The organism is Kordia sp. (assembly GCF_050633145.1).
Taxonomy (GTDB): Bacteria; Bacteroidota; Bacteroidia; order Flavobacteriales; family Flavobacteriaceae; genus Kordia.
The window spans coordinates 1-57,671 of record NZ_JBOEFY010000025.1 but is presented as its reverse complement, the minus strand read 5'-3'; the positions used below and the strand labels follow the sequence as shown (position 1 = coordinate 57,671).

Below are 57,671 nucleotides of genomic sequence, written 5' to 3'. Positions count from 1 at the left end.
GTTGAATCATCACCAATAGTTAGTGAACCTTGAATGGTATCGCATCCTGTTCCTGAATGAGTTGCTACAAAAGTATCAACTTCCGCCTGTGTCGTTAATGTTGTAGTTCCAGTACAAACTTGCGCATGTAAACTAAGTAACCCAAAGCAACATAAAATAGTTATGCATATTTTTTTCATTATATATAAATTATTATTTATTGTGGACATGTTATTTGTGTCCCTACTAATTTTCCGTTTGTATCTGGCTGATATCTATAGCATTTCCCATCAGCCGTTTTCATGATAATTCCACGGTTGATGTTGCTTATAAATACATCACCATCTTCTACGTGAAATTTACTTAAAGGCATATTTGTACTGACACCAACAAATCCTGTATTAGCTCCAGCTTGTCCTTGGCAGGCATCTCCTATTCCATCATCGTCTGCATCTAATTGATTGTTGTTTGCAACAGTTGGACAATTATCACAAGGATCACCAATGCCATCATTATCGGTATCTAACTGATCAGGATTGCTAAGGTCTTGGCAATTGTCGTTGGCAATGACTCCATCTTCACCACAACCATCCAAAATATCAGAAGCGGAATCACAATTTGTATTATTTCCAATCAAATTTGTAACACCTTCTACAGCTCCATTATTGTATAATCTTCCCAAAGGACAGCACTCATCAAGACTTGAATTATTTGTTAAAATAAAATCTCCAAATATTTTAAGAACTTCATCAATGTGATTTATATTGGTTAATGCTTGATTACCGTTGATTGTCAAATTCCCAAACACAGTAAAATTATTTCCAAGTCCATCAATACTAGCTAACGATGAATTATTTTCGATAGTTATATCACCAAAGTTTTCAATAGTACTTAAACCTATTAAATCTGTTAAACTAGAGTTATTAATTATGGATATTTCTTTTCTAAACGAAGTAATAGAAGTAAATAAACTCAAGCTTGTTAAGGATGCATTTCCTTCAATCAATACAGATTCGCCTGATGAATTGGAATTTACATCTGCCATTGTGAATAGAAAATCAGTAAAGCTTTGATTATTGCGAATTTTCAATGACTCAAAATTTATATTTGAATTACTTCCTAAAGATATTGATTGCAATGCATCATTTCCACTTATTTCAAATACCGCCAAATCGTTACCTAAATTTGGTAATACAATAGCTTGGAGCTGATCACAATTGGAAACCAAAAATTGTTGACTAAATGCCGATAAGCCATTCAAACCATCAAGATTCTGTAAACTCGAGTTATTACTTATGGCTATATTTCTACCAACTGTACTCAATGAATTTAAGCCATCTATTGAAGTTAGAGAAGCGTTATTAGTTACTTTCAAATCTAGCGAAACACTATTTAAACTATTTAAACCTGCTAGTGATGTAAGCCCCGAATTATTCAAAATTCTCAATTCGCCTCCGACAGATGTCAAACTACTCAAGCCATCTGTTGAAGAAAGAGATGAGTTTCCATTGATTTCTAAATTTAGTGGAACTATTGAAATTCCATTTAATCCTTGTAAAGACTGTAAGGAAGGATTATTTATAAGTGTACATTGTCCTTGTAAATTGGTTAATCCGCTAAGTCCATTAATAGACATTAACATTGGATTGTTCAAAATGTACAGGTTTTCCAAACTACTTACATTCGATAGTCCATCTATATTTAGAAGAGAAGAATTATCAACAATACTTATAAAATTTTGAATAGAAGCCACATTGCTTAGTTCATTCAAAGAAGTCAATCCTGTGTTATCAATTACTAAGGTTATAATGTTTGTATATGCATTAAGACCAGCAATTGACGATAATGAAGGATTGTCTCTCAAGAAGAAAGCCATTCCTATGTGTGTATCTTCATTTACTACGTTTAGTCCTGAAAAATTAGTTAAATTTGGGTTATTTAAAATTTCAATAGAATTCACACTTCGCGTCAACGTCAAAGATAAATTGGAGATTCCCGTATTTTCAATAGTTACATCTTGTTTGACCTTAATTTGAGAAAGACCATCAAGACTAGTTAATACAGGATTATCTCTAATAAGCATTACGGAGATTCCTTGATTAGGCATTAAATTTTGTAAAGCGACAGTTGAGGTTAAGTTTGGATTATTGATAATGTATAAATAAGCTTGAGATCCACTTGAATAACCAATATCAACTATATTTTCAAATCCAGTTAAATCTGTCAAATTAGTGTTAAAAATGCCCAAAATCCCTCCAACATTAGTAATGAAAGAAAGCCCTGAAATATCTACGATATCATTATTTAAATTGTTCCCAATGTATAAATTACCTCCAATAGCATTGCAACCTGTACCTGCATAATTGTTAATGAAATTATTTACTTCAGCTTGAGTACTTAAAGAGAGGTTTCCAGAAATACAATTTTGAGCATGTGAATAGGTAATTCCTAATAAACATAGCGTTAATAAGTATATTTTTTTCATTGTAATGAAATTTATTTTTAAGGAATTATTGCACTTTAATTTTCTTAACGCTAAACTTTTGCGCACTATATACTTTTACCAAATACAATCCTTTGGCAAGTTTGCCCAAATCAACTTTATCGGTTCTATTAGTAATTAAAACTTGCTTTCCAAGCAGATTATATACTTCTACTTTGTCTATTTTATCTAGTGATCGAATGTAAACAACATCATTTGTTGGATTTGGAAATACTTGTAAAGATTCAATAGTAGTTTCTGCAACGTTTAATAAACTTTCATGCACCAAACGAATTTGTCCTGGTAATGTATAATCAACTGCAAAACCAGAAAGATTTACACCTAAATTTACTGATGTAAATTGCCCTGAAATATTTCCTGTATACGATATAATAGTAAATGAGTCTGTATTTGCTGGCATAAAACCATCAATGGTAGCAATGTCTAAAGTTCCATTCATTACTAAATCACCATCAACAAACACATGATCGTGACCATTTTCAAGTCCAATTCCTGCATTTCCTTGAATGTCTAGCATAAATCCTGCTGCCGAACTATTGATTAATGAAGAATCAAAACTTAAATCGCCGATAATAACGCCTGGATTAATAACTGCCAAATTCATTGCTTCGGAAAAATCCATGATACCATCACCTTTAATTTGTCCACCGTTTCTATTTTCAAAACTGTCTGCACTATATATCAGTGCCGATTCTTGCAACATTAAATCCGCTCCATCATTTACAAGACTTTGACTATATGAATGCATAGTAATACATAACAATAGAATGAATAGTATTTTTTTCATCATAGTATTTTTATTAAAAAACATTAAATATTGTCCAAAAACAATTGAATGTTAAAGGTATAAAAGACTGTTTTACTAGGAGGAGTGAGGCAGAATAAAAAGTAAAATCAGCAATACGTACTAAGTAAAGAAAAATTCAATAAAAATCATATTCTTCAATCTATTTTTTTATAAATTTTTTGGGTAAAACTTCTTTCATTCTTCTTATTTGAAAAAAAACAAACTTAAAACAGTGTCATTTTTACAACAGAAAGTTGTCTTTTTAATGACAATTCCGTGAATTAATAGTTTTTTTCTTATTTTTTTAAAAACGAATCGTAAACCATTAAAAGACAAATTTTTACACAGAAGACACATATTCTATTTTCCGTGAATATAGAGCCCTTTTTCCCGAAAAGAGACAAAAACCTGTTGTCTTTTGCCTGTAACAATAGTACATTTACCTATACCTATTTTATAGTAATCCCTAAAAGCCAGCATAACAAATGTTAACTAAAAAAACTGTATTGAATGTCATCAAATGAATTATCGTTACGTTACGATCTTTTGAATTCCCAAATGAATCCGCATTTTATAAATAATGCAATTCAAAGTATCTGTAATGCCATTACCAAAGGAAATGTGAATCAGTCAATCAACTGGCTAAACAGACTTTCACATTTGTACCGACTTGTCCAAAAATCGACCAAATGTAAATTGATTGATTTACAGGATGAGATCGAAATCTCAAAATTATATATAGAATTACAACGCGATCTTTTTGACAAAGGTTTTGCATACACTATTGTCATTGACAAAGCATTGAAAGAAGATTTGGAATACACCAAAGTGCCGCCACTTATTTTGCAGCCTTTGATAGAAAATGCAATTGTTCACGGATTAAAAACTATGAAACGCAACGGAAAAGGCGAATTAAAGATTTCCATCATGTTAGAAAAAGAAATGATATACGCATGCATTACCGATAATGGTGAAGGCATTACAAAAACAGAAAAAGAGCTCAATGAAGATGCTGGAATTTCTCTAGAAAACATCAATGAACGCTTAAAAATCATCAACGGTTCAACATGCGAACAGAAGCTTTTAGACGTGCGAACGTTACGAAATGATGCTGGGCTAGTTTTTGGAACACAAAGTTGTCTTAGAATTCCGCTAATTCAAATTTAAAAATCAGCGACATCCATATTTAACATCAATTTTACTCTGTTGTAAATATTGGGCAATTTTGCTTTGAATTCTTCGGGTGTTTCAAAGAAATGTTCTACCAAGACTGATAAAAATTCGTATTGATTCTCAAAAGCATAATCACGTAGATAATTCATCTTTATCAAGCGTTTTTGTGCATCTGTATCAGTTAAGGAAGCAAGCAATAATTTGTAATGTTTTAAAAATGTGCGAGCACTATAACTGCTTTCCGTTAAAAAACTAAAATGAACAGCATGCGTAAGCTCATGAATTCCGAGATTTAGATTGTCATCTTGAATTTTAATGCCTTCTTCAAAATCTTCCCATGAAAACACCAAGGTTTTATACGTCGGATTTGCTTCTCCTTTATGATATTGATTTGTAATATTTGAAAAGTAATGCTCTGGATAAACTAAAATTGTTTCAAATCGTGATAGCAAATAACGACTAAACCCAAAAGTAAGCATCACTGCTGTCGACGAAATTAAAAGTTGCATTCGTTCTGTCACCAACAAATCTTCGCGACCAACAAACGTATGGTACTTAATAAAACGGAGTACTCTGTGTTCAAAAGCTCGTCGCTCTTTTGCTGTTAGCTTTTCATAAAAAGGCATTTCCTCAGCAACAACAGCGCGTTGTCTTTCCGTAAACTTCTTCGCAAATAATACAAAGCGATACAAGTCTGTTTTTCGATAAATAAATCCTTTTAAATAATCTAGTGGCAATGGTAATAATTTAGGAAATACACTGTTTTGGTAAATTTGTAAATCGGTTCGCTTGCTAAAGTAATTATTCTAAGATAGAAAAAGTAGCTTCGTAGAAATTATTATAGCAAACTTTCTATATTTATAACATACTAGACAAAATACTTTCAACGTTATTTACAAAACCGATCATTCCATGAAAATAAACTCAATTCTGCTATTTTTCATATTTCTATGTACAGTCAACAGTAGCTTTAGTCAAAACAAACGTGACTTCGGTATGTATACATATACCAATTTTGAGGCTGGTTATAGTTATAGTTTTGCAGAACCTAACCATCGAAATTTTCACTTACTTTCTGTTGGACTTAATAAGATGGTATTTGGCGGAAGACACGGTGGCGGTTATAGCTATGGAGTTGGTTCCGATATTGGATTGAACACTAGAAACTTTACAATTGCTCCAAAAATAAATGGTTTTTTGTACTTTCAATTTTTTGTGATTGGATCTGAATTGGCTATGTATACTGATTTTAAAGAAACTACATTGCGGTATATTCCTATCTTTGGAATTGGTGGCGAAAAAGCCAAATTAACAATCAATCCGCAAGTAATATTAACAAATAAAAGTTTTGAACCAATTGATCGTGGTGCCATACAATTAACTGTAAACTTTTCATTGGAAAAGCGACCAAAAAAGTATAAAAACGGTCTGTAAAAGTTAAAAAACATACAGAATCAATCAAAAATGGCAAAAGTTATATACTTTCTTAAGGGAAATCCTCAATAATTATATATTTTTAGCCTACTAATTTAAGCTATGATGAAACTTACTTCAACCCTCAAATATGCGGCACTGGCAATACTATTTGCTTTTGCAAGCTGTGCTGACGACGATTCAGTTATTATTACACCCGAAGGTGAAACCCCAAATCCAGATCCGGTAAACTTAGCTCCCGAAGTAGAAGTGTATGAAGCTACCAAAATTCATAACAACTTAACGCTAGCTGTAAATGCTGGTAAAGACTTTGCTTTTTTATTAGATAAAACTGGACAAAAAGTACATGAATTTACTTTTGACGAATCTTTAGGAAACGATTTTGAAATATTACCTAACGGAAAACTTTTAGGAATTTTTAAAGATCCAAATGCCCAAATTAATTTTGGAGGTCATGGTGGAATCGTAAAAATCATGAACCTTAACGGTGATGTCGAATGGGAATATTCACTAAGCAACTCTGATTTTATTTTACATCATGATGTAGAAATGTTACCAAATGGAAATGTTTTATTATTAGTTTGGGAACGTATTCTTGAAGCAGATGCCGCTGCGCAAGGATCTACAAATCCTGGTGATATTTACCCGGAAACATTAATGGAAATTGATATCAATACAAATTCAATAGTATGGCAATGGAGAAGTTATGACCATATTATCCAAGATGACGATGCAGCACTTCCAAATTATGGAATTGTGGCAGACAATCCACATAAAATAAACGTCAATTACAATCCTATTGCCAATGGTGACCTTATGCACGCCAATGGTTTTGATTATGATTCAAATAAAGATGTAATTTACTTAAGCGTAAACTTTTATAGCGAAGTTTGGGTTATTGACCACAGCACAACAACTGCAGAAGCAGCTACAGGCGCTGGTGGAAATTACGGAAAAGGTGGCGATTTAGTTTACCGATTTGGAAACCCACGTGCATACGACAATATGATGGGAGAAGTACGAGGCGATCGTAATCACTATCCAAACCTATTAGAGAATGGCGTACAAGGAGAAGGAAACATGTTATTATATGTAAACGGATTTGCAGCAGGTTTCTCAACAGTATATGAGTTGGAAATGCCAACCACTTTCTCATTAACACCTAATACTGACAACGAACCTAATGTAGTTTGGTCTTATGTAAATACAGACATATTTTCTAGTAAAATTTCTGGAGCTGAACGTTTGGCTAATGGAAATACATTAATTTGTGAAGGCGATTTTGGTTTCTGGGAAGTTACACCTGAAAAAGAGGTTGTATGGCGTTATAATGGTGGAGAAGGTTCTTTCTTTTGGAGAGCATACGATTATGAAGTAGATGATCCTATTTTAGCTTCTTTCGGACTATAAACGTATTAAGATACTTTTAGGTTTTATTTATTATTACCTTAGAGAATAGTAACGTACATTATATGTACTTTTCACTAAAACCAATCGTATGCGATCAATTTACTTTTTAGTACTATACTTTGTCATACCTTTTTTCAACTTCAATTCAGAAACACAAAAGGTTGAAACGGCTTTTAATGATTTCAAAAAAATCAAAAAAGAGGTTTTAAAAATCGCTAAAAAGAAAAATATTCCAGCGTTTGATTTGTTGATTCAGAAAGGAACAGAAAAATTCGAGCTTAGCTATCATCATCCAAAGCTAAAAGCACAAACTGTATATGGAATTGGAAGTGCAACCAAATTGTTAGCCGCTACGCTTATTTTTAAATTGATTGAAGAAGGAGAAATAACACTCAATGATCCGGTTTCAAAGCATATAGACTTTCTACCAAATGAATACATTGCCAATATTACCATAAAACAATTATTAAATCATACAAGTGGTTTGGCTGATTATACGCAAAACCCACAATGGATTCAACAAGTAATTAATGGACAAGCGCCAAAAACGTTTGCTGAAAAACTGGCACTAATAAACACTGAACAAAATCATACAAACTCCTTTAGTTATAGTAATACAAATTATGTATTCTTGGAAGAGATTGTGTCAAAAATAACGAATCAATCTTTTCAAGAAGCCTTCAATCGTTTTTACAAGAATCTAGGATTTGAAACGATTCAAATTGGTGAAACTCCAGAAAACACAATCGCCTTTTTTGCACAAGATGAAGAGAAAAGTTCGAACGTTTCAGAATGGCGAGAACACTATGGTTTCGATGGTGGCGCATATGCTACAACCGAAGAAATGAATTTGTTTTTACATAAAATCTTTATCGAAAAAAGCATCCTACAACAATCAAGTTTAAACATGATGCAAACTTGGACTTCCATGCAACCAATGGAAATTCCGATAGGGAAATCTGGGAAACTAGCAGAATATGGCTACGGAATTATGAAATTAAGCAATAAAAATCAAACGTATATTGGGCATTCGGGCGGAACACTAAAATACCAATCGTTTCTATTTTATAATGAAGCCAATACTACTTCTATTAGTTTCACAACCAATTGCAGCGGATTACACTATAACTACATTTTTTTTCAAGAAATGATTCCTGTAGTTTTAGATCGATTGTAGTTTTTTCAAAAAAAATAAAGACTTCATGTAATAAATTCCACTTTGAGCCACTAACGAAGTGAAGACGTTTTTCAAAAAACAAAAAAACTCAAAATGGAATGCTATTTTCTCTTACATAAGACTATTTTTTATCTATTGACAAACATTGTTCATAACTACATTGATTCAAGCTTTGTACAATTGTGGATTATTTGTTGCGCGTTGACTTTTTGTATTTTCATGTTAAGAATCATTCAAAAGCACATTCAAGAAACTTTTTAAATGAGTCAGGATTTTTACATATCTCATATTCTTCCGCATGCGGCAATTATTATTAAAATCTGTCGTGCTTATAGCAATTCGCAAGAAGATTTTGAAGACTATTATCAAGAAGTTTGTTTGCAAATTTGGCGCAGTCGCAACAATTTTAGTGGAAAATCGGAATGGTCAACATGGATTTACAGAGTTTCATTAAACGTATGTTTAACCTTATTAAAGAAAAATAAGAAAAACACAAACACTTTTGTATCGGACGCGATTCCACAAGATATTTTAGACGACAGTCAAGCGTTTTTCAAAGAAGCTTCTTTAAATGAACTCTACAAAGCCATCAAACAATTAAATGAAATCAACAGAGCAATCATTGTATTGTATTTGGAGGAGAAATCGTATCAAGAAATAGCAAGCATTATGGGAATGAATGTCAGTACAATTGGCGTTCGCATCAATCGAATTAAAGAACAGCTTAAAAAATTAGTACATGGAAAAATCAATTGAACATATTTGGAAACAAGGGTTTATCAATAATGAAACATTGACCGCACCAAAAATTGAAAATCTATACAATCAAAAATCGCAACATTTAGCAGATAAACTCATGCGCATGCTGCATACTGAACCTAAAGTATTGCTTATATTATCTGTCGTTTTCTTAATCGGAAACTATCTCATTGGTAATAGCCTTTGGTCAGGAAGTATTGGTTCTATATGGTGTATTATTTGGTATTTTTTTGTAAAAAAGCAAATTCAGAATATTGAAAATGCAAATAAAGAAACCAATTGTTATGACTTTTTAAAATCGTTACATAAACTGTTATTACAAAGTAGAAATACGACTGCAAAAATGCTTTGGATAGGAACACCTGCATTGGTATTACCTATGGCAATTTATACGTATTATAATCAATACGATAAGACTATTGGTAAAATTTTTGGTGTAGAAAGTTTACAATATCCGAATGAATGGTTATTTGCTATTGTGCCATTAGCGACCATATTTTCAGTAGCTTTCTATCGTTTTTCTTTTAAAATGAGTTACGGACCAATTGCCACAAAATTGAAACAATTAATCAATGATATAGAAAGTTTAAAACAAGCCTAAAGACATTGCAAAACGTTGTTTGAAATTTGTTTGTTTTTTGTGTAACAAATCGGGAAAGCTTTATACTAACATGGCGAAGCCAACTCAAAAACGGTACACTATGCAAACACTACTAGATTTTCAACAACGTTTTGCCAAATTTTTGATTCCTTTAGCGCTCTTTATCGGCACGTACTTTTTCATTAAATCTCCGTACTTTTTAGAAAATTCAAGCACACTTACATTTGCGGTTTCTGCCGATTTATTATTGACAATTCCTATTGTGTATTTTCTGCTAATTAGAAAAACAAGCATTCCCAAAACCACTGTTGTTCCTATGATGATTATTGGATTGGCAATTGGATTTTTCTCTTTACCAGAAGCCAATCAAGAATATTTGCAACTTTTTAAAACTTGGTTTTTACCTGTAATAGAAGTTGGAGTAGCTTCTTTTATAATTTATAAAGTGCGAAAAGCCGTTTTATTTCATAGAAAGCAAGAAAACAAATCTTTAGACTTTTTTACAGCACTAAAAACAACTTGCGCAGAAATTTTACCAAAACCTGCAGTCGTTCCTTTTGCAACTGAAATCTCAATATTCTATTATGGATTTGTGTATTGGAAACGTAGAAAATTAGCCGAAAACGAATTCAGTAATCACAAAGAAAGTAGTTCACTAGCACTCTTCTTCATCTTAATTGTAATTGTAGCTATAGAAATTGTTCCTATACACATATTATTGGCAAAATGGAGTGAAGTTGCTGCATGGATTCTCACGATTTTAAGTGCCTACTCTGGACTGCAAATTTTTGGCTTTGCAAAATCACTAATGAAACGTCCAATTGCTGTAGAAAATGATCGTGTACTATTGCGTTACGGAGTCATGCAAGAAGCTGAGATTCCAATTGAAGACATCAAAAAAATTACGCTGACAACTAAAGAATTTGACAAAGAAGAAAACATTACTCGCCTTTCTTTATTAGGCGAAATAGAAGGTCATAATGTATTGATTGAAACTCACAACGAACAAATAGTACATGGTTTATTCGGCATTAAAAAGACATTTACTAAGATTGCGTTGCATGTAGATAAAAAGGGAGAATTTAAAGCGTATTTAGAAAACAAACTTTAATTGAATGACAGAAGATTGTAAGCTATTAAGCAAATTCACTTCCGCTTAGAAACTTAGGTCCAATAATTATTAAAATAATAATAAAACATATTATAGTTCCCAAAATAAAAATTGTTCCAAAACTTATATCGTGATAACTTCCATCATTATATTTTAATTTTGGTTTCTCTTTAAACACTAAAGGAATTACAGATAAGAACAGCGCACAGGAAGACAACCATCTTATGAACAATTGATTTTGTTGTTTATGAAATTGTGCTTTTGCAAATTGCATATAATCGACGTTATTTTTGCTTATACAAAAAACTTTATCATCTACGACTCCAAACTTTAATTGATCTCCTTTTCTTATATCACTTCGAAACCGATAACTTTTTAAATATTTATAGTCAATTCCGGTGACATCATAATTAATAGATTTAGTAGGTAAGACTAGCCAATATGAAGTACTTCCCTTTGTACTTACTCTCTTTTTAAACTTAGGCTTCCCAGTCAAAACGACTGTAACAAAGGTCAAGTCTTCTTCCTCATATTTAGGTGTTTGAATGAATGAAAGTCCTAGAAAGATTATACAAACAACAGCTCCAATTCTAAAAGTTTTCTTCTTTTCTTTCCAAGTCTTATGTTTCCATTTCTTTTTCAACAGTGTACTATTTAATTGTAGGCATTAATCCGCAACAACTTCCCACATTTTATCAGCATTCAAACGAAAACTTTCCACAAAGTCAAAACGACAATGATCTGGCGAAATAATCGATAAAAATGGTTGCTGATTTTTGTCGCGATACAAATGATAAATCTCTCCAACAATTGGTTCAAAATTGAATTTTGCGTTGTAAATCAAGTTGTTGTATTCAAACTTTTCCATCAATGCGTCATACTCAGCTTTCAATTCGTCGTAACGTGCTTTTACTTGCTTGTTGACTTTATCAATGTTTACATTTTTCCAAGTAACTGTATCAGAAGTTGTAATGGTTGGCGCGCCAACATTGGTTCCGTAGGCTTTTAAAGATGCATTATAACTATTTGATTCTTCATCAAAAACAACATTATCTGGTCTTTTATCTTCTTCTTGCATAACTTCAAGTTTTTCTTTTAATAATTGTCTGGATTCGCAATAACTGCCCGTGCTCTACTTTTTAGAGCTTCTAACTTTGTTTTATCCATTTTATTCAACAAATTCATCATCATTGACATGCGCTGATTTCCTTTAAAATATTCACGCTTTTCATCTAAAAAATTCCAATATAATGAATTGAACGGACATGCATCTTCGGTTTCTTTCTTAGATACTTTATAGACGCAATCTTTACAATAATTGCTCATTTTATGAATGTAACTTCCGCTAGAAACATACGGTTTCGTAGCTACCAATCCGCCATCGGCAAATTGACTCATTCCTCGTGTATTTGTAATTTCAACCCATTCAATCGCATCAATATAAATGCCTAAATACCATTCATCAACTTCGTCGGGATGCATTTGCGTGAGCAGGGCAAAATTCCCAGTAATCATCAATCGTTGAATATGATGCGCATAAGCTTTGTCTAAGCTCTGTGAAATGGCATGTTTCAAACAATTCATTTTCGTATTTCCTGTCCAGAAAAAATCAGGAAGCGAATTTGTATTGTTTAATTTATTCAAAGTTCTATAATTTGGCATTTCTTTCCAATACATTCCGCGCATATATTCACGCCAACCTAAAATTTGTCGCACAAAACCTTCTACTTGCGAAATATCAATAACATCTTTATGATTTCTCCAATACGAAACTACAGTTTCAATCACTTCCTTTGGATGCAACATTTTTGAATTCATCGCAAATGACAAACGACTATGAAACAAAAAATGTTCTTCCGTATGCATCGCATCTTGATAATCGCCGAAATGAACTAATAAATTTTCACAGAAATAATTTAATACATCTAAACTAGCTTTACGATTTGTTGGCCAATGAAAATTATCTATATCAATATTTCCAATCGTTTTTACTGCTGCATTAGAAATCATTTTGCAAATGTTTGAAACATCATTTTTCATTTGCTTTTCTTCAGGAATTGCTGGCGAACCTTTCCACTTTTTACGGTTGCTGTGATCAAAATTCCACTTTCCGCCTTCAGGATCTTTTGCTGTCAACATCATAATATCATACTTCTTCCGCATATTGCGATAAAAATATTCCATCACTAATTGCTTTTTCCCTTCAAAAAAATCGGTAAAATCAGTTCGTGAAGTCAAAAAATGTTCAGAATCAAAAGCTTCTGTTTCAATCTCTAATTCGTTACAAAAATTTTTCAACTGTTCATCCAAACGATATTCATCAGGCAATTGATATTCAAACTTTTCTATACTATGTTCTTTAATTAGTTGCTTCAAATTAGAAACTAAATCTTGTTGATTTCTTTCATCATCTAATTGATAATACACAACTTCACATCCTTCATTCTTTAACCAAACCGCAAACGAACGCATACTTTTAAAAAACGCCACAACTTTCTGAATATGGTGTTTTACATAATCCGTTTCTTGACGCATTTCCGCCATAAAATAAACCACATCATCATTTGTATCATCATACCAAGAATGCTGATAATTCAGTTGATCGCCTAATACTAATCGTGCTATCTTCATTTAAAATAAACTAGTTTGTAACCAAAGATTTTGGAATTTATTATTCACGTCATAACGTTTTGCCTGGAGTTGTACATTAAAAGTTCGATTGCGAGGATCATTTCCTACTCCCGAAACATACAACCAATTACCATAATTACTATGTACATCATAATCTATCAACAACGATTCAAAATATGCGGCACCAATTCGCCAATCAAGTTGTAATGTTTTGGCAAAATATGAAGCTACATTTTGGCGACCGCGATTGCTCATCCAACCTGTATGTTTCAGTTCTAGCATATTTGCGTTTACAAAAGGTTGAGCAGTTTTACCATCAATCCATTGTTGAATTATAGTTTCATCCGTATTCCAATCGTAGGTTTGGTGTAAAATTCCTTCTAGTTTAAAAATATTGCTGCCGTGTTTTAGGGAAATATATTTAAAAAAGTCGCGCCAAATCAATTCAAAAATCATCCAATACGTAGATTGATTTTTAATAATCTCTGATTCATATTTTTTGACTTCATGGTAAATCATTCGTGGTGATAAACTTCCGTTTGCCAACCAAGCTGAAAATTTAGAACTGTAATCTGTTCCTACTAATCCGTTGCGTGTTTTTTTATAGTATGATAGTTTTTGTGTGTTCCAAGCATAGTCTTGTAAACGTTGCAATCCTGATTTTTCGCCACCTTTAAACGGAAATGCTGTTCGTGTATCTTGTTGTAAACTTGGCAAACCTAAATCTTGTAATGTTGGGACTTTCGTCAGATGTGTCACACGGTTTTTCTCTGGCATTTTAGAAATAGTTTCCAATTTTCGAATGCTTGCGTACTTTTCACATTTCTTTCTAAATACCGTAAATACTTGAGGAATTTTATCGATTGTCATCGGAATGTCCTCAGGATGAAACAAAAACTGATCGTAAGTTTCAATCCAATTCACAGTATCTGCAATTCTCTGTTTAACGGTGTTTGAAACTTTCACTTCTTCGGAAGTCCATTCTTTTTGCAAATACACAGAAGTTATATTGTGAATCTTTACGTATTCAGCAACTATTTTCTCGGGCAAATCAATATGTACAAATAGTGGAATATTAAGTTCATCCAGCTCTTGTTGCAAAGTTGAAATTGTTTCAATTAAAAACTGCGCTCTATATTTTTCTGTTTTGATAAATCCGAAACAATCTTTTTCAAAATGACGCGGATCAAAACAGTATACTGCCATTACAAAACTGTTTTCTTTGGCAGCTTTTACCAGAGAGATTTGATCGTGAATGCGCAGATCATTTCGAAACCAAACCAATCCTGTTTTAGTCATATTCTATTTATTTTTATTTCTGCGACAGCGCTCACTACAATATTGAACCTCGTCCCAAACACGTTCCCACTTTTTACGCCAATTAAAAGGTCGTTGACAAATTTTACAAACTTTTGACGGAAGGTGAGCTTTCTTCATTTTTTAATTTTGTTTAACAAATATACAAAATGATTAAACATTTTTACAATTAATAGCTTATTCAAATAGAATCTAAATATTCAATTCCAACATAAAATCTTATATATTTGGGGAAAGAAGCTTTTTTTATGACTTTTCTTCGATCAAAATTGGTAATAGTAATAACAACACTTATCTGTTGTTTTGGCACTGTTATTTCTTGTAAAAAACAATCGCAAGAAAAAACAAAAGTTATTGTAACTGAAGAAGCTAAAAAAACAGCAGATTCACTCTTTGAAGCTGGACGACAATTCTATTACAAACGAGAATTCAATGCGTCTGTACACACATTTTTAAAAGCAGATAGTTTATATCAACAGCAAGCAAACATTAAGCGTTCACTTAAATCTCGCATCAATATTGCAACTGCTTTACAAGCTACTTATATTGAAAATGATAGTATTGAACGCTTTTTAAAAGCTGGAATTCCTTTGATTGAACGCATTTCTAAAGAAACTTTAGAAATTGCTGAATATTATAATAAACTACAAGGTGTTAGCTACGCTGCTGGAAATTATGCAGCAGCAAAGTCTTTCGCTGAAAAGGCATTCATGCATCTTGTAAAAATAGAAAACCAACATACAGAAGCTTATAAAGCTGCATATTCACATACGCTACACGCACTAACAATTAACGAACAAGAATTATTTAATTATAAAGCTGCGGAAGAGTCTGCCAAATTAGCCGTCGGTTATGCAAGACGAAACAATTACAATGTATTTAACGCCGAAATGGAATTGTTTACAACCTATGTACTGGCTGATTATAACACAAAAGCGAGAGACCAATTAGATCATATTGAATCGGAAGATTTAGTAGACGAAAAAGATATCTTTACTACGTTCGATTTTTACCGTGCTAAAATTGAATTCTATACAAAAACTAAAGATTATAAAGTAGCTTTTAAAGCTGTAAACGATCTTCAAAAAATAATTGATGAATCTGGTTATAAAGAACATTTTTCACAGTGGTATTTCACACAAATAAAAAGTGATCTTTTCTTAGAAATAGGAATGAACCATAAAGTGATTTCCTTTATAGAAAACTTACAGATCGAGCCTACTTATGAAAATGCTACTGTTGGTTATCGATCAGGTGATTTTTTACGTTTGGCAAAAGCACATTACAATTTAAGCGCATTTGAACCTAATCATGACGAGCAATGGCAGGAAAATATACAAAAGGCACTCAATTTACATGTGTCAGAAGCATCACAAACAAACGACTTTTTTAAGGAAGTTTCTTTTAAAAATGCACGTTTTAAAGATTTTCTATATACACGATTACTATTTAAAGCTAAAACTAGTTTTGCAGTTTATCAAAAAACGAATAACGAAAAGTATTTAAAAATTGCATTGCATACATTTAAAGAAGCACACGCCAATTTAAAAACACTTGGCGCTAGAAGTGATGAAGATGAGTTTATAAAACCCGCAGAGTTTAATCAGTTTTATAATGACTTATTACTTGCTTTCCATCAAAAATGGACCGAAACAAAGGACAAAAAACTGTTTTTTGATGCATTGACTATTAGTGATGAAAGTAAAAATGTTTTTATACTAAACGAACTCAAACGCACGTCTGAAAAGAAATTATTTGATAATATTCCTATTGAGATTCGCAAAAAAGAAGCTTCTTTACAAGCACAAATAGACGCGACAATTTTCACAAAAGAAAATGAAAGTATTCAAAAGGAGTTCAATGCGCTTAAAGCTAAAATTCGCGAGAAATACCCAAAATACTATGCGTTAAAATATACTGACGAAGTCGCAATAGAAGAAGTCGTTTCTACACAATTAAAAGGCTATAACTGTATTTCATACACGGTTACCAACGACTATATTTTTATATTTAATTATAATGCAGGCAACTTGAAGTTTGATAAAATTCTATTGGATCAGACACTTAGAAACACACTCACTATGTACCTTGGATTCGTTTCACTTAATGTAGGAGATTCTTATAAAGAATATAATAACGCGCTTTATAAGGTGATTCTAGAAAAATATATCGATTCTGAAAAACCAACTGTTTTACTTTTAGATGGAGCTTTAAATTTGATTCCTTTTGATGTATTTCGCGAATGTGTAGCGTATAAAAAACCGTTTGTGCGACTCAATAATTTGCGTCAAAACATCTACAATCCACAAAAAAAGGTTGCTAAAACGATTGTATTTGCGCCGCTTTTTGTTAAGAATGAAGAATCAAAACATGCAATACCGTTGCCAAGTAGTTATGAAGAAGCAACAACTATTGAAAGTTTGACAAGTGCCACTATGAAAACTGGTGAATTAGCACTGAAACAAACATTTATTGAAACGTCGCATACATATGATATCATTCATTTAACCACACATTCGGAAGTAGATTTTGAGCTTCCATTGCAGAGTAAAATTATTTTTTATGCTGAGGGCAATCAGTCACCATCTGATTATATTTTAAAAGCAAAATCGCTCTATGACATGAGTTTTCCTGCCGATTTGGTTACATTGAGTTCTTGCGAATCTGGAGGAGGAACAAACGAAAACGGAAAAGGATTGCAAAGTATAGCCAATGCATTTAATTATGCAGGTGCCAAAAGTACCGTGATGAGTTTGTGGAAAATTTCCGATAAAACAACAGCAATCATTATGGGCTTGTTTTATGAAAATTTAAAAACGGGCATGGACAAAGCAACGGCATTACAACGTGCTAAAGAAATGTACATTGCACAAACGGATGATGAAAACTTTAGGCATCCGTATTATTGGGCAGGCTTTGTTATCTCGGGAGACATTAGTCCTATTGTATTTCCAGAAACATCAAATATGTATTACTATTACATATTTGCAATTATTTTAGTACTTTTCGTGTTTTGGATACTTTACAAACGACGCAAAATGACCAAATTACCATGAATCTTAAATATACGCTTGGCGCGATAGTTTCTATTCCGCTTTTGCCACTACTCTACTTTCAAGGAAGAAAAATAGAAAGAAATTTACCTAAATTGCCTGAAGCAACTGATATTGAAGGTATCAGTAAAGTAAATAGTGAACAGTTATTTCAGTTGATTACCATTGGCGAAAGTACCATTGCTGGCGTTGGCGCAAGTACGAATGAATCTGGATTTACAGGAACATTAGCAAAAGAATTATCTAAAGAAATTTCGACAAATATTTCATGGAAAGTGTATGCAAAAAGTGGATATACAGTACAATGTGTCCTCCAAAAAATCATTCCACAAATTAAAGATGAATCGGTAGATTTAATCGTAATTGGACTCGGCGGAAACGATACTTTTAAACTCAGTTCTCCAAAACGATGGAACAAAGATATTCGTGCTTTACTAGACAATATTCGTTTTAGTTATCCAAAAACTCCAATTGTATTTGCCAACATGCCGCCAATTAAAGAGTTTACACCATTTACAGGCGCATTTAAGTTTATCATTGGAAACTTGGTATTACATCTAGGAAAAGAACTAGAGAAAGTCGTTAAAGATTACGAAAACGTATATTACAGAGCCAAAGGTTTAGAATATCATGATTTAGTTGACAGAATGAATCTTGATGCGGCTCCCGAAGATTTTTTTAGCGATGGTGTACATCCGTCAGAATTAGCGTATCAAGTTTGGGCAAAAGATGTGGCTGGTTATATTTTAGAAGAAAAAATATGCCATTCGTAATAAAAGAAAAGTATCTTTAAGCAAATTTTTTAAAAAGAGAGTATAATGAATTTTAAACATGTTTTAATCTTAGTTTTTTCAGTTGTATGTATGGTATCTTGTACAAACGACAGTGAAAATCTTACAGTTGTTAAATCCTTTATAAAGGCACGAAATAATTTTGACGCGGCTAAATTGGCTTCTATGGCTGATGAGAATTATAAAGAAACGTTTAGAAACGATTTTGTTGAAGTTAAAAATAGAGCAGAACTTTTGAGAAATTTAGAATGGGCAAAAGAACTGAGTTCATCAACAACAATTGAAAAAGTAGTTTCTGAAAACGACTCAATTATCATATTGATTGAAAAGAGTTCTAATTATATTGATGTTGCTTTTAAAAGAAAACTGCGTAGTTTCAAAACAACGTATTATTTAAAAGATAAAAAGATTTTAAAACAAAAATATGATTTTGCTCCAGGCGAAACAAACAACAATAAAGCCAACGAGAAATTGTATGGTGATTTTGAACGCTACTGCAAAGTAAACAATATTAGCTATTCTTGGAATCCAACTAAAAAAGATGGAATAATACTTAGAAAAGCTTTGGAAAAATATGCAAATCGCTAGTGAATGTCGTAACTTTAGGTTTCTTTAAAAAGTATTGACATTTATACCTATTCACAATGTTAAAAGTAAAAGAGGAAACCGTTTTTATCTCGGAAAAAGCAACGCAATTATTTCCAAAAGTTGATTTTGCAGATACATTTTCAACAACAAATCACAAACATTCTATTCAAGAAGTTACGAATCTAGTTTTTAACACAACGCCAAAATGGGTTAGGTTTTTGTTTAAAGTTAGAAATAGTATTGTACAATTCTTCGGATTGAAAACAGGTGTTCCACCAGATTATAATGAAGATTTTAAAGTTGGCGGTTACATCAAATTCTTCAAGATTTACGATATCGCTCCCAACGAAATCATTTTAGGCGCTAACGACAGTCACTTAAATTTTAGAGCCATTGTTTCCGATACCAAAGTAGCTTCACACAATATAAAAGTGACTACATTAGTTGAGTACAACAATAAGAAAGGTAAAATATACATGAACCTCATCAAACCATTTCATCGAATGGTTGTAAAACGGATGGTTTCACAAGCATTTCAAAATCCAGAAAAAAAATAATTACAAAATATGTCCTCTTTTGTCTTTTGCAAAACGTCTTAAACATATAAACCTTATAAAAAACACTATTATGAAAGAATTTATGATGATTTTCGTCGGAGCAGATTATGCTGATTTAGGGCTTTCGCCAGAAGAATTACAAAACCGTATGGGAAAATGGTTCGCTTGGGGAAATAAAATGGAACAAGCAGGAATTTTGCGCGGTGGAAATGCATTAAATCCTCAAATACGTCGCATTGTTGGTGAAAATCGTACCGTGACCGATTTGACTTCTACAGAGGTAAAAGAAATTATTGGCGGTTATTATTTGGTAGTTGCCAACGATTTTGACGCCGTTCAAGAAATTGCGCAAGACTTCCCTGATTATGATTTAGGCGGAACTGTTGAAATTAGAGAAGTAACTGTTTTTGAAGATCACAAATAATGGAACACAAACTCATAGACCATTTATTTCGCTATCATAGTGGAAAAATGGTCTCTGTGTTAACCCGAATTTTTGGGCTTTCGCATCTTGAAATTATTGAAGATGCCGTACAAGATACGTTTATTAAAGCCAGTATTGCTTGGCGACAACAACAACCTGAAAACCCAGAAGCTTGGTTGACAAAAGCGGCTAAAAACCGAGTCTTAGATATTTTTAGAAAGTTAAAAGCAGAGAAAAATCTACTTCCAAATCTGCAACAAAGCCGTGATTTTATTGCCGTAAACGAACTCTTTTTAGACGCTGAAATTGAAGATGCACAACTGCGCATGATTTTTACAGCTTGTCACCCAAGTTTAGATCCACGTGACCGAATTTCCTTTGCTTTAAAAACCGTTTCTGGATTTAGCATTAAAGAAATTGCGTCTGCACTATTGACCAAAGAAGAAACGGTAAAAAAACGCTTGTTTCGCGCTCGCAAAACCATCCAAAAAGGAACAATCAAATTTCATATTCCGCAAGGAAAAGCATTGCCACAACGTTTGGAAAGCGTTATGGAAGTCTTGTATTTAATCTTTAACGAAGGTTTTCATTCCAATACGCAAGAAACCTTAATTCGGAAAGAACTATGCGGAGAAGCCATGCGTTTGTGTAAAATGTTACTTAAAAATGAATTGACTCGAACATCGGCTGTGTATGCATTGTTTGCATTGATGTGTTTTCATTCAGCACGATTGGATGCAAAAATAAATTCGTCAAATGAAATCCTCGATTTAAAACAACAAGATCGCAGTTTGTGGCATTTTCCATTAGTAGAACTTGCAAATACAATGATGAATAAAGCCGTTGCTGATGCTGAGTTTTCTTGTTATCATTACGAAGCGGCAATTGCAGCAGAACATTTACGTGCAGCGCATTTTGATGATACCAATTGGTCAAAAATTTTATATTGGTATGAATGTTTGTATGCTATGCAACCCATTCCTATTCATGTATTGACAATGGCCGTTGTGTGTTTGCAAAGCTCCGATTTTACGAAAGCGAAATACTATTTGGATCAATTGGAAGCCAGCGATTTGGAACAACGAAGTTATCTGTATTACGGAACACTTTCCGATTACGAGTTCGCTACAAACAACATAGAAAAAGCAATAGAGAATATTGATTTGGCGCTTCAAACCGTGACAAATTCTTTAGAAAAAGAACATCTACAAAAGAAGCGTGCTATTTTAATTAAAAAATAAACACTTGAAAAAAGAGGCTGTCTCGAAAGTAGAATTTTGTCAAACCAAATTATATGTTGAACTGTGCTTTTAAAACTTTTTAGACAACCGCTTTTTAATGTTGCAATGATGTTTACTTTCTTGGTGGAATACAACTAAGGATTCCTGTACCGCAAGTTCCATCCCAAGATGGTGCGCAAACTAAAGGATTATCAGTACACACACAAGAGGTTGTTTGGCAAGACCCTACTTGTGTTACACAATCAACTCCACTAGCTAATCTTCCTCCTGAAGTCGTTAATGCATCTAAATTTGATACTGATGACTTGTTAAGCGATAACGAGTTTAAATTCTTTTTCTTCATGATATGTAATTTTACAGTTAATTTTCATCTCTAAGTTAAAGAACTAAATCCTTGAAAGGAAAAGAAGAATATCGCGATTTATGAATTCCGATACATACTTTTGTGTGCATTTTTTAAGTTTATAAAAAATCGTAGGTTTATGGTCAACTTAATTATATTCATGAAATTTTCCTTGAAACAATTTTCAATCTTAGTTGCTATTCTCGTAGTACTTTTGATCGTTTTTGAATTTGTCACAAACGAATTCAGTATCGACGCAATGTTTAGTCTGTATTATAGTTTCCCTATACTTTTATGCGTGTTTATTGTACAGCATTTTATAAAGGAAAATCGTTTCAATTTAATAACTATAGTTTTTTATGTTGTTATACTATTTCTCACCTTGGTTTCTATAATTCACATCCTAACTTTTGATCGTGGTTTTGGGTTTGACTCAAGTAGTATTCCTGCAATTCATATTATCTCTGTAGTATTAAATATCTCACTAATGATTAGTACTATTTTACAATTTAGCAAGCAAGCAAAAAATAACAAATCTGCTATATAAAAGCGGAAAACTAAAAAGAAAATCGTAGGTTTATAGTCAACTTAATTACATTTATATGAAATTTTCAGTACTATTACTTTCTTTATTTTTGGTTGGAAATTTATATTTCGCACAAGCACAATCGGATGCTACCAAAGAGCCAAAAGCTGGTTTAATTGTCACCATTAATGGTAAGAAACATACAATTTCAGAAGGAGAAACCATAAAACAAAATGGCACTACTGTTTCTGTGAAAATTGCAGATTCTCGAACTTTTAATAATGGAACCATTTCCTTTAGTTATCCTTCAAATTTAGGTTTTGAATATGAAGAAGATTTTGGATATAAAAACTGGATGTTTGATGGAAATAATTTTGTGATTATGTTTTTTGAAATTATGCAAGGAAGCAGTTTTGATAGTTTTGTAAATGAAATTGCAGGACGTTATGGAAGAGAAAATTGTAAAATTGAAAAAACTTCCATGAGTTTAGGCGGAAGAGAATTATATGGAAAAAGAATCAATGTGAATTTAATGGGCGAAAAACTTACCCAAGATTTTCTAGAAATTCCAATGAAAGATGGAAAAACACGCATTCTTGCCTTCCAAGATTCTCCAAACGAATACGGAAACTCATCAGATGAAGCTAAAAAGACAATTAAAATGGTTAGAGAAACAATTACGTATAAAAAGTAAATCATTCTTTATCGTAAAAAAAACGCCAGATTGAAGATGTCAACCTGGCGTTTTTTTATGATATCAAATTCCTAAATCGTCTTAAAAAGCTTAAACACCTGTTCTTTTTGCGATTTACTTACTGGAATTTTATGTGTTCCCACAAATAAGATGTTCCCTTCAAATCCACTCACCTGATTGATGTTGACAATATAACTTCGATGTGTTCGAATAAAGTTTGTAGCTGGTAATTGCGATTCGATCTTTTTCATCACAACTGCATACACGAAGCGTTCAGATTTTGTATACACTGTACAGTAATTATTGTCTGCTTCTATGAATAAAATATCTGTTAAAGGTACACGTACAAAGTGGTAATTTTTTTTTAGAAACAAACTGTCTTTTATTTGCAAAACCTGTGATTCTTCCACAATAGTTTCTTTGCTTTCAAACACATCTTTCCCTGGTGTTTTGTTTGAAAAATTCATCAAAGCCAATTCAATAGCAATTTTAACTTGTCGGTCATTAAACGGTTTTAAAATATACGCATACGGATGTACTTTTTTTGCACGTTCAACTAATGAAGTATCTGCATGCGATGTTAAAAAGATAAATGGAACATGATACTTTTCATTTACAATTCGTGCCAATTCAATTCCGTCTTTATCTCCTTTTAAGATGATATCAATCATGATAATATCAATCGCATTATTTTCGTCTAGTATAGTCACCGCTTTTGCCACCGAAGGTGCAATTCCGACAACTTCATAATTCATATCAGACAATCGATCACGAATATCGTGTGCCAATATGATTTCATCTTCAACAACTAAAATTTTTATGGTAGTGCTCATGTTTTTCTTTTATGATGGAATTAGGAAAGTTTTATTTTCATTTCCCAATGTGTTCCTTTGGTATTAATTCGTTCCATTGTTCCTTCCAATTGTTCTATTAAAGAAGTAATTAATTTAAGTCCGAATGAGTTGTTTTTTTCATTATCATTTTTTGTAAAACCTATGCCGTTATCAATCACTTGAAGGTGTAAGTCTTCTTTAGTTTCTTGCATAATCACAATTTTCAACAAAGGATTTTCAATTCCGTCGTATGCGTATTTCAGCGAATTAATCACCATTTCATTGATAATTAACGCCAACGGAATAGCCACATCAATTCCTATATTGATATCTGCAATAGAAAAATTGGGTTCAAACTCGGCATTATAACCTTCAAACAATCCTAACACCAATTCTTGAATATAATCTTTGAGTGGAATCTTTGTATCAACACCTTCCTGATATAATTTACGGTGTACTAACGACAATGCTTCTACTCTATATTTTCCTGATAAAATAGCCTCTCTCGCTGGATGACCTGTGAGTTCTCTACTTTGCAAATTGAGTAAACTCGACACCATTTGCAAATTGTTCTTTACTCGATGATTCAACTCTTGCAGCAACAATGCTTTTTCTTGCTCACGTTTGCTAATAAGTTCTTTTTGATCTGATAAAACTTGATTCGATTTTTTAATTTCTCGATTCCCACGATATAATAAATAAGCGAGAAATAATAAGATTACAAACCCAGAGATTAAGGCAATTCCCCATCTTTTTTGATTTGCGTTTGTAATATTTAATATGCTTATTTCTGATTCTCGTTTCGATACTTCATAATCAGCTTTGAGTTGCTCATTCTTTTGAATGTTTTCTCTGTTGACTAAACTATCTTGATATTGCTGATATACTTTTTGAAACTTTAATGCTTTTTTATAATCGCTATGTTTTTCATAAAAACCTGTAAGCACAGCGCTAAAATCTCTAATTTGTTCTTTGAGTCCAGCACTCTTTGCCATTGCAAACGCTTCAGTATACTTACTCTCTGAAAGTAAAAAATCACCTTCCTTCTCGTAAACACTTCCTAGTGCAGCTATATAAACACATGTAGGATACGCACCTTGTAATCTATTGGTAATTGCGATTGCTTTGGTTAAAAATGTTTTTGCTTTCGTGAATTTACTTTCAGCTGCATATACCATTCCCAAATTTCCTAACGCATACCCTTCAACAACATCGTTCTTTAATGATTTATTTAACTCCAAAGCTTTCGTTAACGATGTTGTTGCATTTTCCAACTGTCCTTCAAACCGATAGGCTTCTCCTAAGTTTGTCAATACAAAAGCCAAGTACAAATCATCTTCAATTTCTGAATAAATTTTTTCTGCTTTTTGAAAATATATAATTGCCGGATCGTATTCTTTTTCTCCAACATGATGCCCTCCAATTTGCATATACGATGCAGCTTGTTTGTCTTTCAAATTTAACGAATCATAAATATGCAATGCCTTAAATATTGCATCTAAGGCATTGTTTTTATTTCCTAATCGCTGTTCAATAGTTCCAATTTCTTCCCATGCTTGTGACTGTAATACTAGGTCATTAATTTCAATAGCCATTTGCAATGATTGTTTTGCATAATGCATTCCTTCATCTGTATTAGTATGATTATGTGCTATTTTAATTAATAATTGAATCTTTTCATTTTTAGGCAACTTATTGTTTTCCAAAACAGTAACTAAACTATCTAGCCTATTTGCATTTTGAGCAAAACAAATACTACTTCCAATCAGAAATACAGTGAAAAAAGAAAAAAGTTTATTGAACATCATACATTTTTATAATTTACCGCTTCCGCCTGAAGTCACTTTAATTAACGGATCAATCACAAAATAAAAAGTTCTAAGTTTACTTTCCCCAGATGGTGCTGTAATATTAATTGTCGATTTAAAAACAACCTCATAGGAAAGGAACGAGGTTAGTGCATCAGCTCTAGAATCTTTAATTACAGTAATAGCACATACATCGTCAATAGGTTTTATAGTTAGAGAACCGTCAGGAAGTTCTAAAATGTTTTTTGGGCTTGTATCAAATACATGTTTCCATGGATTAGGAAGTGTTACAAATCTTGCATTGAAATCTTGTCCTACGTTGTGTATTCTACAAGCAACTAGTTCTAATTTCATTTTTTCATCTGCTGAATCACTAGCTTCAACCAACTGAAAAGCAATCGTTTCACCGCCGTTAAATTCGTATAAATTGGGATCATTAATAGCTACAAAAGTATCTATAGGAATTGGTTTTGCTGAAGTCCCTAAAGCGATGTCTGTTTTAGTAATTGCTTCATATAAGCGTTCTACCTGAACTGCAAATGAAATTTTATTAGTATCTGGATAAGATGATGATGTAATTAACATAATATGTTGGTTTTATAATACCTTAATAATTAGTAACCGAAACAATTTTTAATGTTTTAATTTAATAAAAATTAAGGTAAATGGCTGATTTTTATAAATTTAATTCTGTTTTATTAAATCTGAATAATAAGCACACTTGATAATCTCAAACAGCGTTGATAAAACCCGTTTATTTAAAGTAAACTTGTCATGCTTAGTAATACAGTAACATTTCTAAATCATTATTGTTTAAATGCTCCAGATCCGTTTAAAGTTCTAGGTTTTACATTAATATTATCTGTAGCAATAACTCCTATAATAACTCCTTCATCGGTATAGAAAGTAATATTAGTTCCTGTGTTTTCTGGAGTTTCATAAATAGTATAATCTACTTTTTCTAACTCAACCAATTTCGTAGGTTGTATTGAAAACCAACCTCGAAAACCAGCTGTATAACCTCCAACTTCTTTTCCTGGACCTTCACCATAAAATTTAAGATCTTCATCAGAACCTGAGAAACGCATCATTTCGATACTCAATTGATTAATTGAAACCGCTAATGTTATAGATAGCAAACCTTTACACCTAAAGTATAATGGTTGCAAACCGTTATCAAAAGATTGATTTATCAAATGTTTATTTGCTTTGACAATTTTTTCAACAGCACGTTGCTGTCCTTGTAAACTAAGTAATGCTTGATTGGATAGTTTGTCCATTACTTCTGAATTAGGATCTGTAAACGTTAAAAGATCCGTTTGATTTTCTTTTGTTGAAAAATTCATAGTTTAAAAATTTAATGATTAGTAAAAAAATTTCGTTTAATAACACTACAAATCTGTCTGATTATCAACCCAAAGGGGAAAAAGATGAGTGAATGGAATTTTTTATATAGTGAATGTTTTCTTTTTTGAGGTAAACCTTTTTTAAAGAAGAACTTTTTTAAAAGTCTTTTAATATTTCTTAAATTGAAACACAATTTTAACCAACTAACAATCAAATGAAAATTTATTCTTTTATCCAGAAACTGTGCATGCTTTGTTTTATAATTTTGATAGCTTCTTGCGGAAGTGATTCCAAAGAAAAATCAAAAACAGCTACTAAAGCTGCTACAGAAGAAACAGAGAAAGCAGTTGAAACTCCTAAAGTAGATGACACCTATTATGCCTGGGTAGATAATATAAATCTGCGTGATGCGGCAAACACCAAAGGCAACGTAATTGGCACCTATACTTCGGAAGATGCCTTGGAGTTTACAGGGACTAAATCCGATTCAAAAGAAACTATTGTACTTCGCGGTGTTGCGTATACTGATTATTGGATGAAAGTCACTACAAAAGACAACAAAGAAGGTTGGGTGTATGGTGGTGCCGTACAACAAAAAGATGGTCAAAAAGGAAACGGAATCATCACAGATACCAAATTTGATTTTGCTCATTTTGGAAAGTTTGACATTTCATCATGGGCTGATTTAGGAATTACTAAAAGCGAAGGTGGCGATGCCGAAACGGTAACGTATAGTTATTTAAAAGACAATCAAATTATTGAAATCGAAAAAACAGAAGTTGGCGAATACGGGTACCACAATACATATAAATTGATGGACGCAAAAAGAAACCCTTTAAAAGAACGTAATTTTAGTTTTACTGCAGATGTTAGCGAAACGGAAAGAATCCTAGAGTTAACTGAAACTGTGAAAGATTTCACTACAAAAAAACAATACACACGTTCGCAAAATATAGACAAACATTTCATGCAACTCAATACACGTCCGCAAATGGTGAATGGTTCGTGGGAAGAATCAATATTGAAAGAAACTAATTAAACGACGCTAGAAACTTCCAATAAAACAGACGGAAAGAAAAGTTTTTGGAAGAAGTTATTTGGCTAGACAATATTATTTCTATGCATTACAATACTAATGATTTTTACGAATCTGAAACAAAAAAATTAAAAGCGAATTATATCGCATCATATTCCTATTCACCTGGACTTTATGACAATATGCGTACTGTAAACTTATTTATAGATGCTGAATTTAACTATAGTCTATTTGTGTTTTTTTATGAAAACCCAGACGATTCTCAAAAAATAAGTGATGAGTTTTTTAAGAGTCCTAGAACTTTTATCGAGTATAAAAGTAAATTACCAATTCGGATTCGAATCCTCCTTACCGAATTATTAAAACCATCAGAAACAAGTTTAAAATCATCATATTACAATGACAAAAACCTTTTTGGCATTCTTGATAGAACTGAAAAATACTATGAAATTCGCTTAAACGATAAATATTATTCAATTGAAATGAGCTTAGATGCAATTGACAAAAAGCACTTTACAACCAAAACAGATCAATTATTTTTACAACTCACAAAAGCTACCGAAATTTGGCTAGATCAATTAATTGACGGATTTGTGAACGTACACAATGCAAATTAATATTTTACAAAAAACTGCAATTTTTAAACAGCCATACTACCATGAATATAGATGATTTACAATTTGAAAAACTCAATTTGAATGGTGTAAAAACCTTAGCAACTTGGGCACAACAAGAAGGCTGGAATACGGGCATATACGATGCTGATGTATATTTTGCAACTGATCCTGATGGATTTTATGGTTTTCATCATGAAGGAAAACTTATTGCTGGTGGCTCAATTGTTTCGTATGATGGAGAATTTGGATTCATGGGATTTTTTATCGTAAAACCTGAATACAGATCGCACGGAATTGGCAAAAAACTATGGTATTTAAGACGTGATAAATTACGCTCTCGATTAAACAAAAATGCAGCAATTGGTATGGATGGCGTAGTAGCGATGCAAGCATTTTACCAAAAAGGCGGTTTTGAAATTGCTTTTAGAGATCTTCGATATGAGAAAAAAGGAACTGATTTTCCTATAGATCCGAATATTTCTTCTATAAAAGATGATGATTTTGAAGCTATTCTCGCATATGATTCAGAATGTTTTGGTTTTTCGCGTCCGCAATTCTTAAAACCTTGGTTGCAACTTCCAGGAAATAAAACATTCAAATATGTTGAAGACAATCAACTAAAAGGTTTTGCTATTGTTCGAAAAACAATTACAGGCTACAAAGTATGTCCTTTATTTGCCGATAATCCTACGATTGCTGAAGCTTTATACAAAGCTTGTTTAACAGCAGTTGAAGGGAAATCGTTATGTATTGATATTCCAATAGTAAATAAAGCTGCAAAAGCACTTGTTGAAAAATATGAAGCTACCTATATTTTTGAATGTGCGCGTATGTATTACGGAAATCCTCCAAAAGTAAACATCAATACTATATTCGGAATTACCACGTTTGAGCTTGGTTGATTGTAATTAAAAAAGATTTTCATGACAAAAAGAAATTTGCTATCACTTTTTATTATAACATCACTAGTTCTTTTTAGTTGTGAAAAGAAGCAAGAGGTTGTACAAAATCCGCAATGGGATTATAAAAACATAAAAGGTTTCGGGAATTCTAAGCTACATCAATACACAATCTGTGGTATAGTTCCAATTATAAAAACACAGCAATGCAAAACTGGTCTTTGGACTTTTTATTCTCCACAAAATGTAAAAATTGCAGAAGGCACGTTTAATCCAAAACTTATAGAAATAAACGATCATGGAGGTTGTCCGTTTAGCTTTTACAGTAACTCCATGGATGCAAAAAAATGGAAGTTTTGGGATAGCAACGGCAAACCTATACCGACAAATAAAAGAGATTTGGATTTTATACTAAACTATGGTTCTGATCCTGAATAAAGCTATTGTAAATGTAAAAAATTGGCTCGAAGAAAATCCTAAACAACAAAAGATCGTAAAAAGCTACTTGTATCGTATGTGAATGACTTGAAGTTTCTGTATCTTGAAAACTATACAAAATTTTACATTTATTGCATTTATGAAACAACTTATCTTAATTCCTATATTAATACTCTTCACCTGCAACTGTTTTGCACAATTGGATGAAGGCGAAGGTTTCTGTGAAACGAAAGAAAATGAAAGCTACTTTCCTATTGATATTTCAATAAAAAAGTTTTTTTGGGGAGCATCACACTATACGGAAGAACTTTTAGGGAAAAAGAAATTTAACGGAAAAACATACATCGAATTCAAGCAAACTTGGAAAGAAGGAAATAGTGACTTACTCTATTTACGAACAGAAAAAGGTGTTGTGTATGCCTACAATAAAGAACTAAAAAAAGAACAAGTTCGATACGATTCATCATTTAAAGTAAATCATACCTGGAAAACGTTGGACGGAAATACAACCTACACAATTATGAGTTATAAAGGAACACTAAATACTCCTTTTTGCGAATATGAAAACCTATTAATCATCAAAGCTGAATTAAAAGACGATTCTTTTCTTTTTTATTACCTACGCGGAAAAGGATATATTGGCGCAACTGCATTAGATGGAGAACTCATTTCTTGCATGACGCCAAAGTTCAAATTTGATTAATACATAACATAAGAAACGATTCATCTTAAGTAAGAAAACAATAAAATCTACTTTCATCACGCTAAAGCGATGAAATACACTACATTTGCGCAAAATTTACACGGTTATGTCTACTTTTCAGGATCTTGACTTATCAAAACAATTGCATTTCGCAATTGAAGACTTAGGTTTTACAACACCAACACCAATTCAAGAAGAATCTTTTTCTGTAATTCGTGGAGGAAAAGATGTGGTTGGAATTGCGCAAACAGGAACAGGAAAAACGTTCGCGTATATGTTGCCTTTGTTGCGCGATTTAAAATTTTCGAAGCAAGTCAATCCGCGAATTTTAGTCTTAGTCCCAACACGTGAATTAGTGATTCAAGTCGTAGAACAAATTGAAGCATTTGCCAAATACATCAATGTTCGAATTGTAGGTGTATATGGTGGCGTTAACATGAATGCACAAGCGCAAAGTTTACAACAAGGCGCAGACATCATCGTAGCAACTCCTGGACGTTTGTACGATTTGGTATTAAGTAGAGCATTGCAACTAAAAGCAATCAAGAAGTTAGTGATTGATGAGGTTGATGTGATGTTAGATTTAGGATTTCGTTTTCAGATTACCAATATCTTCGAATTGCTACCAGACCAACGACAAAACATCATGTTTTCGGCAACAATGACCGATGATGTAAATTTATTAATTGACGATTTCTTTAGAGCGCCACATAAAATTTCGATTGCAGTAAGTGGAACGCCGTTAGACAATATTTCGCAAACCTGTTATTCGGTTCGAAACTTTTATACGAAAGTAAACTTACTCACACATATTCTAAAAGATAAAGAAACCTATAGCAAAGTGTTGGTTTTTATCTCTAACAAACGCATTGCCGATCGTTTGTTTGAATGTTTACGACAAGATTTTGGTGACGATGTTGCTGTGATTCACTCCAATAAAACACAAAATTACAGAATTCGTTCTATCGAAAATTTCAATGCTGGAGAAAACAGAATTTTAGTTGCAACCGATGTAATGGCACGTGGTTTGGATTTAGATCAAATTACGCATGTATTCAACTTTAATACGCCAAACTATCCAGAAAATTACATGCACCGAATTGGTAGAGCTGGTAGAGCGCAAGCCAAAGGAAATGCTATTTTATTTTACACCGAAAAAGAACGAGAGTATAAGGAAGCAATTGAAACGCTAATGAACTACGAAATTCCAGCATTGGAGTTTCCTGAAGAAGTTTCTATTTCAAACGAACTAGCTCCTGAAGAACAAACGCATGTTCGCGAAAACAACAATCCGTCAAAAACAGAAGGATTGGCCAAAGGTTTTCACGAAAAGAAAGAGAAAAATAAGAAAACCAATCAAGGTGGTTCGTATCGAAGAGAAATCGCAAAAAAATACAAAAAGCCAAAAACGAAAGGTGACAAAAACTTTAATCTTAGAAATAAGAAAAGAAGAAAGTAATTTTGTTGATTCGTATATTTGTTGATCTGACGATTTATTAATTTTTGAAGACTGGATTTCTGCGTACATTTCGACGCGCAGAATGTAACATGTAAAAAAGAGATTTGAAATCAAATCGTCACATCGAGTGATTTTCGCAGTAAAACGGAGAAAATTGTATCGAGATGCACTTTTACTTTCATGTTCAATTCTATACTTCAAATTGCTACATTCATGAAAATATACTATCTTTTTCTCATGAAAAAATTTGCTTTCTTCTTCATTCTACTCACTATCCATATTAGTTTTAGCCAAGAATATACACATCCAATCGACAAAGAAAACAGCAAATGTTTAGAAAATGCTGTGCCAACAACTATTGGAAGCATTAAATGTGAACAAGCAGCTTTGGCTTCATGGAAAACTGAATTATCAAAGGTATTAAAGCAATTAAAAGCCAATCCGAAATTATCAAATTTTGATTTATTAGAAGCTTCTCAGAAAAAATGGTTGGCATTTCATAAGGCGAATTTAAAATTCTACTATGCATACTACCAAAAGCAGTATCAAGGCGGAAGCATGGCGCGTGCAGCTGTAGTAACTTATGAAAAACGGCACTTGCGCGAACGTGTTTTGTATTTATTAGACTTACTTGAAGAGCTTCAATAGCACTTAATTTCTACAAAAAGGTATTTCATATTGACAAATCAACAAACTCGCAGATTAACAGTCAAAACAACAAAAATCTGTAGTTTCAATAAATAACTTCTATTTGTAGCATCATTTACTTATATTTGTAGCTATACTATTTAAAGTTTGAAGTATTCCGGAATACAAACGTTCATTTTCTTTCACCATAAATTCAAATCATAAATAGTATACCGTAGATTTTAAACCCAAACGTTATGCGAAATATTCAAAAAAACATAAAACATTTACGATCACTCAAAGGTTTCTCTCAAGAACGCTTTGCAGAAGATTTAGGTTGGTCACGTTCTATGGTTGGCTCTTATGAAGAAGGTCGTTCCGAACCGCCAATTGATCGCTTAATTGATTTGTCAGACTATTTTAGATTGCCTATTGATATTTTAGTCAAAAACGATCTCACACAAGCCAAAGACACTTCGTTTATGCAAGTGGGAAATCAACGTTTATTATTTCCGATTACGGTCGATGAAAATAATGAAGAACTCATTGAAATCATTCCAACAAAAGCATCCGCTGGTTATTTAGCTGGTTATGCCGACCCTGAATATATTGAGCAATTAGAAAAAATAAAACTACCGTTTTTACCAACGGGAACACACAGAGCTTTTCCGATAAAAGGAGATTCCATGTTGCCTGTAAAAGATGGTTCGTACATCGTTGCAAAATTTGTTGATGATGTCAATGATCTCAAAGATGGTCGCACCTACATTGTATTAACGAAAAACGATGGTTTGGTATACAAACGCGTTTCTAAGCATTTTACAGGACAAGGTTTATTACTCAGTAGTGACAATAAAGCGTACGAAGCATATCATGTTCCGATGGAGCAAGTATTGGAACTTTGGGAATTCACCTGTTGCATCAACACACAAGAATATGACGAAAAAGAGTTGAAATTAAGCAGTATTATGGCAATGTTTCGCGAATTGCAAGTAGAGTTGGAAGCGGTAAAACGAATGTCTTAATCATGTCGAAAACCCAACTATATACGATTATTGATGTTGAAACGACTGGACGTAGCAACCAAATTACGGAGATTTCTATTTTTAAATTTGATGGAGAAACGATTGTAGATGAATTTACTTCTTTGGTGAATCCGAATGCGTTGATTCCGACACATATTACGGCTTTGACAGGAATTGATAATGCAATGGTTGCTGATGCGCCAACATTTGCTGAAATTGCTGACAATGTATTGAGCATTACAAAAGACACCATATTTGTAGCGCACAATGTCAATTTTGATTACAACGTGATTCGCAACGAATTCAAAGCAATTGATATTGACTTTCGTCGAAAAAAACTCTGTACAGTTCGCTTGTCGCGTACGCTCATTCCCGGATTTAAATCCTATAGCTTGGGGAAACTGTGTAAATCCTTAAGCATTCATATTTCCGACAGACATAGAGCAAGAGGCGATGCAGCTGCAACGGTTATTTTGTTTCAACTGCTGTTGACGAAAGATGAAGCCGAAGCTACGTTTCAGCAATTCTTAAAGCGTGAATCGAAAGAAGCAACCTTGCCTCCACATTTGCCAAGTAAAATTTTTGAAGACTTGCCTACGCAACCTGGCGTGTATTATTTTAAGAATAAAAAAGGGAAGATTATTTATGTCGGAAAGGCAAAAAACATTCAAAAACGTGTGTTGAGTCATTTCTATAACAAATCTAAAAAAGAACTCGATTTATGTCGTGAAACTGCTGATATAGATCACGAATTATCTGGAAGCGAATTGATTGCTTTATTGATGGAAGATGCCGCGATTAAACATCACTATCCGCAATACAATATAGCTTCTAAGCGAGCACCTAAACGCTTTGCCATTTTTGAATATGCAGATCGTCGTGGTGTGCGGCATTTAGCGATTAATGATGCCAAAATAATTCAGGATCCTTTGATTGTTTTTTACAACATTCGCGATTGCAGAACCTATTTGGAACGTTTATGTATACAATTTGAATTGTGCCCGAAATACTGTCATTTGCAAGAAAACGTGCAAGAATGTTCACACTTTATGATTCAGTCCTGTAAAGGAATTTGCAAGAATGAAGAAACCGTAGAAACCTATAACGAACGTGTACAACAAGCTATTGATCATAGCAAAGAATCTTCTCAAAATGTAGTGATTAAGCAAAAAGGCAGAAACAGCAATGAAGAAGCATTTGTCATCGTCAAAAACGGTTTGTATCTCGGTTATGGCTTTGTAGATCACGATTTGCAAATCAGTCATACAGACGAATTGGAACATCATTTAATCAAACAAAAAGACAATATCGATGTACAACGAATTTTACGGAAGGTGTTGTTGGATGTGCATGTGCAGAGTAGTTTGGTTTTTGGAGTTGGATAACTTTTTCAAATTAATATGTAATTTCTTATATTTATGTAATATTTTATAACATGGCAAAAAGAAAAAGAAATTCTATTGAAAATGAAAACTTATCTCCATTTGAAGAAGCTAAAAAGTTAATTCTTCAAAATGCAGAACTAAAAGAAAAAGCGCTACATATTCACTTAGGTAATTTAACTGAGTTACCTGTTGAAGTTTGTGATTTAAAACACTTAGAGATACTTTGTTTACATTCTAACAAACTTAAATTTCTTCCTGAAAATTTTAAAAATTTATCAAATTTAAAACGTTTGATTCTTGATGATAATAATTTTCATGAAATTCCCAAAGTTCTTTATGAGATGAAAACCTTGAGAAGTTTAAGCTTATCAAATAATAAAATAAGTAGTATAGAAGATGGAATTAAAAGTTTTGGAGACCTTGATTTTCTGGAATTATCTGACAATGATTTTGGGATTCCTGATGAAATATTAAGCCAAACCCCAAAAGAAATTATAAGTTTTTTATTAAAATTCAAAAAGGGAAATAATACCAGTCTAAATGAGGTTAAAATGATCTTGTTGGGAGAAGCAAACTCTGGAAAAACGGCCTTAGTTGAAAAACTTACTAAAGACACATTTTCTGGAAGAACAGGAATAACCAGAGGGATTGACATAACTGCGTGGAATTATGAAAATTACAAAATAAATATTTGGGATTTTGGAGGTCAAGAAATAATGAGAGCCATGCATCAATTTTTCATGACTGAAAGGACACTTTATCTTTTGTTATGGAACTCTAGAGAAGATGATATCAATGGTAAGATTGAAGATTGGTTAGAGTTAATAAAGACATATGGAGGAAATTCACCTGTAATTCTAGTTTTGAGCAGATGTGATGATGGGAATTTTGATCCAGATGAATTTAGATTAAAAGATGATTATCCAGAAAATTTAAAAGCTGTTATTAGAACTTCTTCAAAGGAAGGAATAGGTATAGAAGATCTTAAGAATGAAATATTTGAATCTTTAAAAGAAATAAATATTCTTCAAGATAAAATATTAGACAGTTGGATTTCTGTTAAAACAGAAGTAGAAAACATAGAAGATAATTATATCAATTTAAGTAAATATTATAACATATGTAAAAAGAATGCTGTTGATAATAATACTGATCAAATTAGTTTATTAAAACTTTTGAAGGATTTAGGCATAGCTTTCAATTATGGAGAAAAAGATAATCCCCATACAACAAATGTGCTAAAACCTGAATGGGTAACAAAAGGAATATATGATATAATAAATTCAAATGAATTATTTCAAAAACAAGGTAAAGTCACTTTAGAAGAAATTAAAAAAATTCTTGAAACTTCAGGAGATTATCAGGGGAAAGAGAACGTGATTCTAGGATTAATGAAACAGTTTGAATTATGCTTTTCCCTGAAAGATACTGAATTTTTGATTCCAGACCTTCTCCCAGAAAAACAACCCTATATTGGAAATGAATTTGATAATAGTCTGCAATTATATTATAAATATGAATACATGACTAAATCAATAATGCCCCATTTTATTGCTAGAATTCATAATTTAAGTAGACATATAGAAGGTGATGAAAGTTGGTATTGGAGATCTGGTATTATAATTGAAAAAAATGGAAATAAGGCATTAGTAAAATTAAATAGTAGAAAAAAAACATTATATATCTATATCATTGGACATAAGGAAACAAGAAGAGATTTACTAGATACTGTGAGAGACGAGCTAAATATCTTACATAGCAATATTAAAGGAGAACAACCTAAAATTATTGTACCAATTCCAGGAAATGAAAAATATACAACGAGCTATAAATCCTTGATTCAATTAGAAAGAGAAGGTAAAAAAGAAATATTCATTGAAGACTATGGCTATACTGATGTAAAGCCATTACTAAACGGGATTGAAGCAGAAATAAAAAGAAAATCAACTACAGAAAAATACAATGAGCTATACTCTACAGAACAACAAAGAAATAAAGAAATAAATATATCAAAATTAAATGATCAGTTAATAAGTTTAAGAAAAAAAGAAACTCAAGCTAAAAAAAAGTTATTTAAACAAACAAAAATCAGAAAAGAAATTGAATTAGAGGCTAATCAATATGCTTCATTTAAAAAAATTTCAAGAAAAAATTTGATAATAACGTTAATTGCGACGCTAATTCTAATTGCAATTATTTTTGTTTCTCTATTTCCTAATCAAAGATTTGTTTTACCATTAATTTCTATAATTTTGGCATTATTAATATTAGGTTACAACAGCCTTGAATTTAAATTTTCTATTAAAGATTGTTATAAAAAATGTTATAAGCAAAGATATGATAGATTAATTAACGAAAAAAATTATGACGATAAAGTAACTCTAAAATTTAGTGAAAATTTAGAAAGAATAAAAATTAATATTCAAAGAATCGAAGACGAAAGGGATTGTTATACATAAAAAGTATCAAAAAGTTTCTAGAAATCTCCAATACATAATTAATATTTAAAATTTTGTATAATTATAAAATCGAGTATTATCAGATTCAATTGAAACACATCTTAGACTTAGGTTCTCGGTTTGCTCGAACTGATAAAAATTTTATTTTGAATCACTTATACGAACATGAATGACTTCTTGTATTAAATTCACATTTAATAATAATTGATTTTTCTGAAAGTAATTAAGACGTTATTATTGAATAATTATGAAAAATAACATAACCTATGTGAAAATTCAAAAACGAATTTTTACTATGCTCTTGTAGTGACAATTTAGAACAACATGAAATTAATTAAATTCTAAAAAATAAAGAAGTATTCCAAAAAGAAACAAATACATGACTACATATAAAAATCCTTTTGCAAATAGAAAATATTATGATCAACATGCTGAATGGATTGGGAATCATTTGAATACATTTTACAGTGATGCGCAAACATCCGTTTTTCATGAAATATCAACTTTTGACTTACATTTAGATGTGTATTTTATACAACCTAAAAATTCAACCTATAATATCCTCCTAACTTCTGGAATGAGCACTTTAAAGATGGATACATCTAAAGAATCGGAATTTGCTGAATTGATGATTATAATACCAAAAGAAGTTGAATTTGATTCGGTTTACACAGGTGAAAAGAAAAACGACTGGATTATTACTATGCTGAAACGAACTGCGAGATTCCCTCACTATTATGATACATGGATAGAAATAGGACATACAATTCAAGCTAATGAAGATTTTACGCCTTACAGTAATGAAACGAAATATGCAGGAGCATTAATCCTTCCATCTGTGACTTTTGGAAAAGATTTTACTGAGATTCATAAGAATGATCGGAAAATCAATATTTACACTATCTTTCCTCTTTACAAAAACGAAATAGAATTCAAAATAGAAAATGGGTATCATAAATTATTAGATTTAATAATTAAGGCTAATAATAAAGAAGTATTGAATTTAAACAGGAAAAATCTAATTCCCAAAAAATCGATTTGGGGAAAATTTTTAAGAAAATAAAATGATCAAAAAACTGCAACATACCAACAAAGAAACAGCTACAGAAATACGTTCCGTTTTTCAAGTTTCGTATGCAGTTGAAGCTAAATTGTTAAAAGCTATTGATTTCCCTCCGTTAAAAAGACCATTAGAAAGTTTTATACATAGTGACAACATATTTTTCGGTTACATAAAAAACAATGAACTGGCAGCAGTTGTTGAAATTCATCATACTGTAAAACAGACACATATTCAGAGTTTGGTAGTTGCTCCAAAATTCTTCCGACAAGGAATTGCATCACAACTAATGGAATTCGTTTTTAATACATTCGATTCCAATTTATTTATGGTTGAAACTGGCGTAGATAATGGTCCAGCAACTACATTATACTTGAAGTTTGGTTTTAAAGAAGTGAAACAGTGGGACACAGACCACGGAATTCGGAAAATACGTTTTGAACGGAGAATTGATATGTAACGCTATTCTTCACGACTTATCAATTTAATTAAAACTCAGAAAAATTACTGCTTATTAAAAAATAAGTAAGAACTTCGTAATACCGACAAGCTAGTAACTCCATGGCAATAGAAAACATTCCCGAAATCTATCTGAAAGACATTAAAAAGAAACCCGATGTATTTGTCTATGATTTTAAGATGACGAATGATGTTGTGAAAAGCAAAGTCAATTTGGGCATGAATATGTTTAGCTTCTTACAAGTTGGAAAGAAGCAAGTTCACTTTGCTGGAAATTCGGTTGCCGTCAATAAAGATCAATCATTACTACTTAAAAAAGGAAATTGGTTGTGGACAGAGTTGTTGGAAACAGAAGCTGTGTATTATTGCAAGCTTTTGTTCTTTTCCGAAAAAGTACTCAAAGAGTTTTTAGAAAAACATACAAAAGCAACACAGACCTTAACAGATGAAGTTCCGTATTTTGTTATTCGGAATGATGCGTATATTACTTCGTACTTAAACTCTTTAGCTACGATTAATGAAGCGCCCGCAATTTTTATGGAAAACTTACTTTCTGTAAAGTTTGAAGAACTCCTACTCTATCTTATCAATAAATACGGAAACACGTTTAAATTGTATTTAGAATCGTTAATCGTTCAAGAAACATCTTCTTTTAAAAAGATTGTGGAAAGTAAAATACATTCCAACTTAAAACTGGAAGAGATTGCCTTTTTGTGCAATATGAGTTTGTCTACATTCAAACGTCATTTTATCAAAGAATATAAGGTTTCTCCAGGGAAATGGTTGCAAAACAAACGGCTACAAAAAGCAAAAGAAATGCTGGAACAAGGAGATTGTAAACCTTCTGATATTTATCTAGATTTTGGCTACAACAACCTTTCAAACTTCAGTATTGCGTTTAAAAATAAATTCGGATTTAGTCCTAGTAAAGTATCTTAAACATTCTTCCTTCTACTATTTTCTACTTTTGACCTTTTTTCATAAATCAATGACCTTTTTTGGTAATATACAAGAACGTTTTCTTCTGTTATTTTGCAGTATTATTTTAATTAGAAAAAAACAACATTATGAATATTACATTAAAACAAGCAGAAAAAATAATTTCAGTAGCACAAGCAAAATCTATTGAAATAGATACTAAAATGAACATTGCAGTAGTTGATGCAGGAGCAAACTTAGTAGCCTTTGCACGTATGGACGGTGCATGGTTAGGTTCATTAGACATCTCAATCAAAAAAGCAAAAACAGCACGTTATTTTGACATGAATACAGGAATTATTGGAGAGTTATCACAACCAGGCGGAGCACTTTACAATATTGAACATTCTAATAACGGATTGATTACTTTTCCTGGTGGCGTACCAATTAAAAACGCAGCAGGCGAAGTTATTGGCGCTATTGGCGTAAGTGGAAGTTCTGTTGAAAACGATCATACAGTTGCAGAAGCAGGAGCTTTGGCACTTTAATACACAATTAACATATATTAAAAAGCGATCTAACATTAGTGTTACATCGCTTTTTCAGTATACATTTCACAGTATTTAATACGCATACAAATCCTTAAATAATTTAGTTTTTTACCAATCGTTTGGTAACTTATAATTTTTGTTTTACATTTGCAGCATGAGACCACAAAAAGTATTAGATAACGACATTTTAATTGGCTTAACCAAAGTTTTTCGTTCCAATGGATATGAAGGTGCTAGTTTAAAAGAGTTGGCTGAAGCTACCGGTTTAAAAAAAGCAAGCTTATACCATCGGTTTCCAAACGGAAAGCAAGAAATGGCAGAAGCTGTTTTTAGTTATATTGATACTTGGATAAAAGAACATATATTTCAAAGTTTACAAAATAAGGAACACACTCCCGAATTGCGCCTAAAAAACGGTTTGGAAGGAATTCGAAGTTTGTATGATAATGGAAAAGAAGTCTGCATTTTTAGAGCCTTATCTATGCAAACAGGATTGGAACTTTTTGAGCAACAAATTAATAGTGGAATGAAGCAATGGATTGATGCTTTTACCGAAATCGGAATTGCTTTAAACCTTGCGCCTACGGAAGCAAAGAAAAACGCATTACAAACATTAATTGAAGTTCAAGGAAGTTTGATTGTCACTAAAGGAATAGCAGATATTTCCGTGTTTGAAAATACTTTATTACATATTGAAAATAGATACCTCAACACTTAAAAAAATTTAATTAATTCATTTACCGAACGTTTGTTAAAAAATAAATAATGATAGAAAAAAAATATCCTTTGCCACCTTTTACGAAAGAAACGGCAATACAAAAAATTCAAATGGCAGAAGATGCTTGGAATAGTAAAGATCCTATAAAAATATCGAAAGCATATTCGCTTGGTACCGAATGGAGAAATAGAAACCAATTTATCAATGGAAGAACCGAAGTGCAAGCGTTTCTCGCTGACAAATGGACCAAGGAACTCGATTATACCCTTAAAAAAGAACTTTGGTCATTCCATGAAAATCGCATTGCAGTTCGTTTTGAATATGAATACAGAAATGAAACTGGACAATGGTTTAGAGCCTATGGCAATGAAAACTGGGAGTTTGATGAAAACGGATTGATGCAAAAACGCTACGCAAGTATAAATGATCTTGCCATTAACGAATCTGATCGAAAATTATGAAAAAAATATTCCTAATGCTAGTTGTAACAACGTTTATGATTGCAAGTTGCGAAACAGAAAAAGCACATTCAGCACAAAAAGAAATAGCTCAAGTAGAAACTATGGCAAACATAGCAGACATAAGCTATAAAACGATTAAAATCAACAATGTAAATATTGCATATCGCGAAGCTGGAAATCCTAAAAATCCAACAATTGTATTGCTACATGGGTTTCCTGCATCTTCACATCAATATAGAAAAGTGTTACTTTCCTTAGCAGATGAATTTCATTTGATAGCTCCAGATTATCCAGGTTTTGGTAACAGTGATTTTCCATCTCCAAATGAATACACTTATACTTTTGACACTATTGCACGAACAATTGATGCTTTCCTAGAACAAAAAAATATCAATTCGTATGCATTGATGGTACAAGATTATGGTGCGCCTGTTGGTTTTAGAATTGCAACTGCACATCCAGATAGAGTTACAGGAATCATCACGCAAAACGGAAACGCTTATGAAGAAGGACTTGGCGATGCATGGAAAGGTATTAGAGATTTATGGGCAAATAGAAATGAAGCTACCGAAAAAGCATTGTTGCCTATATTCTCATTAGAAGGTTTGAAATGGCAATACACACACGGAACACGAAATCCTGAATTGGTAAACCCTGATAATTGGCATTTGGATTATTACCGTTTTCAAAGACCAAATGCGCATAAAGTACAGCTCGATTTATTTTATGATTATCAGAATAACGTAAAGTTATATCCAAAATGGCAACAATATATTAGAGATCATCAGCCGCCTGTGTTAGTTGTTTGGGGAAAGAATGATGCTTTTTTTCCAGAAAGTGGTGCAGCAGCTTTTAAGAAAGATGCTAAAAATATCGATTATCACATATATGATACAGGACATTTTGCTTTGGAAGAAGATGGTATAGACATCATGCAAAAAATACGCGTTTTTATGAGGAATTTATCTAACTAAGATGTTATAAAAAAGCTCCTTGAAATTGTATCAAGGAGCTTTTGTATAGTATATAATTGTTGTTATTACAAAGCGTTGTCCATAATATCTTGGACAACTTCTGGGTTTAGTAATGTACTTGTATCACCTAAGTTACTAGTATCTTTACTTGCTATTTTTCGTAAAATACGTCGCATGATTTTTCCAGAACGTGTTTTTGGCAATCCCGCAGTAAATTGTACTTTATTTAATTTCGCAATTGGACCAATTTGTTCGGTAATGATTTGATTGATTTCTTTGCGAAGATTGTCATGGTTTCGTCCTTCTCCCGTTTCTTTTAGCGTAACATAACCATACAATGCATTTCCTTTGATGTCATGTGGAAATCCGACAATGGCAGATTCCGCCACAGCAGGATGTTCGTTGATCGCATCTTCAATTGGTGCAGTTCCTAAGTTATGACCAGAAACAATAATAACATCATCTACTCTACCTGTAATTCGGTAATACCCAACTTCATCGCGCAAAGCACCATCTCCTGTAAAATATTTGTTTTCATAAGCTGAAAAATACGTGTCTTTATATCGTTGATGATTTCCCCAAATAGTTCGTGCCATACTTGGCCAAGGAAATTTAATACACAGTCGTCCATCTACTTGATTTCCTTTAATTTCTTGACTATTTTCATCCATCAATGCAGGTTGAATTCCTATAAAAGGCAAGGTTGCATAGGTTGGTTTTGTAGGTGTTGCAAAAGGAATTGGCGTAATCATAATTCCACCTGTTTCTGTCTGCCACCATGTATCTACAATTGGAGCTTTTCGTTTTCCAACATTATCATCATACCAATGCCAAGCTTCTTCGTTGATAGGTTCACCAACAGTTCCCAATACTTTTATAGATGATAAATCGTATTTTTCTAAATGTTCTACACCTTCTTTTGCTAAGGCACGAATGGCAGTTGGTGCAGTATAAAATTGATTGACTTTGTGTTTTTGTACAATTTCCCAAAAACGTCCATAGTCTGGATAACTTGGAACTCCTTCAAACATTACAGTCGTTGCACCGTTACACAACGGACCATATACGATATAACTGTGTCCTGTAATCCAGCCAATATCTGCCGTACACCAATACACATCTTTTTCTTTATATTGGAATACGTTTTTAAATGTGTACGCGGTATATACCATATAACCAGCCGTAGAATGTACCATTCCTTTTGGCTTTCCGGTTGAACCAGAAGTGTATAGTATAAATAATGGATCTTCTGCATCCATGATTTCTGGCTCACAATCTGTATAGGCTTCATCTAGTAAAGGTTGCAACCAATGATCGCGTCCTTCTTTCATTTGAATTTCTGAGTTGATTCTTTTGGCTACCAACACACTTTCTACACATTCACAATCTTCCAAAGCATCGTCTACAATTCCTTTTAAATCGATGGTTTTTGCACCACGATACGAACCATCACTTGTAATGACCATTTTACAGCTAGCATCATTGATTCGAGTTGATAAAGCTGTTGCTGAAAAACCTGCAAATACTACGGAATGAATCGCTCCAATTCGCGCGCAGGCTAAAGTTGCTATTGCCAATTCGGGAATCATCGGTAAATAAATACATACACGATCGCCTTTTTGAATGCCTTGTTCTTTTAATACATTGGCAAAGCGACATACTTTTTCGTGCAAATCACGATAGGAAATATGTTGTGCTTCTTCTTCTGGGCTGTTTGGTTCAAAAATAATCGCCGTTTTATCACCACGAATGTGTAAATGACGATCAATACAGTTTTCTGTAATATTTAGTTGTGCACCTTCAAACCATTTTACTTCTGGTTTTGTAAAATCCCAGCTCAACACATTGTCCCACTTTTTGCGCCACATAAAATGTTCTTCGGCGATTTCTTCCCAGAAAACCTCTGGATTTCGAACTGATTTTCGATATACTTGATAGTATTCTTCTAAGTGTTTTATGTGATAATTACTCATGGTTGGTTTACGTCGTTTTGAAGGTTTATTTTTCTAATTATAGTTTCTGTGTAATCAGTTTTATTATGAGTTGTTGTTGTTTTTTAAAGTTGCGGATTAATTTACGAAGAATTTTTTCACTTCCAATTCTAAAATGAGTTCTATAACATTCTTCTTCCTTTTCTTTCTTTCTAAAACATTGCTGATCTATAAAATTTTAAATCATCGTTTGGGAAAAAATTATCTTTTAACTTCCACCAACTAAAAAAATTAGATTGATTTAAACTACTATATCCATTCATTGTTTTATAAAAAACATCTTTAAAAAGGCCGTTTCTTTTGTAATAAAAAACCAAATGGATATTCCTTTTTGAATCGTGATAGACTTTCATGCTTTTTGAATAATCTACTTTATCAAAGTCTTCTTTTTTAAATACTTCTTTTGCTAGTACCCTACCATCAGCAGCTTCTTTAACTCTTTCTTTAGCAACTAATTGATTATTTTTAAAGTGATAATATATACATATTGAACCGTTTTTTACGTTACTAGTTTCAATTAAAGTATACGTTTCATACGCTGTAAAGTTTGATTTTACTGCTTCTAACGATTCTGTTTTATCTAAGTAATATTGAATACTTGAAAGTTTATGTTCTTTAAATATTTCTATCTTTTTCACAGCTTTATTTTCATAGGTAATCTTCTGATAATAGTTTAATTGATTTATGAACTCTTTAGAAGTTTGAGTTCCTATTTCGGTCAAATATTCAGTATTTTTTTGAGTTTTTTTATGAAGTGATTCTAGATAAGGCCCTTGAGGATGTACTTCTTCGTTTTCCAAATAACTTATATTTTGAAAAGGAAAATATTTATGTTTCATTTTGGAAAAATCAGACAGTTTAAACGTTTCTATCTTATCTACTATTCCTTCTTCATCTTCTTTACAGACATAGCATTCTCCTTCTCGATAACTGTAATTACAAGACAATAAGAGTTTTCCAAATTCGTCGTGATAATATTTTTCATAATCTACAGATGAATTAGAACCATAAGAACCTTTATTTAATTCATTATTCATGTTAAGGTCTTCTTTTGCTTTTAATGCAATCACATTATTATGTACTGTAACATATATATCATATAGAATAAAGCTTTGACCATAGGTTTCTTTGTTGATAATTAAATAGTTGTCATAATCTTCTTTTTCAGTAAAAGTAGTTCGATAAATTCCTGCAATAGTTCTACTTCCATTTACAAATTTTGTACTGGCTACTTTATCAATTGTATTCTTTATGGAATCTTTTTTAGCGCTTGAAATTTGGAAATACTCTGCATAATTATTGTTTATTTTATTGTTTTTCATTTTTTTACTCAATAACAAATCGTCATGGTACCCTAACTCAAAATAATTATGTTTAAGATTTTTAGCTTGTTTTTCGTTTATAGTAAACCCAAGCATTGTTTCATACGCTACTCGGTTTACCTCAAGTGATGTACAACCCTGGAAACAAGAAAAAAATAGTAATATGTATAGTGTTTTTAATTTCATTTTATACAGGAATCATTGGTCAAGTATTTCGATAATCTCTTATTCTTCATAAGGAACATCTTCCAAACCATTTATAAAGTCTTCGAAAGATGGTGCCACGTAAGTAGGCTCATCATCACTTTGATAAATCGAATAAATTTTATGATCATCTTTACCTATACACAAGAAAACTCCACCACCGCCAGAAGCAAAAGGATATAGCGTAGATGTAATATTATCTACAAGTGCTGGATGTTCTAGTGTAGAACGAACATTACGAACATCCACACCTTCTGGTCTTTCGCCTAGACCCCATATTTCTCCTATCATAAAAAATTCATCTACTGAATATCCAAAATTTATGGTTCCTCCATCATAACTATTTACACTACTATAACCTCCATTTTTAAATAGCATAAACTCTTTATATGATTGAGGTAATATAAGGTTATAACTTGTTAAAAAAGTTTCATATTGTTCTTCGGTGAGTTGCTCACCGCCTCTTTTTAATTGTAACTCGTTTAAATCTCTCATAATTTATTTATTCTACTCTCTGCTAGCGCAACTATCTCGCTTGTATCTATAAAAAACTACTCACTATTAGATATCTACTCGCTTGTATTCTCTTCTTTATGTTTAATGATCAGAAGCTTCGCCTGCTCCAGAAGGTATTCTAATGTTTTCTACCAGCTCTTGCACTTCTTTTGGTGGCGCAGGAGTCAATCTTGAAACTACTATGGAAACAACAACGTTTACAAACATTGCTATTGTTCCAAATCCTTCGGGCGATGTTCCAAACCACCATTCGCTTTTCGGTAAGGGTTCTAGTACGCCGATAAGTCCTGTTTTGTAACGAATCATGTAGTATAACATTAATACAATTCCAACGACCATTCCTGCAATAGCGCCTTGTTTATTCATTCGTTTGTCAAAAATTCCTAGAATAATTGCTGGGAAAAATGATGCTGCCGCCAAACCAAATGCCAAGGCGACGACGGCGGCGACAAATCCTGGCGGGTAAATTCCGAATAAACCAGCAATGATGATGGCTACAAAAATTGCAATTCGCGCAGCTAATAATTCACCTTTGTCTGAAATATCTGGTTTTAATTGTTTTTTGATTAAATCGTGAGAGATGGATGTTGAGATTACGAGTAACAATCCTGCGGCTGTAGATAATGCTGCTGCCAATCCGCCAGCGGCAACTAAAGCTATGACCCAATTCGGTAATTTTGCAATTTCCGGATTTGCCAATACCATAATATCTCTATCTACATACAATTCATTTTTTTGCATGGTTGCATTGGAAACCATGCGTTCTCCGTGTGTTCCTCTTTCTGCTGTGTATTGTGGTTTCCCAACTAAAGCATCTCCAGCTACATATTGAATTTTTCCATCGCCATTTTTATCTGACCAAGCAATTAATCCTGTGTTTTCCCAGTTTTTGAACCATTCTGGAATCTGTTCGTATTCGGTATTACTTACCGTTTCAATCAAGTTCGTTCTAGAGAATACTGCAATTGCTGGTGCTGTTGTGTATAAAATTGCAATGAATAGTAATGCCAATCCAGCTGATTTACGTGCGTCTTTTACTTTTGGTACGGTAAAGAAACGTACAATTACATGAGGTAATCCTGCCGTTCCGACCATTAATGCAAGTGTGATTGCAAATACATCCCAAGTTGATTTGGTTCCGCTGGTATATTCATTGAAACCGAGTTCTGTATGCAGTGCGTCGAGTTTGTCCAGCAGAAACGTTCCGCCTTCTACTTCTCCTCCCATTCCTATTTGCGGAATGATGTTTCCTGTCATTTGCATAGAAATAAAGAATGCTGGCACCATAAATGCGAAGATGAGCACGCAATATTGTGCTACTTGTGTATACGTGATTCCTTTCATTCCGCCTAAAAAGGCAAAGATTAACACCACCGACATTCCTATGATAACTCCAATATTAATGTCTACTTGCAAGAACTGTGAAAATACAATTCCCACACCGCGCATTTGTCCAGCAACATAGGTAAACGATACAATTAAGGCGCAAATAATGGCTACTGTTCTTGCAGTGTTTGAATAGTAACGATCTCCAATAAAATCGGGCACCGTAAATTTTCCGAATTTCCGCAGATATGGCGCTAGTAATAATGCAAGTAATACATATCCGCCTGTCCATCCCATTAAAAATACAGAACCGTCATAACCCATAAAGGAAATCAATCCGGCCATGCTTATAAAAGAGGCTGCACTCATCCAATCGGCAGCAGTTGCCATACCATTTGCTAAAGGAGAAACACCTCCGCCAGCAACATAAAATTCTTTGGTTGACCCTGCTCTTGCCCAAATTGCGATTCCGAAATAAAGGGCAAATGTTACCCCAACTAAGATCCAAGTCCATGTTTGTACACTCATGTTTTTTTGCTTTTAAGTTGTGATCAAATTATTCGTCGAAACCGTATTTTTTATCTAGTTTGTTCATTAATCGGACATAAACGAAGATGAGAATTACAAATACGTAGATAGATCCTTGCTGTGCAAACCAAAAACCTAGTTTAAATCCGCCAAGTCTAAATTGGTTGAGTTCTTCTCTGAATAGAATTCCGCAACCATAGGAAACCACAAACCATATAGATAATAAGATGAGCAGGTATTTTATGTTTTCTTTCCAGTATGCTTTTGCGCGTTTTTGCTTGTCATCGGTCATAATTGGTTGGTTTTATAAGTAAATCAAGATTTGAAGTCCTTATTTTGAATTACGCTTACTAATATACATATTGATTTTAATTTACAACTACTTTTTCTACCAGTAGCTTAATTCGTTCTACATACTACTGGATACTTACTTTACTTGAATCAAAGTCAATTTCTTTTAAATATGAAAAGGCGCTTTCGTTTGCTAAAACGGTTAGTCCTTCAACTTTTTCTATAGCTATAAAACATTCATTCAATGCTCTTCCAATACTATAAAAATTGGTCATATCGAGTATTGGATTTTTTTTAGATAGCAACGTTTCAAACTTTGACGTTAATTCCTCTTTATCAGAAATAGTCAAACCTCCAATCAATTTTATTCGATACGGATTTTTGTTTATTTCTTTTATTGGAGAAACATCAAAGAAATACTGCTCTAGTAATTCTATATAATTTTGAGATTCAAGAGCTTCAATATTTCTCTTTACTAAACCAATTAGATCGCACATAAAGTCTTGTTCTTTAGACCCAGAAATTGGTGATCGAAATTCAGCTGAACTCTCTTTGTTATCTATCTTTAATCTTAGATTAACGGAAACACCATCTAAAATAACTCTTGAATCTGATTGCGGGTCAATCGCGATCTCTCTTGCTTTGGAAACTATTTTTTTGGCAGCTACTGAATCCAATTGCTTTTTAATCCAAATGTTTCCAGAGTCCTTGAAATGACTGTAAGCTTCTTTCGTAAACAACAAAGTCCAATCACCTTTATCTTCTTTTATTTCAAAAAGAGATGTATTAATATGTGATGGCCATATTGCTACTTTTAACATTGAATAGGAAATTTTATGTAACGTTTCTGTGCTTTTAGAAAACTTAATTTACTTTTTCAAAATTGTTCGCATGCCTCTTTTAATGATGTATGCTGTTTCCTTGGTGTCTGATTCCTTTTTCCATTGTGTACAAAGTGCGGTTACCCAATCTGGTTGTGATTTGCTGGCATCGTTCAACCAATTTCCAACGGCATCACGCACATATTTTGAAACATCCGATTGTAAAGGTGTTAGTACTGCTAAAGCTTTCGCTGGATTTTCCTGAAAAGCAGCTATTTTCTTCGTCCAAACGCCAACTGGTCGCAAAGATTCTACTGCAAAACGGCGAATGTTCTCGTCGCTACTCGTTGTCCATTTGGTTAGCAATTCTACGGAAGTGCCCAAATCGGTAATCATGCGTTCTTTAGTGGCAAAGATTACGACTTCGCGCACGCCAAAATGTGTATCGGCAGCATACGGTTTCATTGCGTTTAATAAATCGGGAATCGAATCGCGCTGTGTACTTTCTGCCCAACACGCCCAACATCGTACCAAATCGGAAGTATGCTTCTTGAGTTCATCATAGATCTTTTTATCAGCAGTAAGCAATCCGAATGTTTCTCCAATCACTTTTGTGTTGCTATTGGCTGTTGGTTTTTTTTGTGCATGTACAGCCACTTCAAAATCGGGATACCAAGTTGATTTCCCAATAGAATCTAACACCAATTTTAATAAAGCTAGTTGATCGGCAGCCAACCATTCCATTAAGTTTTTTGTTTCTATCAAACCTTTGTTTAAATATTCAACAACTTCTGGATTGAGGTCTTTTAAACTTCTTGGTCCTTTTCTATTGGTTATATGGTCTGGAATCATGTTTTATTTTTTTGAAGTTTCTAAAGTACGGAATTTAAGATCATGTTAATAGCTTCATAAAACATTTTGATATGCATTTTTGAAAAGATATCTTTAGAGTGTTTAGAATATAAAAATATGAGAATTATTATTGCTTTATTGTTTGCGCTAGGTATTGGAAACATGTATGCGCAAGAGAAAAATACTGTAACAAACGATTCAAACAGTCCAGACTATCTGTATTGGGATTTATCTTGCGAAAACGGCACAAAAGAAGCAAAAGCAGATTTTAAAAAAGGAAAATATAACTGTTACTCGTACGGTATGATTATCTATAAGGACTATGAATTTTATAAATTTTTCGAACAGTATTTAAAGAAAACATATAAAATAAACACAGATAATAAAGGTTGTGTAGTTTCTGATTACTCTGAATGTTATTCTAAAACCATGACAGCATTGGTGAAAGAGAAGTTTGGAAAAGATATCTTTACTCGTGCTAAAAAAGAAGCTAAAAAACTATATGCAAATCATACGCCTAAGAAAAATTAATTACCAAAATGTACACTGAAAATAAAATCTCCAAAACAAAAAATATACTTCTAGCTTTAACTGATATTGAAAAACAAACCGATGAGTTAAACTATTTAGTTAGAAACTTTTGTGGCGCTTTGGCGGAAAGCGTTTCTGAAATTAAGAAGCATCACGAACATGTGTATGCTTTTGGAAATATTACAAAAATTGAAAATATTGATCGTACTGTTTATGTAATTCGAGAACTTTCGAGGAATTACGAACAGCTTTCTACTAAACATATTCAACTTATATCTTTGGGTGAAGTTCCAATAATTGTGCATAATGCTGGCGTTTATTTTAGAAGTTTCTTTCATGAATATGATACTTATTTTGATCAGATTAAATCCGAACATGAGTTTCAGCATTTAACCGAATCTAATAAGCAATCGAACGCTTTGCGAAAGGGAATTTATTTGAGTCAAGTTTCAAAAGAAAACACAAACGATGGTAACGAACAGTTACATTTTCACTTGCTGCGTTGTTCGAGTAATTTATCCGGCCCGACCGATAATTTCCGCAAAACAGATCAAAGTATCATTACAAAATTAAATACAGCTGCAGCAACCGTTTTTGAAGATAAAACTTCCTTAAATCATGTGTTGGCACAGATTTATGAGAATAGAAAAGACACCGATGAAAGAGCCAAAGAACGCAAAGCAAAAATTAAAGCGCACTCGGATAAAACCAAGGATATGGACAAAAATGGTCTGATTGCTTTTTGCACGTTTTATGACCACTCGCAATTTGAACATTTGAAAGCCTCTAAAACTGATCGATTTGATTGGTGTTATGGAAAAACTACAGGTTTGACAAGACTTCATTTTAAACTAAAAAAGTCCGTTACAGATGAAAGTCTAGAAAAAGAATTCAGTGTGACTTTGTATCCAAATTCTGTGTTTATTATTCCGCTTTCTACGAACAGATTGTACACACATGAAATTAGACCTTCGCAACTGAATGTAGATCGCATTCCAACGCGAATGGGCTATGTAGTTCGTTGTTCGAATATGGGAGCTGTCTTTATGAATAATGAAACTTTTATTAAGGAAAATAACGACCTCATCAAACTAGAGGAAATGACTAGAGAAACCTTGTCCGAATTGCGAGATACGTATTATGAAGAAAATGTTTCAGAACGTAAAATCGCTTATGGAAAAGTACATTTTAGCATGAATTTGGGCGATTACCAAAAACCTATTTTTTGAAATTATGATAGAGAAAAATGGCTTTTATCAGTTTTCGCTTTCGCTGGAAGATACACTGTTTGATTCGTTGTCCAAGTCTGCTGTTTTTGAAGATGTTGGTAAAGGCAGAAAAGGCAATCATTTGGTGAAAATGAGCGATAAAGGCATTCCGCTTGTGCGAACAACTACAAAGTATACGATTCCTGCGCATGATTTTTCTAGCATTCACAACATTATTGCCGAACAGATAGAAAGTACTGTAAAAAACACTCCTGAGATTCCGTTTTCTGAAGTTTCATTCAATAATGCGTTGATTGAAATTTACAATGCAGAATATACTAAAATGAAATACCATTCCGATCAATGTTTGGATATTGAACCAAGTTCTTTTATTGCTTTGTTTTCTTGTTATGAACAGCCAGAAGAGGTTTCAAAACACATGTTGCGAAAGTTAAAAGTGAGAGACAAAATCGCAAATAAAGAGTTTGAGTTTTTGCTGGAAAATAATTCGGTTGTCTTTTTCTCTGTTGCGAATAATTCAAAGTTTCAGCATAAGATTGTATTAGAACCTATTTCTGGCAAAAAAGAAGTCATTCCAGATAATAGATGGTTAGGCATTACGTTTCGCACTTCAAAAACTTTTATTCACTTTAAAGATGAATTACCTTATTTTTCTGATGGAACCTTACTAGAATTGGCTAATGAAGAACAACGAAGAAATTTTTATATGACACGTGGCGAAGAAAACAGAAGTATGGATTTTGAATATCCTACCATGAAATATACGTTAAGTGAAAGTGATTTGATGTTGCCTAAAAAAACAATATAAAAATAATCTACAATTATTTTTCTGCTCGAAAGTATGCGTTGATTAATAAGAACAGCTACTATCTTAAAAGTTTTATGGCATTCCCGTAACTCCCTGATTATTATTTGTTTTATCTTTTTTATTATTAACCAATAACTTTATAACATGTTAAAATTAATTTTAAATTTAGGTTCAGAATTAACCAAACCTGAACAAAAGAAAGTCAATGGTGGTCGCGGTCTTAGTGCCTGTTGCAATCCTACAACTCATTGTTGCGATCCTTGCAGCAATCCTAGTTGTTATGCTTATGGAGATCCAAATGCTTTTCCAGTTGCATATTGTATTTAAGATTTAATCTTATTAAACTGCTGACTCGGGAAAACATTAGCAGTTTTTTTCTTTAAAACGGTTCTTTTATTCTAAGATTATTGATCTCAAATTAGTTATCAATGAAAAGGAAAATACATACACTTTCCGCTCTGCTAGATGTAAGCAAAATTAATAAACCTTGCATTTTTTCCTTATAGTTGGGTATAAAATATGGCATTCTTTTTTTGTATTTTAGTCGCCTTTAACACACTACCGATATATAACCTCATGATAAAAAGATTTTTTACGATACTTCCGTTGTTTCTCATTTTTAACCTCAATGCACAAAGTAAGGAAGAAAAAGTGCGAACACTTTTCCAATTCAATGGATTTGAGCAAGTTTTTAACGACATTCTAAATCGTATGATTGCTGAGCAAAAAAGTAAAAACCCTTTTGCAGAAGCAGACTATTGGACTGCCTATAAAACAAAAGCAGTAAAGCTTGGTTTGAATAAGATTTTTTTAGAAAGTATGCCTAAAGTTTATGAAATCTATTCTGAAAAAGAACTCAACCAATTGATTGAGATTTATAAAAATGACAAACAAAAATTATTATCTGATAAACAGACACAATTGACAACAACTATGGGGCCAATTGTATCGGGATGGAGTGAATATATGTACGGTAAATTAGATGCCGTGACCAATAGAAGTGCTACATATGACTTTTCTATTGAATCCATTCAATTTGAAGAAGTTGATCCTAAAACGAAAACACCTAGCGTGATTGAAATTGTCAATAAAGATGATTTACTCTTGGATACAGAACATAATTTAGGCACCTACCTCATCGATTTTGGAGATGTTACTGACAAAGAAAATATTGTAAAACATATTGAGGTTAAAAATGTTTCTGATGTAGTGATAGAACTTACAGAATCATTGTTTCCGCGAAAAACAAGCTATGAAGTAACACTTGAAAAAAAGTTTGTGCAGCCAGGAGAAACTGTGAAAATACTTGTTACCTATAAAAATGCAATTATCAGTGGACGAATGTATAATTCTGAGACAATTGGAATAAAAGAACATAATACTGCTATTAATTTTGGTGTCAAAATTCAAGGTTCTGATACTCGCAAAATAGAAGTTCGTTTTGATAAAGAAACTAAAGAAGCACCAAACTTTGCAACTGGATATTCAGATCCTATTGTGTTCAATTTTACGAATACAGGTCAAATTCCTTTACAGGTTATGAATGTCGATTCAGATAATGAAGTTGCATTAATCACCTATTCTAAATCTTTGATTCAGCCAAACGAAAAAGGGAAAATATTTGTGGTGTTATCTACAGAAGCTATGGAAGTTTTCAAAAAAACGAGCATTGCTACAAACCTTACCGTAGAATTTAAAAAAGAAAACGAGCATAGTTTTAGTAATCATGCTGTAGAAACCATTAAACTTAGCATAAAAGAATAATTTTTCCTCAACTAAACCATCTAGATACTCAACAGACATGACAACTGACTCATTTTGAATATGATATTTAAAAATGTTATGATATGTTTGAGTAACTAAAAACACCAAAAATGTTGAAAAGAAGTATTATTCTCCTCTGTTTGTTGATTTCTTCAAGTGTATTTTCGCAATTGAAAACATTCGATTTTCTGGATCATAAACTCCGAAAAGGTGACATGAAGACCTTGTATGATCTTGCGGAATATTTTGACAGCGAAGAAAAGTATGTTGAAACTTTAGGTTATCATATCATTCATACAACAGAATCGAACGTGGCAAAAAGAATTGTTCGTGAAAATTCTATGTTTTTACCCACCGAGATTGTGATTGACACTGCAACTTCATCCCAAGATTTTAAAAAATTCCTTTCGGACAATCGTGCAAGTTTAACATTTTCTAAGTTAGCCGATGCTTTTATACTTACGCCTTTTTCTGAACGAAAAACTAGGTATGAAATTGTTGCATTAACTCCAGATAAGATCCAAAATCTTAATACTAGAAGAAATGAATTGCTCAATTTTGCTTGGGTAAAAGACAATGAGATCGATCAACTTATTAAAGAGAAAAATCCGCGTGCCTTGTTGGAGATTGCTTCTGTACTTGTAAAAAGACGCTATCATCATGATGAATATTCGTATGATCAAAAAGATATGACAGATTTACTTTCGGTATTGACCAATTCATACATTGCTGTTCCACAAGAACATAATATAATGAGTTATCATATTGAAAATGATTTTTATGAAACCTCTAAAGTCAATTTACTGACCTTTTTTGCGAATCATTATAAAGATTACAAGTGGAATGCTACTTTGAATATTTTTGAAAATCCTTCGTTATCTATTAAAAAAGTTGACAAAGAAACTGGTTTGTTTGAAAAGTTAGTCAGTAAAAACGATACAATCGCCCTAAACGCTTTTATAGAATTGAGTACTTCGGATATTGAAAAAGTTACAAAATTGGCGAACGAATATGATCGTTCAAGGATTAGAGCTAATTACAACATTCCTACATTTCCATATCGTTTTTTAAAACAACTTGTGTTATTTACAGATTATTGCAAAAAAGAACAAATTGACTTTACAGGTAGTGAAACATTGCAACATAAGATTGCCACTTTACAAACTAATTTGTCTTTTAAAGAACGTAGACAACTTGAAAATGAATTAATCAATTTTTTAACATTAGATACTGTTGAAGCTTTTGAATATTGGGCTGCTGTATATTCGAACAAATGGGGTTTTACGTATTCCGCAGGAAGAATTCTGGATACATTTTATTCTAAAAATTGGAATGAACTTGTACGTACTAAAAAATATCTCAAAAACTATGTATTAAAAGCAAGATGGTTTAAAAGGTTAGGAATCATCGGTTTTTGCAATCTTTATTTAGTCAAGTTTACGGGCGCAACTCCCGAAGTTTTAAAAGCATTAGAAGAAGTTTCTATCGATACTGAAATTTCATCAGACATCGTTACTAAAGCAATCAAAATTGCAAAAACACCTATTGTATATATTGAAAGAGAAAAAAAATCATCACATGCAAATTCTACGGAAAGACTTAAAGATTTTCAAAGTGAATTCAAAAAAATTATGGCTTCACAATTGGATAGTACAGAACTAAAGAAGAAATTAAATTATGCTGTTTCACGAATTACATACGAGCAAATTGGAGAAGCACTGAAAGCCATTGAAGCATTTCCTTTTAAAAACTATTACCTCAAATATTCGTTTCTAGAACGTGACTTTGGTTTTTCGCACATTCCATCTATAACCGATAATAAAAACAGAGCTGATTTCCTTAAAAACTACCAAAAATATTCAGAAGAAGAAATGTATCGATATTCGCTAACACAAGCCGGTATTGAATTTACCAATGCTGACAAAACACTGAATTATGATACGATCTATGAGATTTTAAAATACGACATTAATATAGCCTTTGCAGGTGGCGGTGGCGGCGCTCAAGATAATGGCGTCTATGCCATCATTAAAATTTTAGAATTAACACATAAAACTACGCTTGGCTATCCTGATAAATTTTGTACTTCAAACAGCATGTATGGTTGTACTTCAAGTGATAGAGCTGCTGCTTGGAGAAACTATTTAAAAGTAAACAAGCTTTTACAAAAAGAACATAACGAACCTGTTTCGTTTGCGTATGAAGGAAAAGAAAAGTAGACGTATTGTCTACTTTTCTTAAAGATATCTATAGATTTTATTCTGTTGGAATATTCATAGGACATCGCGGAATACTTGATTGCTGTGTAAAGCAATGTCTGCAAGAAATATCAATACAAATAATGGCTTCATTTATTAGATTGAAATAAAAAAAAGACTATCACATATTCCTGTGATAGTCTCCTAACATGCGTCAAATCTGCCCTACAAATTGACGTCTTACTTATCATAACCTAAAAAAATAAGATCTTTAACCCCATTAAAAGTTCATTCCTGGAAATAAAACACGATTAATCATAGGTGTAAGTGCTGCAGAAGTATTTGCTCCAACAGTCACGGCATTTGCATTATATGTCTTGCGCTCTACCGCTTTTGTTTGGTTTGGTAATTTCA

At 32.6% G+C, this 57,671-nt stretch carries 58 protein-coding genes (1 of these 58 running past the window's edge); 37 read left to right on the top strand and 21 right to left on the bottom strand.

Going from position 1 to position 57,671, the window contains the following annotated elements; genetic code table 11:
- The 3 genes in view from ACRBBL_RS13260 to ACRBBL_RS13250 are tightly spaced (at most 25 nt apart) and all read right to left on the bottom strand, a layout consistent with a single transcriptional unit that may run on beyond the window.
- A protein-coding gene (locus ACRBBL_RS13260) for a thrombospondin type 3 repeat-containing protein (RefSeq protein ID WP_431369546.1) crosses the window boundary here: on the bottom strand, positions 1–179 show its 5' portion. The gene continues 1,369 nt to the left of window position 1, outside the view; the window shows 179 of its 1,548 coding nt (coding positions 1–179); its start codon is at positions 177–179; its stop codon lies off the left edge, out of view.
- Between the two features lie 17 nt (positions 180–196).
- Entirely contained in the window at positions 197–2,464 is a 2,268-nt protein-coding gene (locus ACRBBL_RS13255; protein ID WP_431369545.1) for a hypothetical protein, read from the bottom strand.
- Positions 2,465–2,489: 25 nt separating this feature from the next.
- A complete protein-coding gene (locus ACRBBL_RS13250; protein WP_431369544.1) occupies positions 2,490–3,269 on the bottom strand; it encodes a T9SS type A sorting domain-containing protein in 780 nt (259 codons plus the stop codon).
- A 510-nt stretch (positions 3,270–3,779) separates the two neighbouring features.
- Between ACRBBL_RS13250 and ACRBBL_RS13245 the strand changes: the two genes are divergently transcribed.
- Positions 3,780–4,436, top strand: a complete 657-nt coding sequence (locus ACRBBL_RS13245) for a sensor histidine kinase (RefSeq protein WP_431369543.1) — start codon at positions 3,780–3,782, stop codon at positions 4,434–4,436.
- On the opposite strand, the gene ACRBBL_RS13240 is transcribed toward ACRBBL_RS13245, so the two are convergent.
- Positions 4,433–5,179, bottom strand: a complete 747-nt coding sequence (locus ACRBBL_RS13240) for a zinc-dependent peptidase (protein WP_431369542.1) — start codon at positions 5,177–5,179, stop codon at positions 4,433–4,435. The two genes, ACRBBL_RS13245 and ACRBBL_RS13240, sit on opposite strands and share 4 nt — an antisense overlap.
- A 175-nt stretch (positions 5,180–5,354) precedes the next feature.
- Between ACRBBL_RS13240 and ACRBBL_RS13235 the strand changes: the two genes are divergently transcribed.
- The 6 genes from ACRBBL_RS13235 (at position 5,355) to ACRBBL_RS13210 (ending at position 10,934) form a co-directional block, all read left to right on the top strand.
- A complete protein-coding gene (locus ACRBBL_RS13235; RefSeq protein ID WP_431369541.1) occupies positions 5,355–5,876 on the top strand; it encodes a hypothetical protein in 522 nt (173 codons plus the stop codon).
- Between the two features lie 102 nt (positions 5,877–5,978).
- Positions 5,979–7,286 (top strand): aryl-sulfate sulfotransferase, encoded by a 1,308-nt coding sequence (locus ACRBBL_RS13230; protein ID WP_431369540.1) that lies wholly within the window; start codon positions 5,979–5,981, stop codon positions 7,284–7,286.
- A gap of 88 nt (positions 7,287–7,374) precedes the next feature.
- Complete coding sequence (locus tag ACRBBL_RS13225) at positions 7,375–8,463, top strand: serine hydrolase domain-containing protein (RefSeq protein ID WP_431369539.1); 1,089 nt, start codon at positions 7,375–7,377, stop codon at positions 8,461–8,463.
- 261 nt (positions 8,464–8,724) lie between these two features.
- A complete protein-coding gene (locus ACRBBL_RS13220; RefSeq protein ID WP_431369538.1) occupies positions 8,725–9,219 on the top strand; it encodes an RNA polymerase sigma factor in 495 nt (164 codons plus the stop codon).
- Complete coding sequence (locus ACRBBL_RS13215) at positions 9,203–9,823, top strand: hypothetical protein (RefSeq protein ID WP_431369537.1); 621 nt, start codon at positions 9,203–9,205, stop codon at positions 9,821–9,823. The genes ACRBBL_RS13220 and ACRBBL_RS13215 overlap by 17 nt, the downstream gene beginning before the upstream one ends.
- 100 nt (positions 9,824–9,923) lie before the next feature.
- A complete protein-coding gene (locus ACRBBL_RS13210) occupies positions 9,924–10,934 on the top strand; it encodes a hypothetical protein (protein ID WP_431369536.1) in 1,011 nt (336 codons plus the stop codon).
- A gap of 25 nt (positions 10,935–10,959) precedes the next feature.
- Here the strand turns inward: ACRBBL_RS13210 and ACRBBL_RS13205 are convergent, their stop codons facing one another.
- From ACRBBL_RS13205 to ACRBBL_RS13185, 5 genes are read right to left on the bottom strand one after another with little or no spacing between them, the layout of a single operon-like run.
- Entirely contained in the window at positions 10,960–11,577 is a 618-nt protein-coding gene (locus tag ACRBBL_RS13205; protein ID WP_431369535.1) for a hypothetical protein, read from the bottom strand.
- 24 nt (positions 11,578–11,601) lie between these two features.
- A complete protein-coding gene (locus ACRBBL_RS13200; protein ID WP_431369534.1) occupies positions 11,602–12,012 on the bottom strand; it encodes a DUF2452 domain-containing protein in 411 nt (136 codons plus the stop codon).
- 17 nt (positions 12,013–12,029) lie between these two features.
- Entirely contained in the window at positions 12,030–13,565 is a 1,536-nt protein-coding gene (locus ACRBBL_RS13195) for a cryptochrome/photolyase family protein (protein ID WP_431369533.1), read from the bottom strand.
- Positions 13,566–14,864: a DASH family cryptochrome gene (locus ACRBBL_RS13190; protein ID WP_431369532.1), complete on the bottom strand. Its 1,299-nt coding sequence runs from the start codon at positions 14,862–14,864 to the stop codon at positions 13,566–13,568.
- 3 nt (positions 14,865–14,867) lie between these two features.
- Positions 14,868–15,002: a DUF2256 domain-containing protein gene (locus ACRBBL_RS13185; RefSeq protein ID WP_431369531.1), complete on the bottom strand. Its 135-nt coding sequence runs from the start codon at positions 15,000–15,002 to the stop codon at positions 14,868–14,870.
- Between the two features lie 128 nt (positions 15,003–15,130).
- On the opposite strand from ACRBBL_RS13185, the gene ACRBBL_RS13180 reads away from it, so the two are divergent.
- The 6 genes from ACRBBL_RS13180 (at position 15,131) to ACRBBL_RS13155 (ending at position 21,536) form a co-directional block, all read left to right on the top strand.
- Complete coding sequence (locus ACRBBL_RS13180) at positions 15,131–17,938, top strand: CHAT domain-containing protein (RefSeq protein WP_431369530.1); 2,808 nt, start codon at positions 15,131–15,133, stop codon at positions 17,936–17,938.
- Positions 17,935–18,708 carry an SGNH/GDSL hydrolase family protein gene (locus tag ACRBBL_RS13175; protein ID WP_431369529.1) on the top strand — a complete coding sequence of 258 codons (774 nt, stop codon included), beginning with the start codon at positions 17,935–17,937 and terminating at the stop codon, positions 18,706–18,708. The genes ACRBBL_RS13180 and ACRBBL_RS13175 overlap by 4 nt, the downstream gene beginning before the upstream one ends.
- Positions 18,709–18,753: 45 nt before the next feature.
- Positions 18,754–19,314 (top strand): hypothetical protein, encoded by a 561-nt coding sequence (locus tag ACRBBL_RS13170; RefSeq protein WP_431369528.1) that lies wholly within the window; start codon positions 18,754–18,756, stop codon positions 19,312–19,314.
- 56 nt (positions 19,315–19,370) lie between these two features.
- Positions 19,371–19,871 (top strand): DUF2867 domain-containing protein, encoded by a 501-nt coding sequence (locus tag ACRBBL_RS13165; protein ID WP_431369527.1) that lies wholly within the window; start codon positions 19,371–19,373, stop codon positions 19,869–19,871.
- Positions 19,872–19,941: 70 nt separating this feature from the next.
- Positions 19,942–20,295, top strand: coding sequence for a YciI family protein (locus tag ACRBBL_RS13160; RefSeq protein ID WP_431369526.1), 354 nt, complete (start codon positions 19,942–19,944; stop codon positions 20,293–20,295).
- Complete coding sequence (locus tag ACRBBL_RS13155; RefSeq protein ID WP_431369525.1) at positions 20,295–21,536, top strand: RNA polymerase sigma factor; 1,242 nt, start codon at positions 20,295–20,297, stop codon at positions 21,534–21,536. The genes ACRBBL_RS13160 and ACRBBL_RS13155 overlap by 1 nt, the downstream gene beginning before the upstream one ends.
- Before the next feature lie 112 nt (positions 21,537–21,648).
- On the opposite strand, the gene ACRBBL_RS13150 is transcribed toward ACRBBL_RS13155, so the two are convergent.
- A complete protein-coding gene (locus ACRBBL_RS13150) occupies positions 21,649–21,879 on the bottom strand; it encodes a hypothetical protein (protein WP_431369524.1) in 231 nt (76 codons plus the stop codon).
- 602 nt (positions 21,880–22,481) lie between these two features.
- Between ACRBBL_RS13150 and ACRBBL_RS13145 the strand changes: the two genes are divergently transcribed.
- On the top strand, positions 22,482–23,099 hold the full coding sequence (locus ACRBBL_RS13145; protein WP_431369523.1) for a hypothetical protein: 618 nt from the start codon (positions 22,482–22,484) through the stop codon (positions 23,097–23,099).
- Between the two features lie 71 nt (positions 23,100–23,170).
- On the opposite strand, the gene ACRBBL_RS13140 is transcribed toward ACRBBL_RS13145, so the two are convergent.
- From ACRBBL_RS13140 to ACRBBL_RS13125, 4 genes are all read right to left on the bottom strand, one after another.
- A complete protein-coding gene (locus ACRBBL_RS13140) occupies positions 23,171–23,932 on the bottom strand; it encodes a LytR/AlgR family response regulator transcription factor (protein ID WP_431369522.1) in 762 nt (253 codons plus the stop codon).
- Positions 23,933–23,952: 20 nt separating this feature from the next.
- On the bottom strand, positions 23,953–25,740 hold the full coding sequence (locus tag ACRBBL_RS13135) for a tetratricopeptide repeat-containing sensor histidine kinase (RefSeq protein ID WP_431369521.1): 1,788 nt from the start codon (positions 25,738–25,740) through the stop codon (positions 23,953–23,955).
- A gap of 6 nt (positions 25,741–25,746) precedes the next feature.
- Positions 25,747–26,325 carry a hypothetical protein gene (locus ACRBBL_RS13130; protein WP_431369520.1) on the bottom strand — a complete coding sequence of 193 codons (579 nt, stop codon included), beginning with the start codon at positions 26,323–26,325 and terminating at the stop codon, positions 25,747–25,749.
- A gap of 221 nt (positions 26,326–26,546) precedes the next feature.
- Entirely contained in the window at positions 26,547–27,086 is a 540-nt protein-coding gene (locus ACRBBL_RS13125; protein WP_431369519.1) for a hypothetical protein, read from the bottom strand.
- Positions 27,087–27,334: 248 nt separating this feature from the next.
- Between ACRBBL_RS13125 and ACRBBL_RS13120 the strand changes: the two genes are divergently transcribed.
- From ACRBBL_RS13120 to ACRBBL_RS13040, 17 genes are all read left to right on the top strand, one after another.
- Entirely contained in the window at positions 27,335–28,126 is a 792-nt protein-coding gene (locus ACRBBL_RS13120) for an SH3 domain-containing protein (protein WP_431369518.1), read from the top strand.
- Between the two features lie 80 nt (positions 28,127–28,206).
- Positions 28,207–28,740, top strand: a complete 534-nt coding sequence (locus ACRBBL_RS13115; protein WP_431369517.1) for a hypothetical protein — start codon at positions 28,207–28,209, stop codon at positions 28,738–28,740.
- Positions 28,741–28,781: 41 nt separating this feature from the next.
- Complete coding sequence (locus ACRBBL_RS13110; RefSeq protein ID WP_431369516.1) at positions 28,782–29,642, top strand: GNAT family N-acetyltransferase; 861 nt, start codon at positions 28,782–28,784, stop codon at positions 29,640–29,642.
- A gap of 21 nt (positions 29,643–29,663) precedes the next feature.
- Entirely contained in the window at positions 29,664–30,077 is a 414-nt protein-coding gene (locus ACRBBL_RS13105) for a hypothetical protein (RefSeq protein WP_431369515.1), read from the top strand.
- A gap of 139 nt (positions 30,078–30,216) precedes the next feature.
- On the top strand, positions 30,217–30,780 hold the full coding sequence (locus ACRBBL_RS13100) for a hypothetical protein (protein ID WP_431369514.1): 564 nt from the start codon (positions 30,217–30,219) through the stop codon (positions 30,778–30,780).
- Positions 30,781–30,886: 106 nt separating this feature from the next.
- Positions 30,887–32,239 (top strand): DEAD/DEAH box helicase, encoded by a 1,353-nt coding sequence (locus tag ACRBBL_RS13095; protein WP_431369513.1) that lies wholly within the window; start codon positions 30,887–30,889, stop codon positions 32,237–32,239.
- 237 nt (positions 32,240–32,476) lie between these two features.
- A complete protein-coding gene (locus ACRBBL_RS13090) occupies positions 32,477–32,887 on the top strand; it encodes a lysozyme inhibitor LprI family protein (RefSeq protein ID WP_431369512.1) in 411 nt (136 codons plus the stop codon).
- A 236-nt stretch (positions 32,888–33,123) separates the two neighbouring features.
- The gene (locus tag ACRBBL_RS13085) at positions 33,124–33,891 is read left to right on the top strand and encodes an XRE family transcriptional regulator (RefSeq protein ID WP_431369511.1); all 768 of its coding nucleotides are present in this window, start codon (positions 33,124–33,126) and stop codon (positions 33,889–33,891) included.
- Positions 33,892–33,893: 2 nt separating this feature from the next.
- A complete protein-coding gene (locus ACRBBL_RS13080) occupies positions 33,894–35,276 on the top strand; it encodes an exonuclease domain-containing protein (RefSeq protein WP_431369510.1) in 1,383 nt (460 codons plus the stop codon).
- Between the two features lie 50 nt (positions 35,277–35,326).
- Positions 35,327–37,735, top strand: a complete 2,409-nt coding sequence (locus tag ACRBBL_RS13075; RefSeq protein WP_431369509.1) for a COR domain-containing protein — start codon at positions 35,327–35,329, stop codon at positions 37,733–37,735.
- 379 nt (positions 37,736–38,114) lie between these two features.
- The gene (locus tag ACRBBL_RS13070; RefSeq protein ID WP_431369508.1) at positions 38,115–38,798 is read left to right on the top strand and encodes a suppressor of fused domain protein; all 684 of its coding nucleotides are present in this window, start codon (positions 38,115–38,117) and stop codon (positions 38,796–38,798) included.
- 1 nt (position 38,799) lies between these two features.
- Positions 38,800–39,255, top strand: coding sequence for a GNAT family N-acetyltransferase (locus ACRBBL_RS13065; RefSeq protein WP_431369507.1), 456 nt, complete (start codon positions 38,800–38,802; stop codon positions 39,253–39,255).
- A 101-nt stretch (positions 39,256–39,356) separates the two neighbouring features.
- A complete protein-coding gene (locus ACRBBL_RS13060) occupies positions 39,357–40,193 on the top strand; it encodes a helix-turn-helix domain-containing protein (RefSeq protein ID WP_431369506.1) in 837 nt (278 codons plus the stop codon).
- A 128-nt stretch (positions 40,194–40,321) separates the two neighbouring features.
- Positions 40,322–40,720, top strand: a complete 399-nt coding sequence (locus ACRBBL_RS13055; protein WP_431369505.1) for a GlcG/HbpS family heme-binding protein — start codon at positions 40,322–40,324, stop codon at positions 40,718–40,720.
- 157 nt (positions 40,721–40,877) lie between these two features.
- On the top strand, positions 40,878–41,441 hold the full coding sequence (locus ACRBBL_RS13050; protein ID WP_431369504.1) for a TetR/AcrR family transcriptional regulator: 564 nt from the start codon (positions 40,878–40,880) through the stop codon (positions 41,439–41,441).
- Positions 41,442–41,488: 47 nt separating this feature from the next.
- On the top strand, positions 41,489–41,902 hold the full coding sequence (locus tag ACRBBL_RS13045; RefSeq protein ID WP_431369503.1) for a DUF1348 family protein: 414 nt from the start codon (positions 41,489–41,491) through the stop codon (positions 41,900–41,902).
- Positions 41,899–42,876 (top strand): alpha/beta fold hydrolase, encoded by a 978-nt coding sequence (locus ACRBBL_RS13040; RefSeq protein WP_431369502.1) that lies wholly within the window; start codon positions 41,899–41,901, stop codon positions 42,874–42,876. The genes ACRBBL_RS13045 and ACRBBL_RS13040 overlap by 4 nt, the downstream gene beginning before the upstream one ends.
- 65 nt (positions 42,877–42,941) lie before the next feature.
- Here ACRBBL_RS13040 and acs read toward each other — a convergent pair whose 3' ends face one another.
- The 7 genes from acs to ACRBBL_RS13005 all read right to left on the bottom strand — a co-directional run bounded on the left by acs (position 42,942) and on the right by ACRBBL_RS13005 (position 50,727).
- On the bottom strand, positions 42,942–44,849 hold the full coding sequence (gene acs, locus ACRBBL_RS13035; protein WP_431369501.1) for an acetate--CoA ligase: 1,908 nt from the start codon (positions 44,847–44,849) through the stop codon (positions 42,942–42,944).
- 170 nt (positions 44,850–45,019) lie between these two features.
- Positions 45,020–46,189, bottom strand: coding sequence for a hypothetical protein (locus tag ACRBBL_RS13030; protein ID WP_431369500.1), 1,170 nt, complete (start codon positions 46,187–46,189; stop codon positions 45,020–45,022).
- A gap of 225 nt (positions 46,190–46,414) precedes the next feature.
- On the bottom strand, positions 46,415–46,888 hold the full coding sequence (locus ACRBBL_RS13025) for an SMI1/KNR4 family protein (protein ID WP_431369499.1): 474 nt from the start codon (positions 46,886–46,888) through the stop codon (positions 46,415–46,417).
- A gap of 102 nt (positions 46,889–46,990) precedes the next feature.
- Positions 46,991–48,763, bottom strand: a complete 1,773-nt coding sequence (locus tag ACRBBL_RS13020) for a sodium:solute symporter family protein (protein ID WP_431369498.1) — start codon at positions 48,761–48,763, stop codon at positions 46,991–46,993.
- Positions 48,764–48,791: 28 nt separating this feature from the next.
- Positions 48,792–49,055: a DUF4212 domain-containing protein gene (locus ACRBBL_RS13015; protein WP_431369497.1), complete on the bottom strand. Its 264-nt coding sequence runs from the start codon at positions 49,053–49,055 to the stop codon at positions 48,792–48,794.
- A 124-nt stretch (positions 49,056–49,179) separates the two neighbouring features.
- Entirely contained in the window at positions 49,180–49,875 is a 696-nt protein-coding gene (locus ACRBBL_RS13010; protein WP_431369496.1) for a hypothetical protein, read from the bottom strand.
- Between the two features lie 48 nt (positions 49,876–49,923).
- Positions 49,924–50,727, bottom strand: a complete 804-nt coding sequence (locus ACRBBL_RS13005) for a DNA alkylation repair protein (RefSeq protein ID WP_431369495.1) — start codon at positions 50,725–50,727, stop codon at positions 49,924–49,926.
- A 117-nt stretch (positions 50,728–50,844) separates the two neighbouring features.
- Between ACRBBL_RS13005 and ACRBBL_RS13000 the strand changes: the two genes are divergently transcribed.
- The 6 genes from ACRBBL_RS13000 to ACRBBL_RS12975 all read left to right on the top strand — a co-directional run bounded on the left by ACRBBL_RS13000 (position 50,845) and on the right by ACRBBL_RS12975 (position 57,278).
- On the top strand, positions 50,845–51,258 hold the full coding sequence (locus tag ACRBBL_RS13000; protein ID WP_431369494.1) for a hypothetical protein: 414 nt from the start codon (positions 50,845–50,847) through the stop codon (positions 51,256–51,258).
- An 8-nt stretch (positions 51,259–51,266) separates the two neighbouring features.
- The gene (locus ACRBBL_RS12995; protein ID WP_431369493.1) at positions 51,267–52,487 is read left to right on the top strand and encodes a hypothetical protein; all 1,221 of its coding nucleotides are present in this window, start codon (positions 51,267–51,269) and stop codon (positions 52,485–52,487) included.
- A gap of 4 nt (positions 52,488–52,491) precedes the next feature.
- On the top strand, positions 52,492–53,295 hold the full coding sequence (locus tag ACRBBL_RS12990) for an alpha-ketoglutarate-dependent dioxygenase AlkB (RefSeq protein ID WP_431369492.1): 804 nt from the start codon (positions 52,492–52,494) through the stop codon (positions 53,293–53,295).
- 144 nt (positions 53,296–53,439) lie between these two features.
- On the top strand, positions 53,440–53,622 hold the full coding sequence (locus ACRBBL_RS12985) for a hypothetical protein (protein ID WP_431369491.1): 183 nt from the start codon (positions 53,440–53,442) through the stop codon (positions 53,620–53,622).
- 249 nt (positions 53,623–53,871) lie between these two features.
- Positions 53,872–55,059 (top strand): DUF1573 domain-containing protein, encoded by a 1,188-nt coding sequence (locus tag ACRBBL_RS12980; protein ID WP_431369490.1) that lies wholly within the window; start codon positions 53,872–53,874, stop codon positions 55,057–55,059.
- A gap of 110 nt (positions 55,060–55,169) precedes the next feature.
- Positions 55,170–57,278, top strand: coding sequence for a hypothetical protein (locus tag ACRBBL_RS12975; protein ID WP_431369489.1), 2,109 nt, complete (start codon positions 55,170–55,172; stop codon positions 57,276–57,278).
- The last annotated feature ends 393 nt before the right edge of the window (positions 57,279–57,671 follow it).

Excerpts from the sequence above, each read along its gene's own strand:
- ACRBBL_RS13170 (WP_431369528.1), top strand. The coding sequence starts at position 18,754 with ATGAATTTTAAACATGTTTTAATCTTAGTTTTTTCAGTTGTATGTATG.
- ACRBBL_RS13160 (WP_431369526.1), top strand. The coding sequence starts at position 19,942 with ATGAAAGAATTTATGATGATTTTCGTCGGAGCAGATTATGCTGATTTA.
- ACRBBL_RS13235 (WP_431369541.1), top strand. The coding sequence starts at position 5,355 with ATGAAAATAAACTCAATTCTGCTATTTTTCATATTTCTATGTACAGTC.
- ACRBBL_RS13100 (WP_431369514.1), top strand. The coding sequence starts at position 30,217 with ATGAAACAACTTATCTTAATTCCTATATTAATACTCTTCACCTGCAAC.
- ACRBBL_RS13185 (WP_431369531.1), bottom strand. The coding sequence starts at position 15,002 with ATGAAGAAAGCTCACCTTCCGTCAAAAGTTTGTAAAATTTGTCAACGA.
- ACRBBL_RS13210 (WP_431369536.1), top strand. The coding sequence starts at position 9,924 with ATGCAAACACTACTAGATTTTCAACAACGTTTTGCCAAATTTTTGATT.
- ACRBBL_RS13110 (WP_431369516.1), top strand. The coding sequence starts at position 28,782 with ATGAATATAGATGATTTACAATTTGAAAAACTCAATTTGAATGGTGTA.
- ACRBBL_RS13195 (WP_431369533.1), bottom strand. The coding sequence starts at position 13,565 with ATGAAGATAGCACGATTAGTATTAGGCGATCAACTGAATTATCAGCAT.
- ACRBBL_RS13135 (WP_431369521.1), bottom strand. The coding sequence starts at position 25,740 with ATGATGTTCAATAAACTTTTTTCTTTTTTCACTGTATTTCTGATTGGA.
- ACRBBL_RS13175 (WP_431369529.1), top strand. The coding sequence starts at position 17,935 with ATGAATCTTAAATATACGCTTGGCGCGATAGTTTCTATTCCGCTTTTG.
- ACRBBL_RS13040 (WP_431369502.1), top strand. The coding sequence starts at position 41,899 with ATGAAAAAAATATTCCTAATGCTAGTTGTAACAACGTTTATGATTGCA.
- ACRBBL_RS13020 (WP_431369498.1), bottom strand. The coding sequence starts at position 48,763 with ATGAGTGTACAAACATGGACTTGGATCTTAGTTGGGGTAACATTTGCC.
- ACRBBL_RS13065 (WP_431369507.1), top strand. The coding sequence starts at position 38,800 with ATGATCAAAAAACTGCAACATACCAACAAAGAAACAGCTACAGAAATA.
- ACRBBL_RS13215 (WP_431369537.1), top strand. The coding sequence starts at position 9,203 with ATGGAAAAATCAATTGAACATATTTGGAAACAAGGGTTTATCAATAAT.
- ACRBBL_RS13125 (WP_431369519.1), bottom strand. The coding sequence starts at position 27,086 with ATGAATTTTTCAACAAAAGAAAATCAAACGGATCTTTTAACGTTTACA.
- ACRBBL_RS13190 (WP_431369532.1), bottom strand. The coding sequence starts at position 14,864 with ATGACTAAAACAGGATTGGTTTGGTTTCGAAATGATCTGCGCATTCAC.
- ACRBBL_RS13130 (WP_431369520.1), bottom strand. The coding sequence starts at position 26,325 with ATGTTAATTACATCATCATCTTATCCAGATACTAATAAAATTTCATTT.
- acs (WP_431369501.1), bottom strand. The coding sequence starts at position 44,849 with ATGAGTAATTATCACATAAAACACTTAGAAGAATACTATCAAGTATAT.
- ACRBBL_RS13115 (WP_431369517.1), top strand. The coding sequence starts at position 28,207 with ATGCATTACAATACTAATGATTTTTACGAATCTGAAACAAAAAAATTA.
- ACRBBL_RS13045 (WP_431369503.1), top strand. The coding sequence starts at position 41,489 with ATGATAGAAAAAAAATATCCTTTGCCACCTTTTACGAAAGAAACGGCA.
- ACRBBL_RS13120 (WP_431369518.1), top strand. The coding sequence starts at position 27,335 with ATGCTTTGTTTTATAATTTTGATAGCTTCTTGCGGAAGTGATTCCAAA.
- ACRBBL_RS13220 (WP_431369538.1), top strand. The coding sequence starts at position 8,725 with ATGAGTCAGGATTTTTACATATCTCATATTCTTCCGCATGCGGCAATT.
- ACRBBL_RS13245 (WP_431369543.1), top strand. The coding sequence starts at position 3,780 with ATGTCATCAAATGAATTATCGTTACGTTACGATCTTTTGAATTCCCAA.
- ACRBBL_RS12995 (WP_431369493.1), top strand. The coding sequence starts at position 51,267 with ATGTACACTGAAAATAAAATCTCCAAAACAAAAAATATACTTCTAGCT.
- ACRBBL_RS13155 (WP_431369525.1), top strand. The coding sequence starts at position 20,295 with ATGGAACACAAACTCATAGACCATTTATTTCGCTATCATAGTGGAAAA.
- ACRBBL_RS13025 (WP_431369499.1), bottom strand. The coding sequence starts at position 46,888 with ATGAGAGATTTAAACGAGTTACAATTAAAAAGAGGCGGTGAGCAACTC.
- ACRBBL_RS13015 (WP_431369497.1), bottom strand. The coding sequence starts at position 49,055 with ATGACCGATGACAAGCAAAAACGCGCAAAAGCATACTGGAAAGAAAAC.
- ACRBBL_RS13070 (WP_431369508.1), top strand. The coding sequence starts at position 38,115 with ATGACTACATATAAAAATCCTTTTGCAAATAGAAAATATTATGATCAA.
- ACRBBL_RS13085 (WP_431369511.1), top strand. The coding sequence starts at position 33,124 with ATGCGAAATATTCAAAAAAACATAAAACATTTACGATCACTCAAAGGT.
- ACRBBL_RS13165 (WP_431369527.1), top strand. The coding sequence starts at position 19,371 with ATGTTAAAAGTAAAAGAGGAAACCGTTTTTATCTCGGAAAAAGCAACG.
- ACRBBL_RS13145 (WP_431369523.1), top strand. The coding sequence starts at position 22,482 with ATGAAATTTTCAGTACTATTACTTTCTTTATTTTTGGTTGGAAATTTA.
- ACRBBL_RS13075 (WP_431369509.1), top strand. The coding sequence starts at position 35,327 with ATGGCAAAAAGAAAAAGAAATTCTATTGAAAATGAAAACTTATCTCCA.
- ACRBBL_RS13090 (WP_431369512.1), top strand. The coding sequence starts at position 32,477 with ATGAAAAAATTTGCTTTCTTCTTCATTCTACTCACTATCCATATTAGT.
- ACRBBL_RS13250 (WP_431369544.1), bottom strand. The coding sequence starts at position 3,269 with ATGAAAAAAATACTATTCATTCTATTGTTATGTATTACTATGCATTCA.
- ACRBBL_RS13010 (WP_431369496.1), bottom strand. The coding sequence starts at position 49,875 with ATGTTAAAAGTAGCAATATGGCCATCACATATTAATACATCTCTTTTT.
- ACRBBL_RS13200 (WP_431369534.1), bottom strand. The coding sequence starts at position 12,012 with ATGCAAGAAGAAGATAAAAGACCAGATAATGTTGTTTTTGATGAAGAA.
- ACRBBL_RS13080 (WP_431369510.1), top strand. The coding sequence starts at position 33,894 with ATGTCGAAAACCCAACTATATACGATTATTGATGTTGAAACGACTGGA.
- ACRBBL_RS12975 (WP_431369489.1), top strand. The coding sequence starts at position 55,170 with ATGTTGAAAAGAAGTATTATTCTCCTCTGTTTGTTGATTTCTTCAAGT.
- ACRBBL_RS13095 (WP_431369513.1), top strand. The coding sequence starts at position 30,887 with ATGTCTACTTTTCAGGATCTTGACTTATCAAAACAATTGCATTTCGCA.
- ACRBBL_RS12985 (WP_431369491.1), top strand. The coding sequence starts at position 53,440 with ATGTTAAAATTAATTTTAAATTTAGGTTCAGAATTAACCAAACCTGAA.
- ACRBBL_RS13180 (WP_431369530.1), top strand. The coding sequence starts at position 15,131 with ATGACTTTTCTTCGATCAAAATTGGTAATAGTAATAACAACACTTATC.
- ACRBBL_RS13255 (WP_431369545.1), bottom strand. The coding sequence starts at position 2,464 with ATGAAAAAAATATACTTATTAACGCTATGTTTATTAGGAATTACCTAT.
- ACRBBL_RS13225 (WP_431369539.1), top strand. The coding sequence starts at position 7,375 with ATGCGATCAATTTACTTTTTAGTACTATACTTTGTCATACCTTTTTTC.
- ACRBBL_RS13005 (WP_431369495.1), bottom strand. The coding sequence starts at position 50,727 with ATGATTCCAGACCATATAACCAATAGAAAAGGACCAAGAAGTTTAAAA.
- ACRBBL_RS12990 (WP_431369492.1), top strand. The coding sequence starts at position 52,492 with ATGATAGAGAAAAATGGCTTTTATCAGTTTTCGCTTTCGCTGGAAGAT.
- ACRBBL_RS13060 (WP_431369506.1), top strand. The coding sequence starts at position 39,357 with ATGGCAATAGAAAACATTCCCGAAATCTATCTGAAAGACATTAAAAAG.
- ACRBBL_RS13050 (WP_431369504.1), top strand. The coding sequence starts at position 40,878 with ATGAGACCACAAAAAGTATTAGATAACGACATTTTAATTGGCTTAACC.
- ACRBBL_RS13105 (WP_431369515.1), top strand. The coding sequence starts at position 29,664 with ATGACAAAAAGAAATTTGCTATCACTTTTTATTATAACATCACTAGTT.
- ACRBBL_RS13140 (WP_431369522.1), bottom strand. The coding sequence starts at position 23,932 with ATGAGCACTACCATAAAAATTTTAGTTGTTGAAGATGAAATCATATTG.
- ACRBBL_RS13030 (WP_431369500.1), bottom strand. The coding sequence starts at position 46,189 with ATGAAAAACAATAAAATAAACAATAATTATGCAGAGTATTTCCAAATT.
- ACRBBL_RS13055 (WP_431369505.1), top strand. The coding sequence starts at position 40,322 with ATGAATATTACATTAAAACAAGCAGAAAAAATAATTTCAGTAGCACAA.
- ACRBBL_RS13000 (WP_431369494.1), top strand. The coding sequence starts at position 50,845 with ATGAGAATTATTATTGCTTTATTGTTTGCGCTAGGTATTGGAAACATG.
- ACRBBL_RS13150 (WP_431369524.1), bottom strand. The coding sequence starts at position 21,879 with ATGAAGAAAAAGAATTTAAACTCGTTATCGCTTAACAAGTCATCAGTA.
- ACRBBL_RS12980 (WP_431369490.1), top strand. The coding sequence starts at position 53,872 with ATGATAAAAAGATTTTTTACGATACTTCCGTTGTTTCTCATTTTTAAC.
- ACRBBL_RS13230 (WP_431369540.1), top strand. The coding sequence starts at position 5,979 with ATGATGAAACTTACTTCAACCCTCAAATATGCGGCACTGGCAATACTA.